Genomic DNA, 57,124 nt, shown 5'->3' on the forward strand with positions numbered 1-57,124 from the left:
AGAAAGCTGAAAAAATTTGGAGAATGTAGTGTTTGTTCCTGACGTCAAGGCTGAGCTGACCTTGAGTAATAGAGCTGGTGGACTAATAATCGTTGAGACTGCGGTACTTCATATTTTAAATCGATATCGGCAGTTACATCACAGTCAACCTGAGCAAGGAGGTGTATTTATTGGAGAAATTCGGCCACCTCATATAATAATAACTCACGTTACAGAACCTAGTCCCTACGACCAAGCATCGCGTTTTGGTTTTGTACGTAAAAAACAACACCATCAAGTTATGGTTGATCAACTTTGGCACACATCAGGAGGCTATCTTACTTACATAGGTGAGTGGCATACCCATCCTGAATCGAATCCTTTGCCCTCTGCCACTGACGTATCTAGTTGGCGTAAAGGCTTACCTAAAAACAGCACATCCATAGTAGCGATCATTGGTCAAAAGACTGACTGGTGGGGCTACTGTGAGAATGGTCGCTGTGAAGCATTGAAAAATATACTAATTTGAAAGATACAGTGGTATCTGAAATTTTAATTTCCTAACTATTAAGATGCACTAGGGTAAGGTAATTTTAACCATTTCCCATATTTACCTTGCCATGCACAGCTCAAAAAATGTTGGAAGCAGCTATAGGGTAAATTCATATGGTAGTCATCGAGCAAGCTACAAGACACTCATAGTCTAAGATGCTATTTTTAAAGAAAAAAAACAACGTTTTCTAGAGAGAATTGACACGCCTAGAGTTCGTTCCCGCAAGTATGCCTACTGGAAAGGAACTGCGAGGTTAAAATAACAGACCGGAGCTAATGAAAAACTGGATTTATTGCTGCTGGGTGGCGCTACAGCAAGCATTAGAAAATACTAGGTTGGGTATCAAAAAATATGTAGAGAAATTGGTGGTTTAGTTGAATCTCATTTCCATTTTGGTGGATTCTTTCAGTCTTGCAGCTTGCGCTGCATGGGGCCACCACAAAATTTCATTTTTTTGCTCATTCATATGCATGACGCTACACATCATGCCGTGAATATACAGCATTATTTATCTTAGCAGAATAATTTAGTGATTTTACATATCAACCATTAGCAATGGCAAAAATCCTTATCACTAACCGGCATATTAATTACTGGATTTTAGGAACCCAAGTTTCAAATTTTTCAATAGCAGTACGCATTTCCTCAGTCATAGGCTTCTCCTTTAAAACCTTTACCCTTTGATTGAGATATAGTTCATCAGAAATTATAAAATCAGTGCCATTCACCAAGTCTAACATTCTAATTAACTTTCCATCTTTATCGATACACTCGAAGTTATTGACAAATTTATTGTAAGCCAGGAATGCTTCCTCGTTCTCCTGCTGATGGTGCATATCAAAACCGAAGTCGGAGATATACTTATTGTCAATAACAATACCATCGGTACTCATTCCACCAAACAACTCAACCTGAATATAGAAACAGCCAGTAACAGAATGCACCTTTATTGATTTTACTGTCTTATATATTATATCCCTTACCTCGTTCCTTATATCAGCCTGATTGTAGTCAATGTAGTTTGGTGGTATCAGCATATATATATCTGGGTTAATAGAAGCCTCCGCATGACTAATCTCAATGGTCAATTCTTCATTTAACTGTTTACGTTCCCTAGATAATTTATCTAGTCGTTCAGTCAACAGAATATGTATATCTCCCTCTGTGGTTGCTCCCACAGATTGAATCATGATTTCTATTTTTGAACTTATCGATTCTATTTTATTTTTAATCGAAGCAACTTTATTCTCATTTGTATTTTTTTTAGGCTGAAGTATCACGCTGCCAATCAGCAACATTAGTGCATACTCAAAATATCTATTATCAAATGTTGCAGCTGTGCAGCTTTTCACCGAAGTGTCTGACCTTCCGCTGCATTTATAACGGAGCTTTTCATCTTTTTTTCCGGCTTTACTACGGTAGACCTGTAGTGAACTGCCACAGTCCCCACAAGTGGCTATACGCATTCCAGTAACAATGCCCGCAGCGTTTTTCATCTTACTAGTAAACTGTTTTTTTTCACTACGCACTCGCTTAGCTTGTGCAAATTCAGCCTCAGTGCAAACAGCGGGATAATAATTTACCAACAGATGCTCGCGACCATCAATATGAATTATTTTTTCGCCTAAAACTGCACGATCACTTATAATCTTTTTAATAAGATTTATTCCCCACCCCTCTTTATTAGAATTTTGAGCTATTGTAGGGGGGGTATAACTTTCATCTAAATGCTTTTTAATTGCTATATGCCCCCTCCCTTCTCGAATCATCATAATCATTTCTTTAACTATAGAGAAATAATATGGATGAGGGCGTACAAACCCAGTTGTCGTATCAACCCAAAATTTATTTTTACCGAAGCCATTAATTGCAGCTGGATAACCATCTGCATCGCACTCACCATTTTGATGACGCTTTAATGCAACACGAGCTGCACCAGTAACCCGAGCAGAAAGTTTATTTGTATAATCATTGCTGCTTTCAAGTTTAACTAGTGACAAAATCGCGGATGCAAGATTATCTTTTTGATATACTGCCCCATCAATCCATGTATAAACAACAATATTGGCTGCGAGAATACAGGTTAAGAACTCACTGGCTCTTGTTAACGCTAAGCGAGAGAAACGATCGATGTTTTCCATGGCCAATACAGAGCCGGGTGCAATATGACCTGAACGACTTAGTTCAATAAACCTCCCCAGACATCCATGTTCAATGTTTTCCCCCTTACTGGCTGACATTCCGTTATCTGACATATAGATAACAGGCATGTTACTATATTTTAACTTTGTTGCATCAACCAAAGCCCCCTCAGTCTGACGTTGTACGCCAGTTTTATTACCGGCGGCCTGCTTATCCGTACTTACACGACTATACAGATATAGTGTTGGTGCAGACGACCTTAAATCCATAACATCTCCAAAAATTGATTCTATGACGAGGCTATATATGCTAGATACACAACTATACTTGTACGCTACCGGTACAGTTGAATTAAATTAAAGCAGACATGCCTAGACCAGATGCCCAGCTACGACACAATCACTTAGCGCCGTTCATTTTCTGAACACAAACACTATTGCCGACACACGGTATATAACCACTAGCAAACATTTAAATGGAAGGTTATATCCAAAAACACTAGATATCAACCCCCATCAAAAAATAATCACCTCATCAGAAATAAACTATCCATACTCTCTATTATTAATTTCCACTTATATATTTCAGGCTAGGAAGTAGCAAGGAGAAACGAGGGTTCGCAGTCATACTGCCGTAATAATACCACCACCATGGCGATGTCTTGTTCTTTCTCAAGATACGCTTGCTCAAGCGCGAAATGAAGGTTGCGCATATTCGGTGTAGATGACGATAGACTCCAATGATAAAAAGATACTTGACCAAAGTCCGTGATGGTGTGGCACCGAGAACATGATGGTCAGCCGATGAGTTTGGTCAAAATAAGCAGGAAGAACGTGACCACGTAAACATATTAATTATATTGAATGTCACTTCTTTGACCAACTGGCAAGTAAGGAAGATCGGCACATTTCTGCTTTCTGCTTTCTGCTTTCTGCTTTCTGCTTTCTGCTTTCTGCTTTCTGCTTTCTGCTTTCTGCTTTCTGCTTTCTGCTTTCTGCTTTCTGCTTATCAGTGATAAGCGTACTTATTGCATGCCCCATGCATAATAAAATTTAATATACAAGAGAGACTTTCATATTTTCTCTTCAATAAAAAGCCTGCGAGGGGTAGTAAAACTGGTTTCTCTTCGCTGCGTAGCAGCGGAATGTTGAAACGCTAAAATTTTATTACCTCTCTTATTATTAGTAAATGGACAATTTTTAGAATTTTTCAAGTGGGGGGATGTGAAAAGAAGTTAAAAATCACCTCCCTTGACTAAATTACAACCAACAATGCTGGTTTTTACCTATCCCCCCCGTCGACTTATTACTTATTGACAAACCCCATGCTCAATACAGACTATCAGATCGACAATTACCTGTGCCCGTATCGGTGTAGTCAAGAGTTACTCTGCTTACGAGCAACTCCTGGTACTGGCAGCGAAGTTCGCGGCAACCAGCAGGATGATCAGCACCAGACTGCGATCCATGACGCAGGTTGCAAGCAAATCGGCACTGCCTAACTGTTTAGTGTAGATCTCCCCCTCATGCTGTAGGCTGTAGACACTGGCATGAGGAATTCGAGTCAGAACTCGTGACCGAGGACACTGTTGTTGATGATCGCATCGTCATCACCTCTCAAGAAAAGACACAAAATATCGCGCATTGAAATCTAATATCACAGGTTAAAAAATGCACACATCACTTCTTCCTCTTTCCCGCTCATCAGGTATAATCCGCAATCTTTTTTTGCATTAGTGACCAGCGATCCTCTATGACCGTCAACCGTTTTGACCCTAGCTCAGACAGCCTGACACCTGCAACTACGCGGGTTCAGCCATCGGACGACCAACCTGTCCAACAAGCGACTTCCAGCATTATTAGGTCTCACCATCCAAGGATTGGTTTTGTGAGCTTGGGTTGCCCCAAAAACCTGGTCGATTCAGAACGCATCCTGACCCAGCTGCGTACCGAAGGGTACGATGTGGTGCCCAGCTATGACGATGCCGAGCTGGTCGTCGTCAACACCTGCGGCTTTATCGACAGCGCGGTGCAAGAGTCGCTGGAAGCGATCGGCGAAGCGCTGGCCGAGAACGGCAAGGTGATCGTCACCGGCTGCCTTGGCGCCAAAGAGAATCAGATCCGCGAGATCCACCCCAAGGTGCTCGAGATCACCGGCCCCCACGCCTATGAAGAGGTGCTGGGACACGTCCACAAATATGTGGAGAAGCCGCAGCACAACCCCTTCACCAGTCTGGTTCCGGCCCACGGCGTCAAGCTGACCCCGCGCCACTACGCCTATCTGAAGATTTCCGAAGGGTGCAACCACCGCTGCACCTTCTGCATCATCCCCTCCATGCGCGGGGATCTGGTGAGCCGCCCCATCGGCGACGTGCTGGCCGAAGCCAAGCGCCTGAAAGAGGCTGGCGTGAAAGAGCTGCTGGTGATCTCCCAGGACACCTCCGCCTACGGCGTCGATGTGAAGCACCGCACCGGTTTCTACGACGGTATGCCGGTCAAGACCAGCATGGTCGCCCTGTGCGAAGAGCTGGCCAAGCTCGCTATCTGGGTGCGACTGCACTACGTCTACCCCTACCCGCACGTGGATGACGTCATCCCGCTGATGCGCGATGGCAAGATCCTGCCCTACCTCGACATCCCGCTGCAGCACGCCAGCCCGCGCATCCTCAAACTGATGAAGCGCCCGGGTTCGGTCGAACGTACCCTGGAGCGGATCCAGAAGTGGCGCGAGATCTGCCCGCAGATCACCCTGCGTTCCACCTTTATCGTCGGCTTCCCGGGCGAGACCGAGGAAGACTTCCAGATGCTGCTGGACTTTATCGACAAGGCGGAGCTGGATCGCGTCGGCTGCTTCAAATACAGCCCGGTCGAAGGGGCGCTGGCCAACGAGCTGCCGGATCCGGTACCGGAAGCCGTACAGGAAGAGCGCTTCCAGCGCTTTATGGAGCTGCAACAGCAGGTCTCCATCCGCAAGCTGGCCCGCAAAGTGGGTCAGGAGCTGACCGTCATCATCGACGAGGTGGACGAAGAGGGCGCCACTGGCCGCTCTTTTGCCGATGCACCGGAGATCGACGGTCTGGTCTACCTCAACGGCGAAACCGGCCTCAAGCCGGGGGACATGGTCAAGGTACGGATCGACGAATCCGACGAATATGACCTGTGGGCCAGCCTGATCAGCTAATTGAGGCTCTAACAGCCAAATGAAAAAAGCGCCTGCGGGCGCTTTTTTATTGGCTCAATATCGCAGGCAAAACCGCTGACCTAGCTCAAATCATGGAGCGCCTTGCCAAGGGGCGGCGTGAGGCGCAGGTCAGAGAAGCGCACCGCCAGCCCCTGCCGCTCCGGCGTGCAGCACATCACCCCGATAAAGCAGCGTTCGCTTGGCGGGAACGGGGCGAGGCGCAGCAGCGGCCACACCTTGCCATCGATGGAGTATTGCAAACGCAGGCAATCGGCCAGCCGGGTCAGCCGCAGCCAGAAGCGGCGCGGATTGCCGGGGAAAATACCGGTGGCCCAGTCAGAGCGCGGATTGGTCAGCACGCTGCCGATCATCGGCTGGGCATCGTTGTACTCGATCCCCGCTTTCAGCCAGTGCGCCTCGTCTTGCAGCAGCATCAGCCCCGCCTGATCGTAGAGGGTAGTGAACTCCCCCTCGACGCAGACCTGAAAGGTAAACTCCCCCGCCACCTCGCAGCCATAGAGATGTCCGCTATGGCGCTCGAAGCCATACCAGGTGCTGCGCCAAAAATCGGTCTGCTGGTCTGTGACAACCTGCAAGCCGTCGTCTGTCTGGTGCCACTCGGCGGGCTCATTGAGCCAGCTCCATTGTTGTCCTTCCATCATCCTGCTTTGATCCCTTATCCCGCGTAATCCCGCAAAAATGGGGCTCACCAACGCCTCGTCCGGTCACGACAGGTCATGGCTGCGCCTCTGCGGAACCCAAAAAGGAGTCAATAGTGTCGCTATTACCGCCCCGATACAAGGCTTGTGCGTTGCGCCATCAGTGCGCCCCAAAAAGCGCGGGGGGCCTGATGGCCCCCCGCAAACACACCGGATGAGAAAATGCCTTACTTGGCAGCGCTATCCTTCACGCACTTCTGGACAAAGCTGTTCTTGGCCGCGCCAGCCAGCTTCTTGTCAGCTGCCGCCTTCTCGCACTTGGCCGCCGGATCCACCGCCGCGCCCGTCTTCACGCACTTCTGGATAAAGCTGTTCTTGGCCGCACCGGCCAGCTTCTTGTCGGAGGCCGCCTTCTCGCACTCGCCGGTCGCGGCGCCAGCGGCATCTTTCACGCACTTTCCGACAAAGCTGGTCTTGGCGGCGCCGTTAAGCTTTTTGGCCGCGGCCTGCGCCTCGCACTGCAACTGGGCTGTGTCGTTGGCAAAGACCGGATTGGCCAGCAGCACGCTGCCGCAGAGCAGGCCGAACAGGATGGTACGCTTCATGGGTAATATCCTCTCTATCTGGTGATGTGTTTGCATGGTCATATTTGCATGACGATGTGTTGCAAATGGCTGTGATGGCAACAGCTGATTGTTGCTGCAGATCCCCCGCCTCGCCAGCTTGGGAGACGGAGCAGAGGGCAACCATCGCCCGCACTATAGCGCCGATTGGCAGGGCGGGATTGTCCCCGTAAAGCCTTCTCCAACAGCAAGCCTGCCCCCTACCTTCCCGCCAACCCCAATAGAATCAAGGGTCATGGGAATCCTGCCTCCGCCCACACCCTTTTATTGAGCCAGCGCAAAAAATCAGTCATTACTGACACTTACGTCATTTTTTGACTGGTGTGGCCAGATTCGATTGGCTTAACATAGCCATCCGGTGCCTATTCATCAGTGATGGGTTGCTACCCTCGCTGGTTAATGGAGCATATTGGAAGCTGTAATCCACGGGCGGTAGCGTGGTTTTTTAAAAACGATTGATACAATTCGTAACTAGGAGTGCTGATGTATAAAAATGTTTGGAAAACCCATGCCGGTGGGTCATTAATGATTGTCAGAATAAACCGAATAGATAATCCGAATGGCACATTTGAAGTGATTGGTTCTGGTTTTCTTTGCCACAATAAAGGCTATGTTTTGACATGTGCCCATTTAATCAATCTAACAGATGAACTTGCAGTTATACCTACTACCAATGTCAATTCATTTAACAAAATGACAATTGAAAAAGCTAACTGCGTGACAGTTTCAATTGCTCAGTTTGATTCAACGAATGATATTGCGCTATTGAAACTGCCTAATGATATCTCTGTTCATTTACCTTTTGATATTTTCCATAGAGGGGTAACTCCTGATGTTGGTAGTTCTGTAGCATGTTTAGGTTATCCTTTTGGTAATTTTGGCAACCATGTATTGAAAATTACAAGTGGCATCATCAGTTCAAAAGTCCAGAACGAAAACGGTACAAATCAATATCAAATTGATGCAATGATACATGAAAGCAACAGTGGTGGACCTTTAGTTGATTTAGCTTCCAACAAAGTGATTGGGATAGTAAGTGGACGTTTTAGTCCTGCTGGCGGACAAGGTGGCTTAATGTTAGGGAATTATCAGATTGGAAGTGAGAGTTCAATAGGATTAGCGGTTACAGCTCAATATGCACTTGAACTATTAAAAGCTGAGGGACTATAGTGAACTATTCTGAAATAGACATTAAAGAGTTTATAAATGAGACAGTGCCTGCATATAATAAAGCATCGGTTGTTGAAGCATTAAAAAAAAGTCCCGATGAATTAGAGCAGCTAGGAATGCAGTTAACCGGAGAGACTGGGAACCGTAGCTTTATCGTCAAAACAGGGGCAAACACAACCAGTAACAACAGTCTGTGGCAATGTATCAAAAGCGAAGTATATGACTACTTCTGTACAAAATCGGCTAAGTACAGGGCCGAAAGAAACAAAGCTGAAATCAACATTAAAAACATATTAACTATCATTGCGACAGCTATAGCATCTCAGTTTAACTTGGCTATTGGAGTGGTCGCTGGAGCTGTAACTGTCGCAATCATAAGTGTTTTTAAAATCGGGAAGAATGCTTGGTGTGAATTAAGTAAAGCAAGTAACACGTAAAAGGTTGTGCGGTAGCACAATATCCAATCATGAATCCAAATACATTGCTTTATTAATTTCATCCAAAGGTATATTTCCCTAATTGAGAATCCCCCGTTACCGGGGGATTTTTATTTCTATCGGTTATCTCAGCTAAGCGGCTTAGCCCACCAAAAACGCCCTTAACCGGGCAAACTCCGCAGGCAAATTCACGGAGAGCAGCGGCAGCTCGGCGTGTTTGGCCAGCGGGCCGGGCAGCGGCACATCGAGATTGAGGATCTCGTCCACCGACTCCTTGAACTTGGCGGGATGAGCGGTGCAGAGGAACACACCCACTTCGTCCTCAGCCAGCTGTTCCCCCAGCAGATCCCAGGCAATGGCGCCGTGGGGTTCGCACAGATAATCCAGCTGATGCAGCCGTTTAAGGGCAGCGCGGGTCTGGGCGTCGTCACGCATGCCAGAACCCAGGGTCTCCAGCGCCCAGCCTTTGCGGCGGCACAGCTCTTCCACTCGTGGCCAGTTGTTGGGGCGGCTCACATCCATGGCATTCGACAGGGTTGCCACTGTCTGGTGCGGCTCCCACTGGCCGCTTTTCAGGTAGCGCGGCACGGTATCGTTGGCGTTGGTGGCAGCGATAAAGCGCTTCACCGGCAGCCCCAGCGCCTTGGCGATAAGGCCTGCGGTCAGGTTGCCAAAGTTGCCAGACGGCACGCTGATCACCGCCTTGGCGCGATCGGCCTTGGGCAGCTGGGCCACAGCTTCGAAGTAGTAGCAAACCTGCGCCAGCAGACGGCTGATATTGATGGAGTTGGCAGAGTTGAGGCCAATGGCCTTTTTCAGCGCCTCGTCGTCAAAGGCCTGTTTTACCAGCGCCTGACAGGCATCGAAGTCGCCATCAATGGCGATGGTGCGGATATTGCCGCCGAGGGTGCAGAAGAGCTTCTCCTGCAAGGGGCTGATCTTGCCCTTGGGATAGAGGATCACCACCTCGATCCCCTCCAGCCCGTAGAAGGCGTGGGCCACGGCGGCGCCGGTGTCGCCGGAGGTGGCGGTGAGGATGGTGATCTTGTCGTTGGTTCTAAAGGCCGCGAGGCACTGGGCCATAAAGCGGCCGCCGAAGTCCTTGAATGCCAGGGTCGGGCCGTGGAACAGCTCAAGGGCATAGGTGCCGTCTTTCAATTTGACCAGCGGCGCCGGGAAGGTGAAGGCGGCATTGATCAGCTCGCTCACCTTAGGCTTGGGCACTTCGTCCCCCAGCAGGTGGCTCAGGATGCGGGCAGAGCGTTCGGCCAGCGGCAGATCGAGCAAGGCATCCACATCGGCGAGCGGTTCGAGTTGTTCGGGGAAGAAGAGCCCCTGTTCGCGACCCAAGCCCTGACGCACCGCCTGCGCGAAGCTCACCTGTTCGCTGTTGTCCTTGATGTTGTAGAGATTCATAGCTCGCTTCCTGTTACCCGTGCCCCGGCCATGTCCAGTTTGCAGACCCGGGCAAATCCATCTTCGTTCTGCACGAAATGTGCTTCCATCCAATCTTTCATCCGCTCGGCCTGCGCCAGATCCTTCATCACCACAAATACGGTGGGACCGGAGCCGGAGATGCCGGTGGCCAGCGCTCCGTTCTGGGCCGCCTGCGCCCGCACCTCGGCAAAGCCTTCGATCAGCGCCGCGCGGTAGGGCTCGGCAATCACGTCTTTCAATACGCTCGCCGCCAGCCCCTCCTGCCCGGTGTAGCTGGCGTGGACAAAGGCAGCCAGGCGGCGGCCATAGGTGAGGCAATCCTGACGGCGATATTGGGCCGGCAGAATGGCGCGGGCCGCGGCTGTGGAGACCACTGTGCCCGGGTAGCAGACCACCCAGTACCACTCGTCAAACACCGGAATGCCCTGGCTGATAACGCCATGCTCTTCCAGCACCAGCTGCATGCCGCCCAGATAACAGGGGGCGACGTTGTCGTAGTGAACGGAGCCGGAGATCTTGCCTTCCATCTCCCCCATCAGCAGCAGCATGTCGTGCTCATTGAGCGGCTTGCCGTGGAAGGCGTTGAGCCCCTCAAGGGCCGCCACCACGCTGCAGGCGCTGGAACCCAGACCCGAGCCCACCGGCAGGTTCTTCTCCAGCACCATTTCGAGCGGCTTGAGTTTAAGGCCCCGCTTCTCCAGCGCCTCGCCATAGGCGACCCAGCAGTCATGGAGGATATTCTTTTTCGGATCGTCCGGCAGCTTGTGGGCGTAACGGCCCACAGAGGAGAGCGCAAACGGCACATCAGCCGCTTTTACCTGCACCCGATCGCCCAAGAGGGAGCCATCCACGGGGGCGAGCGCCGCCCCCAGTACATCGAATCCCACGCTCAGGTTAGCGCTGGAGGCGGGCGCATAGGCGACCACACTACTGCTCTGGTACATGTCTGAACTCATGCTTATAGCTCCTGCTTCCAGTTCTGGGTGCGCAGCACGTCGGCAAAGACGCCAGCGGCAGTCACTTCGGTACCGGCGCCATAGCCACGCAGCACCAGCGGGATCGGCTGGTAGTAGGTGGAGAAGAAGGCGAGTGCGTTCTCCCCGTCTTTGACCTTGAACAGCGGCTCGTCGGCGCCGACCGCCTTGATGGCGACCTTGCACTTGCCACCTTCGATGGAGCCCACATAGCGCAGCACCTTGCCCTGAGCTTGCGCGGCTGCGAACTGGTCGCGGAACCAGCCGTCAGCCTCCGGCAGGCGAGCCATAAAGGCTTCTACATCGCCGCTGGCGTCAAAGCCCGGCGGCAGCGCCTGCTCGACTTCGACATCGGAGAGCTCCAGCGCCATGCCCGCCTCGCGGGCCAGAATGAGCAGCTTGCGCGCCACATCCATGCCGTTGAGATCGTCGCGGGGATCCGGCTCGGTAAAGCCGTTGCTGCGGGCGATTTGGGTCGCCTCGGAGAAAGCCATCCCCTCATCCAGCTTGCCAAAGATAAAGGAGAGCGAACCGGAGAGGATGCCGTCGAAGGCGCGCAGCTTGTCACCGGCCTTGATAAGGTTCTGCAGGTTCTCGATAACCGGCAGGCCCGCGCCCACGTTGGTTTCATACAGGAACTTGCGGCGAGTCTGGCGGGCGGTGCGGCGCAGCGCCTTGTAGTAATCGAGCGAGCCGGTGTTGGCCTTCTTGTTCGGAGTCACCACATGGAAACCGGCGGCCAGGAAGTCGGCATACTGGACGGCCACCGCCTCGGAGGAGGTGCAGTCGACGATCACCGGGTTGATGATGTGGCTATCCTCCACCAGCTTTTTCACCCCTTCCAGCGAGAAGCTGTCACGGGCTTCCACCAGCTGTTCACGCCAGTTGGTGAGGTTCAGGCCATCCTTGTTGACCGCCATCTGGCGGCTGTTGGCGATGCCGACCACCCGCAGGCCAGTGCCCTGTTCGGCCAGAACCGGTTGCTGGCGGGCGATCTGATCCACCAGCGCGGCACCGACGCCACCGACCCCAACAACAAACAGATCGATAAACTGCTGGCTGCCAAAGAAGTTCTGGTGGCACGCCTTGATGGCTTCCGCCACCTTGCGATCCCGCACCACCGCCGAGATGGAGCGCTCGCTCGACCCCTGCGCAATGGCGACGATATTGATGGAGGCTTGCGCCAGCGAGGTGAAGAAGCGGGCCGCCATCCCCTTGCTGGTGCGCATGCCGTCACCGATCAGGGAGATGATCGCCAGATCGCTGATGATATCCAGCGGCTCCAGCAGCTGGTTTTTGAATTCGAGCTCGAACTCGCGCTCCAGCACCTTGCGGGTCTTCTCGCTGTCGTAGCTGTGGATACAGAAGCTGACGCTGTACTCGGAAGATGACTGGGTGATCAGCACGATACTGACCCCGGCGCGGGAGACGGCGGAGAAGATGCGACCGGCCATGCCGACCATCCCCTTCATGCCGGGACCGGAGACGTTGAACATGCACATGCCGGAGAGATCCGAGATGGCCTTCACTTTCAGGTCATCGTCGCCGCTCTCGGGGCCGATCAGGGTGCCCGGCCCCTGCGGGTTGAAGCTGTTCTTGATGAGGCAGGGAATATGGAACTGGGCCACCGGCGCGATGGTTTTCGGGTGCAGCACCTTGGCACCGAAGTAGGAGAGCTCCATCGCCTCCTTGTAGGAGAGGGTTTTCAGCAGATAGGCATCCGGTACCAGACGGGGGTCGCAGCTGTAGCAGCCCTCGACGTCAGTCCAGATCTCGCAGCACTCGGCATCGACGCAGGCGGCCAGGACGGCTGCGGAGTAATCCGACCCGTTACGACCCAGCAGCACTGTCTCGCCCTTGTCGCTGCCACCGGTAAAGCCCGGCATCAGGTAAAGACAGTCGCTACGCAGCCCCTTGGCGGCAAAGCGCAGGCGGGAGGCTTCGATATCGACATGGGCTTCCAGATAGCCGCCGTCGGTCACCAGCAGCTCTTCCGGCACGATCAGCTCCAGATCCAGACCGCGCACCCGCAGCAGCTCGTGCATAAAGGCGATGGAGAGGTTCTCGCCACGGCTCAGAATGCGCGCCTGCACGTTGTCCGGGCAGAGGCCCAGCAGACGGATGCCCTGCATCAGCCGCTCCACCTGATCCAGCTCGGCGGTGAGACGGGCCAGCAGCGCCTTGTCATCGAGCGCCGGATAGGCTGCCTTCAACCCGGCCAGCAGGCGGGAGAAGATACCGTTGACTTCAAACAGGGTGGAACTGGCATCCATGCCGCGACTGGTCTGTTCCACCAGCGCCACCAGATGATTGGTCACCTTGGCAGGTGCAGAGAGCACCAGGGCTACCTGAGATTGGCCGTGGGTGTTGACCGCGATATCGGCCACCCGTAAAAAACGCTCTGCATCGGCCAGTGAAGACCCGCCAAATTTCAACACTCTCATCGCTTTCTCTCCCTGTAAATCTATGAAATTCAATCTAAAAACCAGTCCAACAAAAAGGCCCGTACTGGGTGGGTACGGGCCTTTTCTGATTTCTGTGCTTGTTCGTCAGCGCATCAACCGGCCCCAGTGCCACCTGTGGTGGTACCGGTAATAATGGTGGTGGTGATGACGTTGGTGAATAACTGCATGACGAACACTCGTTGACGAAGCTGGCTTTTAGCAATACCGCGGCGGGCGATGGGCTGTCAACTTAAACCTCTTTGCCAAGTTTGCGCGCAAGGTCTTTGCAGAGCAGGTGGAGCATGTTCAAATCCCGCTGCGGCAGCATGGGCACCCGGTCCATCACCCATTGATGCAGTTTTTCATCCCGCGAAACTCCGAGTTCACCCAGCAATTCTGCTGTTTTGCTTTTCAGCACACGAACCTGCCCGGTGTTATCAAAATTTTCTGCTACCGCAGTGGCGCCGTCGGCGTTCAGCTCATCCATCAGCTGACTCATCTCGTAGGCGTAGAGCATGATCGCCTGCCCCAGATTAAGGGAGGGGTAGCTCACCTTGAGGGGCAGATAGCTGATGAGGTCGACCTCGGCCAGCTGCTCGTTGGAAAGTCCCGACTCCTCGCAGCCAAAGACGATGGCCACCTTGTTGAGGGAAGGCTTGGCGCGGATCTGCTCGCGGATCTCCCCCGGCGTGAGGTAGTGCTGGTAGCGACCGCGCTCACGGGCAGTGGTGGCGATCACCAGATCCATGTCGGCCAGCGCCTCGGGCAGGGTATCGAACGCCTCAGCCTGAGTCAGGATCTCCTGCGCGCCGTGAGCTACCCAGCTCGCCTCCTCCTCTTCGTGTACCCGGCTCGCCACCAGTCGCATGGCATCGAATCCCATGGTTTTCATGGCGCGGGCAGCCGCCCCCACGTTCGCAGGTCGGGCAGGTGCCACCAGGACAAAATAGAGCTTCATCGGGTTTCCTCACAGGCCGGACGGCCTCTCAAACAGACAGCAAACAGTCGCTAAACCATCACCAAAACAGGGGCGCAATCTACCGTTTATCCCCGAAAATTGCCACTTGAACAGACGTTTGAATGTTGCGATAGTGGCCTGACGTGTGAACAAATTACACCCAATCCTTCGCGCTATCGGCCCGACAGATCACAAGGAAGAGAGAGATGCAGCAGCCATTGGAACAGGCCGTCGCCGAGACTATCTTGCAACGCTTCGAGTCGTTTTACAGCCGGTTTCTCGAGATAACCCAGGGCAGCAAGAGCCGCTTCGAGAACAGTGACTGGCTGGGGGTGCAGCTCGCCGGACGCGAGCGAATTCGCCTCTATGACCACCATGTGGGGGCCACCGCCAGCTCCATCCGCCAGATGATGGGGGAGCACCACGCCACTCAGGAGCTGCTCAAGCGGGTCAAGAGCGCCTTCAGCGACCTGCTACCCCGTTGTGACAACTTCGAGGTGGCGGAGTCCTTCTTCAACTCCGTCTATCGCCGGATCTTTCGCCATCGCAATATCCGCGACGAAAACCTCTATATCCACCCCTTTGTCAGCCGTGGCGAAAAACCGGACCTGAGCGCCCTGCTGCGGATCTATCGCACCGATCTCGCCCACTTGCCCCAGACCTTGAGCCAGCTTTTGGGGGATTACAGCTTCACCCTACCCTACGAGGACAAGCAGCGGGATATTGTCGACATCCACCGCCATCTTGCGGAGAACGGCCCGCAAATCATCCATGATGAGCCCTTTGCCATCGAGCTGCTCAAAGAGGTGTTCTACCGCAACAAGGGGGCCTATCTGGTGGGGCTGATCCGGGCCCGGGATCAGGTCTTCCCCTTTATCCTGCCCCTGCTCAGCACCGGCCACAGCATCTATGTGGACACCGTCATCTTCGAGCCGGATCTCGCCTCCATCGTGTTTGGCTTCGCCCGCGCCTACTTTATGGTCTATGCCCGCGAACCGGCGCTGTTTGTCGCCTTCCTGCGCCAGATCATGCCCCACAAGCCCGATTACGAGATCTACAACGCCATCGGCTGCCAGAAGCATGGCAAGACCGAGCTCTATCGCCACTACCGCCACCATCTGGCCCAGAGTCGGGATCAGTTCATCATCGCCCCCGGCATCAAGGGGATGGTGATGAGCGTGTTCACCCTCCCCTCCTACGATGTGGTGTTCAAGGTGATAAAAGACGAGTTCACTCCCCCCAAGGATGTGAGCCACGAGCAGGTGAAGGCAAAATACCGGCTGGTAAAACAGCACGACCGGGTTGGCCGGATGGCCGATACCCAGGAGTTCACCAACTTCGAGTTTCCGCTGGATCGCATCTCGCCGGAACTGCTTGCCGAACTCAAGACGGTGGCGCCCTCGGCACTCACCCTCAGCGACGACAAGCTGGTGATCAAGCACCTCTACACCGAACGCAAGATGATCCCGCTCAACCTCTATCTGGACAAGGCGGACGAGCAGCAGACCCGGCTCGCGCTGGAGGAGTACGGCAACGCCATCAAGCAGCTGGCGGCGGCCAACATCTTCCCGGGGGACATGCTGTTCAAGAATTTTGGCGTCACCCGTCACGGCCGGGTGGTCTTTTACGACTACGACGAGATCTGCTACATGACGGAGTGCAACTTCCGCCAGATCCCGCCGCCGCGCTACCCCGAGGATGAGTGGAGCGCCGAGCCCTGGTATTCGGTGGCCCCCAACGACATCTTCCCCGAGGAGTTCGCCACCTTCCTGCTGCAAAAGCCGCAGGTGCGGGAGATCATGTTGCAGCTGCACAAGGAGATGTTCGACGCCAACTACTGGAAGATGCTGCAAAGCAACATCAAGGTGGGGGTGTTCGAGGATGTCTATCCCTACCGGCGCAAGAAGCGCTTCAAGTACCAGCGCGGCGGCTGATCCCGCAGCGCCCGCGCACATCGCAGCAACGAAAACGGGGTGGCCAGTGCCACCCCGTTTTGCTATCCGCTTTGCGCCTTAACTGCCGCGACGACGGATCACCCCCTCCTGCATGGTGCTCGCCACCAGCATCCCATCGCGGGTAAAGAACTGGCCGCGCACCAGACCGCGACCGCTGCTGGCGCTCGGGCTGTCTACCACGTAGAGCAGCCAGTCGTCGAAGCGGAAATCCCGGTGGAACCACATGGAGTGATCGATGGTGGCCACCTGCATATCCGGCTCCCAGTACGACACCCCGTGGGGCTGCAGCGAGGTGAGCAGGAAGTTGAAGTCGGAGGCGTAGGCCAGCAGGTATTTGTGCACCCGCAGATCGTCCGGCATCTGACCGTTGACCTTGAACCAGACGTGACGCACCGGATCCTGCACTGTCGGGCGAATAGGATCTACCAGGGTCACCGGGCGCATCTCGATGGGCTGCTCGCAGAGGATCTTGTCCCGCAGGGAGGCCGGGATAAGGTTCTCGTAGGGGCGCACCAGCTCCAGCTCGCTCTTGAGCTCCTCCGGCGGAGTGATGCCGGTGGGCATCTGCGCCTGATGCTCGAAACCATCGGCGGGCACCTGAAACGAGGCGTTGAGATAGAAGATGGGCTTGCCACCCTGAATCGCCTTGACCCGACGGGTGGAGACGGTCTGGCCGTCACGGATATTCTCCACGTCATAGACGATGGGACGGGTCACATCCCCCGGACGCAGGAAGTAGGAGTGAAAACTGTGAACCTGACGGCCGGTCTCGACCGTCTGCTTGGCGGCTGACAAGGCCTGCCCCATTACCTGTCCGCCAAACACGGCCCGCAGACCGAGATCCTGGCTCTGGCCCCGAAACAGGCCCTCCTCGATTTTTTCCAGCGCCAGCAACGCCAGCAGCTCATCAAGTACCTTGCTCATCGTTCACTCCTCTGTCAGAGCCGCACAGGCTAACAAGCTCACCGGAGCAGAGCAACCGCCACAGCCCCTTCCGCCCGCCAAAGGGAACTTCAAGGGCCATATACCGCGACCAGCAGCATTTATCGAGTCTGTTTTTTCCCTGCCGAAACCGCTACGCTGTCATCAATCGATAGAGGTGAGGTCACCCGCCATGCACATCCGTTATCCGGTCACGCCCTCTGCCACTTATCGCCCCCGCTCGTCCCTTCGCTTTCTTGCCACCCTGTTTGCTCTCTCGCTGCTCCCGGCCGCCACGGTGCAGAGCGCGGTAATTATCACCGGCGAATTGCCCCCCTACTCTTCAGCGACGCTGGCCAATGGCGGCGAGCTGGCAAGCAAGGTGCTCACCACTCTCAAAGCGGCAGGCCACCCGGATCTGAGGATCTCCTACCAGCCCTGGCCGAGAGGACTTAAAAACATCGAGCTGGGCAACGCTATCGCCGCCTTCCCCTTTACCTGGACCAACGAGCGCAGCAACACCCTGCTGTTCAGTACCCCCATCGCCTTTGATATCCAGTCCTGGTACACCACGCCCGACAAGAAGGGACTGGAATCCCCGCCCTGGCAGCAGAAAACCGCCTGCGTGCCCAAGGGGTGGTTCTCCGATGCCATCGAGCGGGTAACCATCGAGCAGAAGCTGATCGTCAGAACCACCAACCGCCTCAACCAGTGTGTCGAACTGCTGAAAAAGGGCAAAGTCGATCTGGTGCCCATCAACGACACCTCGAAAAAGAACCTCTCGGAGGAGGACAACGCCGCCCTCTACCGCCTCTCGCTGTTTCGCCAGAACGTCACCTTCTATCTGGTCACCGCCCGCAACGAAGAGGGAGAGATGTTTATACGTGACTTCAACAAAGAGTGGATGACACCGGCCAACTGAGGAGTGTGAGAGCAATCATTGCCACATGACCAGAGCCAGCCTGCAGCTGGAGGTCACCCGCTAGAGATGAAAAAGGCCCGCACCAGTTGGTGCGGGCCTTTGCTTGGCCGACTGCGCACTCTTTGACGGCGCGCAGTTCGCAACGGGTTGTCGGCTTACTTGCTACCGGTACCGGAGTTGCGGGTAGAGGCTTGCGGCTTGCGACGGGCGGTGGTGGCGCGAGCGCGCGGCTCTTTGCCCTGCATCTCTTTGTGACGCTGCACGGCACGACGGATCTGGGCGGCCTGCTTGTGACGGCTGGTTTTGCCATCCTGCTGCAGATCGACCTTGGATTCGGTCTCCGGCGGCAGGTTGACCAGACCGCGCAGGTAGTTTACTTCCGGCAGTTTCAGCTCTTGCCAGCCACCGCGCGGGATGCCGCGGTCCAGCTTGACGTCACCGTAGCGGATACGCATCAGGCGGCTCACCTGCACTTCCTGGGATTCCCACAGGCGGCGCACTTCACGGTTGCGACCTTCGGTCAGGGTGACGTTGAACCACTGGTTCAGACCCTCACCGCCAGCCGGCTTGATCTTGTTGAACTTGGCGGTGCCATCTTCCAGCTGCACGCCCTTGCGCAGACGCTGCAGCATGGCTTCGGTGATTTCGCCAAAGACACGTACCGCGTATTCCCGCTCCACTTCGTGGCTCGGGTGCATCAGACGGTTGGCCAGCTCACCATCGGTGGTGAACAGCAGCAGACCGGAGGTGTTGACGTCGAGGCGGCCGACCGCAATCCAGCGGGCACCTTCCATCTTGGGCAGACGATCAAACACGGTGGGACGACCTTCCGGATCGTGACGGGTACACATCTCCCCTTCCGGCTTGTGGTAAGCCAGTACGCGGCAGATCACTTCCTCTGCGGCACGGGTCTTGACCTGGTGACCATCCACCCGGATCACGGCGTTCACTTCGACGCGATCCCCCAGTGTGGCGACCTTGCCATCCACACTGACCCGACCTGCGGTGATCAGGGCCTCCATCTCACGACGGGAGCCGTGACCCGCGCGGGCCAACACTTTTTGCAGTTTTTCACTCATCGGGGTTACCTGATTGTTGATCGCTGCCCACAGGTAATAGGGGCAACGGGGTTAACTGTAACAAACGCCGGTTAGAGCACTCGCCACAGTTGAAAAATGTATATCTCGGTGACATCGGCACGCTTGGGCGCCATTCACCGGGCATCGTTCTCCCCGTCCACCGCAGAGGGCAACAGGGGTTGCAGCTCCGGATCCAGCTCGGGGAGCTGCTCCAGACTCTGCAGATTAAAGTAATCCAGAAACTCTCTGGTAGTGGCGAGCAGTTCGGGGCGACCGGCCACCTCTTTGTGGCCGATGCTGCGCACCCAGCCACGCTCTTTCAGGGTATTCACTATCTGGCTCGACACCGCCACCCCGCGGATCGCTTCTATCTCGGCCCGGGTGATGGGTTGGCGATAGGCGATCAAGGTCAGCGTCTCCATCACGGCGCGGGAATAACGCGGAGCACGCTCGCTCCAGAGCCGCGAGAGCTCTTCGGCATACTCCTGACGCGCCTGAAAGCGCCAGCCGGAGGCGACCTCTTTGAGCTCGACGCCCCGCGAGCTGTAATCTTGCCTGATCTCGGCCAACAGCAGCTGAACATAGCGACTGGTCACCGGATAATCGGCCAGCACGCTGCTTTTCAGCTCGCTGACATTGAGCGGACGACCGGCCACGAACAGCGCCGCTTCGATCAGGGTCTTGAGTCGTTCAGTGGGCAGCGCCACGGTTGCCCTCCTCGCTCTGCTCGGCCAATGCGAAATGGATTGGGCCGAGTGGTTCAGCCTGCAGGATCCAGATCAGTTGCTCCTTGCACAGCTCCAGCAAGGCCAGAAACGTCACCAGAACCCCCATCCGCCCCTCTTCGGCGCGCAGCACCTGCTCAAGGCGCAGGGCCTGCCCCAGCGTGAGCATGGCAAGGATCTCCGCCATGCGCACCCTGGTCGGGATCTGTTCGCGGCGGATCTGGTGATGTTCGAAATGAGTCGCGCGTTTTACCACACTTTGCATGTAAAGGGCGAGCTCAACCAGCGAAACATCGGGCGCCAGTGGCTTGAGGGCGCCAAAATCGGGGGGCAAGGCGGCCGCGATATAAATCTCCCGCTCCACCCGTGGCAGCTCATTGACCTTCTCTGCACCTACCTTGTAGCGCTCGTACTCCTGCAGGCGGCGGATCAGGGTCACCCGCGGGTCTTCTCCCTCCTCTTCATCCTCCAGCTCCGGCGCCTTGGGCAACAGCAGGCGGGATTTGATCTCCGCCAGCCAGGCCGCCATCAGCAGATACTCCGCCGCCAGCTCAAGGTTGAGCCCCTGCATCAGCTCCACGTACTCCATGTACTGGGCGGTGATCTGCAGGATCGGCAGGTTGAGGATATCGAGCTGCTGGCGCCGGATAAGGTAGAGCAGCAGATCGAGCGGCCCCTCGAAGGTATCGAGGAACACCTCCAGCGCATCGGGCGGGATAAACAGGTCCTGGGGCAGCTCGTGATAGGGCTGCCCCAGGACTTTTGCGATGGGTAGCGCGGCGCCAGCCCCCGTCTCGGCGGAAGGAACTGTCACCGGTTCAGCGACATCACTCAAACGGGGTCGGGTCTCCGGCACCGCGACGACGCAATACCGGCTCGTCGTCAGAGAAATCGACCACAGTCGTGGGCTGCTCGCCCAGATAACCCCCGTTGACCACCAGATCGATCTGCTTGCCCAGCTTGTCGAAGATCTCTTCCGGGTCAAACTCGGCCATCTCGGAGTCCGGCAGGATCAATGTGGTGGAGAGCAGCGGCTCGCCGAGTGCTTCCAAGAGCGCCTGAGCAATCTTGTTGTCCGGTACCCGGATGCCGATGCTCTTCTTCTTCTCGTTCATCAGACGGCGCGGCACCTCTTTGGTCGCCTTGAAGATGAAGGTGTAGGCGCCCGGGGTGTTGTTTTTAATCAGGCGAAACGCGCTGTTGTCGACCTTGGCGTAGGTGGAGATCTCGGAGAGATCGCGGCACACCAGGGTGAAGTCGTGGTTAGCGTCGAGACGACGGATGCGGCAGATGCGCTCCAGCGCGCCCTTGTCACCCATCTGGCAACCCAGCGCATAACCGGAGTCGGTCGGATAGACGATGACGCCGCCGTTCTGGATGATCTGTACCGCCTGACCGATCAGACGGGCCTGGGGGTTTTCCGGATGTACGTAAAAATGCTGACTCATAGCTTGTTCTCGCAATGGGGGCAGCAATACCTGCCCGCTCGTATGGTCACGGGTCAAAGACCCATGACACTACCTTAACCTGTTTGTGGCCGCTTCGCTGATGCTGTTACCGACTCGCCAGCAGCTCGGCATGCTGTTCGGTGGTGAGCCCAAAGTGACCGGGATAGGCCAACCAGACGGGCATTCCCTCTTTGGGCAGCCAGAGGTGGCGGCCCAGCTCGGTCCAGTTGGAGGGGAAGTGAAAATCCGATCCCACCGAGATATAGAGGTCGTGATCCTTGGCCCACTGGCCCAGATTGGCCCGCTCCTGCGGGCTCTGCTGGGGCAGCGAAACCTCCATGGCATCCCCACCTGCCGCCTTGAAGGCCACCAGCAGCCGCTTGATCCACTTGGCGGTGAGATCGTAACGGCTGGGGTGGGCCAGCACCGCCAGCCCACCGGCGGCATGAATGGCCGCGATAGCTTCGCTCATCTCGGGCCACTCGGCCGGGGCATACCCTTTATTTCCACGGCTCAGGTACTTTTTGAATACCTTCTGCATATTGTCGGCCACCCCGCGTGCCACCAGCACTCGGGCAAAGTGGGCGCGGGTCACGGCGGCGTCACCGGCGAGCGCCTTGGCTTCTTCATAGGTGCCGGGGATGAGGCACTTCTCCAGACGACGCCCGATTTCCAGCGCGCGCGCCTCGCGACGGGCCAGCTGACCGGCCAGAAAGTCGGTCAGTTGCGGATTTTTTTCATCCACCCCCAGCGCCACGATATGAATTTCGTGATGCTCCCAGCCTGTGGAGATCTCGACCCCGCTCACCAGTCGCAGCGGCAGTTGCTCGGCGTCGATGGTGCGGCGCACCTCATCAAGTCCGGCAAGGGTATCGTGGTCAGTAACCGCTAACACCTCGACCTGTTTTTCGGCGGCGCGACGCACCAGTTCGGCTGGGCTCAGCACCCCGTCGGAGGCAGTGGTATGGCAGTGAAGATCGAATCTCATCAGGTTATTCCGCTCTCGTGGTCAGGTCACCATTCATGGCAAATCGGTGAAAGAAGGCTAAAAAGCGACTTGACTTGGCCGCGGCTTTATCGTTTTCTGTAGGCACTTCATTGCAAACATCTTTTTACAGGACTTTATCATGCAAACGACTTCCATCCTGACCATCTGGTGGTGGCACACTCCCTGACATGCGGGCGTGTGGTCGTTGCTGTACCTGTAATCTGACAGCAAATTAAGAACCCAAAGAAAAAGCCCGCTGACCCCAGCGGGCTTTTTTATTATCCGGCAAATGGACCTGTGATGAAACCGAGAATTCAGACAAGCAAGCTGAGCTGGCGATGGCGCCCCTGAACCAGCCACCCCGGACCAATTAAATTTCTAAGGAATTCAACGTCATGAACATCGGTAAACAGCATCACACGCAAGGGAACGCACTATGACAGCCACACATCGCCTTCCTCTGGGTGAATTCGATACCCTGAAGCTCAACGCCTCCTATGTGGCCGATCCGCTGGCGCTCTATACCCGCCTCTGTCAGGGTCGCCCCAACAACCTGCTGCTGGAATCGGTGGAGATCGACTCCAAGGCAGGTAAACAGAGCCTGCTACTGGTGGATGCCTGCCTGCGCATCGAGTGCCGTGGCCACACCGTGCGGGTGCGCAGCCTGAACGACAACGGCGCCCAGTTGCAGAGCCTGCTGGCTGAGCGGCTGCCTGCGGTGGTTGCCCGCTCGCTAGTAGATGGCGAGCTGCAGCTCGACTTCCCGGCCTCCGATCGGGAGCAGGACGAAGATTCCCGCCTCAAGGGGAGCAGCGTGCTGGACGTGTTGCGCACCCTGCAGCGGGAGCTTGATTGCCAGCTCGGCAAAGAAGCGCTCTTTATGGCGGGCAGCTTTGCCTATGACCTCATCGCCTCATTTGAAGATCTGCCCGACGTGCCGGAGGGGAGCAACAGCTGCCCCGACTACTGCTTCTATGTGGCCGAAACCCTGATCACCATCGATCATATCGAACGCACCACTCAACTGCTTGCCTGCATCTTTGGCGGCGACAGCGACGAGAGCCAGGTGGAAGACAGATACACCCGCCTGACCGAGCGACTCACCGACTTCAAACAGATTTGCCAGCAACCCCTCTGCGCCGATCTGACCACCCAGCCCCTGACCGGCGGCATGAGCGTGGACAAGAGCGACAAACAGTTCTGCGCCGAGGTGGAGAAGCTCAAGGGCTTCATCCGCCGTGGCGACATCTTCCAGGTGGTGCCGTCCCGCTGCTTCTCCCTGCCGTGCCCGAGCCCGCTGGCCGCCTATCGCCGCCTCAAACAGACCAACCCCAGCCCCTACATGTTCTACGTGCAGGATGAGGGCTTCACCCTGTTTGGTGCCTCGCCGGAGAGCGCGGTGAAATTCTGCGCCGCCAGCCGCGATGTGGAGATGTACCCCATCGCCGGTACCCGCCGCCGTGGTTTCAACCCGGATGGCAGCATCAACCGGGATCTCGACGGCCGCATCGAGCTGGAGCTGCGTCAGGACGAGAAAGAGGTGGCCGAGCACCTGATGCTGGTGGATCTGGGCCGCAACGACATCGCCCGCATCTCGGAGCCGGGTACCCGCTACGTCAAGGAGCTGCTGAAAGTGGATCGCTACAGCCACGTAATGCACCTGGTCTCCAAGGTGGTCGGCACCTTGCGCTACGATCTTGACGCCCTGCACGCCTATCAGGCCTGCATGAACATGGGCACCCTCACCGGCGCCCCCAAGATCCGCGCCAGCGAGCTTATTCGCATGGTGGAAGGCAAGCGCCGCGGCAGCTACGGAGGCGCCGTCGGCTACATCAACGGCGCTGGCGAGATGGATACCTGCATCGTCATCCGCTCCGCTTTCGTGAAAGATGGCGTGGCCCATGTGCAGGCCGGTGCCGGGGTGGTCTATGACTCCAAACCGCAAGCAGAAGCGGACGAAACCCGCGCCAAGGCGGCCGCCGTGCTGGCCGCCATCGCCGCCAGCCATGGCACCTCCCTGCAAGCCCTGAGCGCCCAGCAGGAGCAACATAAGGACGTGAGCCAATGAGTACCGGATCAACAGCCACCAATATCTTCCTGCTCGATAACTTCGACTCCTTTACCTACAACCTCGTCGACCAGTTCCGCTCCCTCGGCTATCCGGTGCGGATCTACCGCAACAGCCTGCCGGCGAGCCGCATCATGAGCGAGATCGCTGCCTGCGAAGGGGATGCGGTGCTGGTGCTCTCGCCGGGGCCGGGCGCCCCCCACGAGGCGGGTTGCCTGATTGACCTGATCAAACTGGCCCGCGGTCAGGTGCCCATCCTCGGTATCTGTCTCGGCCATCAGGCCCTGTGCGAAGCCTACGGCGGCACCGTCGGCGCGGCGGGCGAGATCGTCCACGGCAAGCGGTCCCTGATTGAGCACAACGGCCACGGCGCCTTCGCGGGGCTGCAAAGCCCCTTGCCGGTGGCCCGCTACCACTCGCTGGTCGCCACCTATGTACCGGAAGAGCTGACGGTGATTGCCCACTATCAGGGGATGCCCATGGCCATCGAGCAACAGGATGAGCGGGTGCTGGGCTTCCAGTTCCACCCGGAATCCATCATGACCTCGGAAGGGGCCCGTCTGCTGACCCAGGCGCTCGCCCATATCACCCGTCCAGAAAGCAGCGTGCGGTAAGGAGACCAACATGCATCAACATCTCAACACCCTCTATCAGGGTCAGTCTCTGAGCCGTGAAAGTACCCGCGACGCCTTCGGTCAGGTGGTACGTGGCGAAGTGGATCCCATCGTGCTCGCAAGCCTGCTGACTGCCCTCAAGATCAAGGGAGAGACCCCGGAGGAGATCGCCGGCGCCGCCGAGGCCCTCTTGGCAGAAGCGCGCGACTTCCCGCGTCCGGACTATGAGTTCTGCGACATCGTCGGCACCGGTGGCGATGGCCTCAACACCATCAACGTCTCCACCACCTCGGCGCTGGTCGCCGCTGCCTGCGGCCTGAAAGTGGCCAAGCACGGCAACCGCTCGGTCTCGAGCAAGTCGGGCTCGAGCGATCTGCTCGATAAAATGGGCATCAAGCTCGACATGAGCCCGGCGCAGGCGCGCCATTGTCTGGACGAGCTTGGCATCTGCTTCCTGTTCGCCCCCCAGTATCACGCCGGGGTGCGCCACGCAATGCCGGTACGTCAGGCCCTCAAGACCCGCACCCTGTTCAACGTACTGGGGCCGCTTATCAACCCCGCTCGCCCCACCTATCAGCTGATGGGGGTCTATGCCCCCGAGCTGGTGCGTCCCATCGCAGAAACCCTGCTGGCACTGGGGCTGAAAACCGGTATGGTGGTGCACGGTGCCGGGCTGGATGAAATTGCCATCCACGGCCCGACCCAGGTGGCCCAGATCCGTGACGGCGAGATCCGCGAATTTATGATCACCCCGGCTGACTTTGGCCTCGAGACCTATCCGGTCAGCGCCATTCAGGGCGGTGAGCCTGAAGAGAACCGCGCCATCACCGCCGCCATTCTGGAAGGGCGTGGCACCGCGGCCCACAACGCCGCCATCGCCGCCAATGTGGCACCGCTGCTGCTGATGGCGGGCAAGGCGAAGGATCTCAAGAGCGCGGCGGCCCAGGTGCTGGCGGTGCTGGCAAGCGGCAAGGCAGCGGATCTGGCTGCTCGGCTCGCCACTTTGAGCCATCAGGAAGCATGATGTCAGCCACCACGTTGCACAACAGTCATTCAGAACGCCCGCAGGGCAAGAGCCAGTTTCGCAAGGATAACGAGATGTCAGACCTTATTGCCCCCCATGCTTTTCTGAACATGGCCTCCATCAGCCAGACCATTCTCGGCAAGATCGTGGCGGCCAAACAGGAGTGGGTTGCCGCCCGCAAGCTGGCCCAGCCGCTGGAGAGCTTCCAGAGCGCGCTGACCCCAAGCGATCGGGATTTCGTCGGGGCGCTCAAGGCGGGCTCCACCCGCTTTATTCTGGAGTGCAAGAAGGCCTCCCCCTCCAAGGGCTTGATCCGCGACGACTTCAGCCCGGAGGCCATCGCCGACATCTATGGCAAATACGCTACCGCCATCTCGGTGCTGACCGACGAGAAGTTCTTTCAGGGGGATTTCGCCTTTTTGCCGCGGGTACGCAGCCGCGTCAGCCAGCCGGTGCTCTGCAAGGATTTCATGATTGACCCCTATCAGGTCTATCTGGCCCGCCACTATCAGGCAGACGCCATCCTGCTGATGCTCTCGGTGCTCACCGACGAGGGGTATCGCGCCCTGTTCGCGGTGGCCAAGGAGCTGGGTCTGGGCGTACTCACCGAGGTAAGCAACGAAGAGGAGCTGACCCGCGCCATCGCCCTGGGCGCGCCGGTGATTGGCATCAACAACCGGGATCTGCGGGATTTGAGCGTGGATCTCAACCGCACCAAACAGCTGGCCAAAGATATTCCGAGCGATCGGGTGGTGATCAGCGAGTCCGGCATCAACCACCGCGCTCAGGTGGCGGGTCTGCGCCACCACGCCAAGGGCTTTCTGGTGGGCTCATCCCTGATGGCCGAGCCGGATCTGGAAGCGGCGGTGCGCAAGCTGGTACTGGGCCAGAACAAGGTGTGCGGCCTCACCCGCGCCGAAGATGCCGCCGCCGCCCATCAGGCGGGCGCGGTGTTCGGCGGTCTTATCTTTGTGGCCAAAAGCCCGCGCTATGTAGACATCCCCGCCGCCCGCGCCGTGATGGCGGGTGCGCCGCTCGCCTATGTCGGGGTATTTCGCAATGCCCAGCCCGCCACCATCGCCAAGACGGTGGATGCGCTGGGGCTCTCTGCAGTGCAGCTGCACGGGGATGAGGATGCCGCCTATATCGATACCCTGCGCCCACTGCTGCCCGCTGGCTGCCAGATCTGGAAAGCAATCGGAGTCACAAGCGGCGAGCCGCTGCCCGCCCTCGACTACCCGGCGGATCGCCTGCTGCTGGATACAAAAGTCGGCAGCCAGAGCGGCGGTACTGGTCAGGCGTTCGACTGGGCCCTACTGGCCCATCTCGATAAAGCCAAGCTGATGCTGGCGGGGGGCCTTAATTCCGACAACGCCCTGCAGGCGGCGCAAGTAGGCTGCCTCGGCCTTGATTTCAACTCCGGGGTGGAGAGTGCCCCGGGCCAGAAGGATGCGCACAAGATTGCAGCCGCCTTCGGCGCACTGCGCAACCTGTAACGCAACCCTTTTTGATGTTTCGATTTAGCTAATACAAGGAAGAAGCCATGACCCTGCTCAACCCGTTTTTCGGTGAATTTGGCGGTATGTACGTACCCCAAATCCTTATCCCGGCCCTGCTCCAGCTGGAGAAAGCCTTCGTCGATGCCAAGGATGATCCCGCCTTTATCGCCGAGTTTCAGTCCCTACTGACCGAGTATGCCGGTCGCCCGACCCCGCTCACCCTGACTCGCAATCTGACCAAGGGCACCAAGACCCGCCTCTATCTGAAGCGTGAAGATCTGCTGCACGGCGGCGCCCACAAGACCAACCAGGTGCTGGGTCAGGCGCTGCTGGCCAAGCGGATGGGCAAGAACGAGATCATCGCCGAAACCGGTGCCGGTCAGCACGGTGTGGCCACCGCGCTGGCATGCGCCCTGCTCGGCCTCAAGTGCCGGGTCTATATGGGTGCCAAGGATTGCGAGCGTCAGAAACCCAACGTCTTTCGCATGAAGCTGATGGGCGCCACCGTTATTCCGGTGCACTCAGGCTCCAGCACCCTGAAAGATGCCTGCAACGAGGCGCTGCGCGACTGGGCTGCCAACTACGAGTCGGCCCACTACCTGCTCGGCACCGCCGCCGGCCCGCACCCCTTCCCCACTATCGTGCGGGAGTTCCAGAAGATGATCGGCGAAGAGGCCAAGGCCCAGTGCTTCGAGAAAGAAGAGCGCTTGCCCGATGCGGTGATCGCCTGCGTCGGCGGCGGGTCGAATGCCATCGGCATGTTTGCCGACTTTATCGATGAGCCTTCAGTGCGCCTTATCGGCGTCGAGCCGGGTGGTCACGGCATCGAGAGTGGCGAGCACGGCGCGCCGCTGGGTCACGGCAGCAAGGGGGTCTTCTTTGGCATGCACTCCTACCTGATGCAGGACAATCAGGGGCAAATTCAGGAGTCCTACTCCGTCTCGGCGGGGCTGGACTTCCCCTCCGTCGGCCCGCAGCACGCCCATCTGGCCGCCATCGGCCGCGCCGAGTACCCATCGGTAACCGACAAGGAGGCGCTGGACGCCTTCCAGGAGCTGGCCAAATCCGAAGGCATCATACCGGCGCTGGAGTCCTCCCACGCGCTGGCCCACGCCCTCAAGATGGCCCGCAGTGAACCTGAAAAAGAGCAGGTGCTTATCGTCAACCTCTCCGGCCGTGGCGACAAAGATATCTTCACCGTTGCTGACATCTTTGAAAAAGAAGGAACCTTGTCATGAACCGTTACGCACAACTCTTCTCCCGTCTGGACGCGGCCAATCAGGGCGCCTTTGTGCCGTTCGTGATGCTGGGTGACCCCACCCCCGAATTGTCGCTAGCCATCGTCGATGCGCTGGTAGAAGGGGGCGCCGATGCACTTGAGCTCGGCATTCCCTTCTCCGATCCAGTGGCGGACGGCCCCACCATTCAAGGCGCCGCCCTGCGCGCATTTGCCAGCCACACCACCCCGGATGACTGCTTCGAGCTGCTCAGCCGCATCCGCGCCAAGTACCCGCAACTGCCCATTGGCCTGCTGGTCTACGCGAATCTCGTCTATGTGCGCAAAATTGACGGCTTCTACGAGAAGTGCCAGCAAGCTGGCGTGGATTCGGTGCTGGTCGCCGACGTGCCGGTGCAGATGTGCGCCCCCTACAAGGCGGCTGCCGACAAGTTCGGTATCGACAGCATCTTTATCGCCCCGCCCAATGGCGATGCCGAAACCCTGAAACAGGTGGCGGAGCTCGGCAATGGTTACACCTATCTGGTGAGCCGCGCTGGCGTCACCGGTGCCGAGACCAAGGCCGGCATGCCGGTGGAGGGGCTGATCAATACCCTGCGCGAGTTCAACGCCCCCCCCGCCCTGCTCGGCTTTGGCATCAGCGAACCGGCTCAGGTGCGTGAAGCCATCGCCGCTGGCGCCGCCGGTGCCATCTCCGGCTCCGCCGTGGTGAAGATCATCGAGACCCACCACCAGAATCCGGAGCATATGCTCACTCGCCTGAAAGAGTTTGTGGAAGGGATGAAGGCGGCGACCAATCGTTAAGGCGGCATGGATCACATGCCATTGGCCGTTTCTGAGGAAAGGGAGCCTGATAGGCTCCCTTTCTATTTCCTGCTTGTTGCCGCTCCCAGCGTCTTTGTCCCCTCTCCCCTTGGGAGAGGGTCAGGGTGAGGGTGACACATACCAAAGCCCAGCCTTTTGGCTTAATGCAAGTCAGTTAAGAGAATTTGAGTCCCAACCCGCGGGGTATAAGGGCTAACGAGTGAGGGAGGCATGATGCCTCCCTCTTTTTATTGCATGCCAGTCAGGGCAAGGGTTGGAGCTAAATTGACTCTTTAATCATGGAGCTACTTTATGATATTCAACATCTCGAATATTTAGCCATAAAAGTGCTTAACTGACTGGCATTAAGCCTTTTTGCTGGTTTTTTATCCAAAACAACCCAAAAAAACGACATAACCACTGGATAATTAGATATTTTAAATAAAGTCAAATTATCTTGACAATGTAAGGCAGTTCTCAGCCATGTTGATAAGAATGATACCGCCCGCGTCTATAATCGTGGTGGTAAACACTTTAATCGTCGCGTGGAGTTGATGGACTGGGTGGTCAGAACACATTGAAATGGTAATTTTTAAAGCGTAAAAAGAGAATCCAATAATGCCACCACTAATTTCCCACAAGATTCAAATATGTATAAAAGTAGACTTAAAAAAGAAAGTGTGCATTAACCAATAAGCTAATACACACTATAGACAAGACTATGTGAAATATATTTCACCAAATATTATTGAGGTGGATAATACATTGGAGACGGCTGTGTATCTAGTGTTCCATTCAATATTTTCTCAATAATCAACATCCATTTCTCAGCATTTTCATACTGCATTATTGCTATTGCTTGAGGTAAAGTGACATCATCTAAGTCAAAATAAATACCTGTTTTTTTAGCCGCATTAATTTTAGATGCTGAGTTTTTTCTAGCAATTTCTGAGCTCTCCATTACTCCTGCACCACAACTATCCCATGTACTATGGGCAGGAGAGAATGCACGGTACGTTTTTATCTTAGATGGCTCTATAATAATAGTACTATCAAATTTTGATGACGCTGGCTCGCCATTTATTATGGCTATTTTTTTATGCTTAGCATCAACACCAATAGCACCAAATGGACTTACACTGTAATAATCTACATTCTGTAATTTTTCTTTCACAGCACTAGTCATATAGTCGATGCCATTATTGTAGCGCATAATATGTTTCTTTGTCATGATACATATAGACACTATTGGCACAGCAAAACAGCCTACACCAAAAGCCATACCACTACTAAATATAAAAGCGAATAAACCTCCAGAGATTAGCCCAATAAAAACCCATATTGATAAGTTAACGGTGAGAAGCTGCCCCGCAATAAGCCACGCTTCAGAACTTTTAATTTTAGTCATAAAATCCTGTAAAAATTAAAGTTTAGACCATGTAAAAGTGAAATATTTTTAACAGATGAACAATACTTATTGAGTTTTCAACAAGCTTACAACACCTTTTACTGTCATGCTGTCATCACCATAAGGCTTGGATTCAACCGCAATGTCTTTGAAGTCGTTTACGTTATCAACAACTACAAACTTGTAGTCATAAGCCGTCTCGGCATTTTCTGCAACTGAACCTCCACGATATTGCTTTGCCTTCTCACCAATTTTACCCTGGGCATCAACTTTCGGCTTGGTTACTGTGGTTGAGACAATGATGTAGCCAATGCCAAATTTGTTGATAACAGATTCAGCTTCCTGTTTCAGGTAAAGATTGAAATATTTGGGGTTATCACCATCAACACTGTCAAAGTAAGGCTCGTTATTAGAGCGGACAGTTGACCGTTCAGGGTGGAGAGTTCCAGCAGAAACTTGCTTTTGACTCTGGTAGATCGGCTTGCCAAAGTAAGAGAATTCAGACTTGGTTACAAACGCAATGGTCTTCGGATCTGTGTTGATGGTCAGAAGAGGGCGCTCAATTACTTGCTCAGCAGCCTTTTTCTTGTAGTCGCTATCCGTGAAGTATTCCATCTTGGTGATCTGGCCGTAAGCCTTGAGGTCAAGGTATTCTTTTCCTGCATCACGAAGAACGTAGCTGATGCGAGCATAAATAACATTATCATCACCCTTGGCCTTGGAGAATGCCTTGGCATCTTCGACCTTCATGCTGATCGGCTTGATGTCCATCGGGTTGATGAAGAACAAATCGAACGAACCATCGAAGTAGCGACCTTTAATGGAGGCATTGAAATCATCATAGGAGGTCTTGCGAATGTATCCGCTCATCGGGATTGGTAAATTCACAGGGGTGCTGAGATCAACGCCCCGAGCCTCAGTCTGCAAAATCACATTAAAGGTTGATGTCTCAAAGTTGTATTTGCCAACCTTGAAAGGCACATCGTAGGTATAGATTTTATTCGGATCGAATTCAGCGATCTGCTTTTTAGCCTTCGCAATGGAAGAAGCTTTCTTTTCCTCCATGGCGAACTCATCGTTCTTGTTTTTTTCGTAGAAAGCGGGCTCCGCAATCATGACCATGTCATTCTGGATTTCTGGACTATCCAGGTTGATGGTTTTGTTCTGGGAGAGTGAGTAAAGAGCCATATCTGACCATTTTACGTCTGTAGCTGAAACAGACACAGAAACAGAAATGGCCGCGAGTAATAGTGTAGATTTAGCTTTATTCATTATTAAATACCTCTTTAAATGAGTCCGACACAGTCTGCTTTTTTGCCCTAAAGAAATCAACCACCTGATTTACCTAAAAAAAATACATTTAAAAAAACTACTATTGACAAATTCAAAAAAAACAAAACAGATCACCTTTTAGGCCGCTAATGACATTTGTGTCTTTATTGCCAGCGATCACACATGATATTAAAATGTAACAACGCCCGTTTGGTCGTACCGATTTATCAGGCCAGAAGACGAAAAGTGTACAAAAATGGGGCTCGGCAACTACCCTACTGTACTACTACTCGATCAAGGCTGTTCTCAGCCATGTTGATAATAATCAAAACGCCCGCGCCTATAACCGTGGAGGTAAATATTTTAATCGTCGCGTGGAGCTGACGGACTGGAGGTCAAAACACATTGAAGAGGCATGATTTCAAAAATATGAAAGAGGCCAGTTTATACTGGCCTCTTGCTTATAAATTGAAATTTATAAAGCGATTAATAGCGAGCTGGTTCATGCTGTAATCTGATGTATTTATGGCGAAAAAAATCAACATGATCACTATCGCTATGGGGTATGACATAACAGCAATATAGCACCTATATCGACCAATAAATCTTTAGCATAGAAGGGTATGATATTAAATCTAGATAATTCAAAAATACCTAGACCAATGCGCGGAAAAATTATGGTTTCTAACCCCCCTACAGACAATGCATAAAAAATACCAATATGGTGCCGAAAATGAAATAAGATTGATTTCATGCGAAGTCCATTAACAAGAACTCCAATACAAAGACCATATCTATTTTGTACAGATATATTCCCCCTTGCAATCTCACTCCTACCTCCCCCACACCCGCCATCCCATCAAGATCAGCATCAGCACAACCCCCGGCAGCCAGACCCAGTAGAGCTCGGAGAGGATCACCGCTTCACCTCGGGCAGTGAGATAGGCCTCCAGCTTGAAGGGGGCGACCCGGATCACCTGCCAGGGGGCAAAGAAGCGCTCATCACGCCACGGCCAGAGCCAGCCAACCCCCTTGCCGCCGGTGGTGAGGGAATCGAGCAGGATATGGGAGAGCAGAGAGACCAGCAGAAACGACCAGACGGTGGCGGCGCTGGCCCGAAATTGGCGGTGAAACAGCATGGCCAGTGTGGGCAGGGCAAAGGCAAACAGCAGGGAGTGGGTAAAGCCGCGGTGGCCAAAGACATGGCCGTAGGCGACCCCCAGTTTAAAGGCCAGCACGTCGGCATCGGGCAGCATGGCGATGGCAACCCCAGCCAGCAGCAGGCGGGGCGGGATAATCCGGCTGCCAAGCCCGAGCCCAAGGCAGAGAGGCACGGCGGCGTGGGTGACTATGGTGGGCATAGAGTGAAGCTCCAACTGAAAACGTGAGCCTACCCTACCCCCGCTCGGTGAAGTGAAGGTGAAGTGCCCCCTCTTATGTTGCTGTATTCCCCCTCAAATCCTTAGCCATCAGCCAGAAGAGGCGTCACACAGGAAAGCTGTTGCACGCGCTCCGAAGCAGGGGCCGAAATCCTGTGGTTTGTCCCTCTGTATTGGCTCGTTCGTTGTGTGTCGAACGCAGGCCCAATCAGCGTTGGCGCATTAACTTGAAATGTTCATTTAACAGCGGCTGACATACAGAACGGGATCGTGATAAGTAGTCTCTTCGATTCACATCACAGGGACAGTGGCAGCGATGAATGTATCAAAAAGCATCAGGCTGATTGCGAGCGTTATCAGCCTTTGGTTAATGACAGGATGCATGGCAGAGGCCGCCTCTGCGCAGCCGCAGCAAGAGCCGTACGCGCTGATCTATAACGGGCCGGTTTCTGATAGGGATAGCACCAAAGCGATTGCGGATGTGGTCAGGCAGGTGGGCTTGCCGGTCAGGTATCTCTCCAATATCGGGGAGCTGCCTGCAGAGCTCGATAATGCCAGGGTGTTTATCGTTGGCGGCACAGAGGACGATGTTGAGCCGCTCCTCAACGCCTTCACCGCGGACGCTCGTTCGGCGTTAAAAACCTATTTGCAGAACGGCGGCCGCTACCTCGGGATCTGTGGGGGTGCCTTTGTGGCATCCACCGGCTGGTCTGAAGAAGAGGGCTTTGTGCCGGCGCTGGGCCTTGTTCCTGCGACATCCGATGATTATGACGGCGACTTTAGCGCCAGGATCTTCCCGATCAGCTGGCTTGGTGAAGAGCGCCAGATGTATTACCAGGCCGGCCCGCAATTTACGCCGGTGCCAAGCCCCGAGCAGGTCAAGGTCATCGCCCATTTTCAAAACCACCATATTGCCGCGTTGATCAGCTCATATGGCAAAGGCAAGGTGGCCGTTTCCGGGCCACACCCCGAAGCCCCCGAATCGTGGAAAGAGAATGCGGTAGATGGCGACAAGATGGAGTCCAATATTCATTTAGCAGTTGGATTCGTCAACGAGTTGCTCTCCGAAGAGCCCGTCACCCATTCGAAGTAGCCGCGCCCCTACGCCCCTGGATGTGACCCCATTGCTCGGCCCGGAAGTCAGGGCACCCAATCAGCTACTATCCGTAAAAAAAACCACCGACCTGCAAAAGGTCGGTGGTTTTTTTATCGGTGGTAGATAACGGGTAGCCGATACGAAGCGTTCGCTACCTCAACTTTCGCCCGGGAGCGAGCACTACTCTTCCTGCTCCTCCGGTTGTCTCTCCTCACCCCGTATCTGTAGCAGCTCTTCGACCCTGGCTTGCCACTTGTCGTGGGCCTGTTTGCGCTCCTGCTGCATAAATGCTTCTCGCATGGTGTCGATTTTCTGGTCAAGTGTTTCCATCAGAGTGTCTCCTTGTGTGACCGCGTAAAGACTGGCTGACGGCGCGTTGGCCAACCTGCTCCCCTAATCTGACACCGCTAATGCCGTTACTGACCAATCAAATAATCGATTGGAAGTGCGAAAACCAATCTAAAAATTCTTTTTCATGTGTGCGCCACCACGCCAGCGCAAGGGAAACAGGCCGTTCCGAGCGGGATAATCCGGCGCACGATCAACATGTTGTTGAGTGTGGTCGTCCCCCTTTTCAGGGGAATGGGGCGCCGTTGCCCCATCCGTCCATTGAGGAGTCCCGGCAGATTTACGGTGCGTTGCTGTGCCCATGATCACACAGTCACAACTCTCGCCCTCCGCTCACCGCGCCCCCGCTTTTTATCATCTAGAGTTAGCGGGCAGTCCAAAGCTGCTGATTTATATACATTCGCCGCCAAGAGGGATCTTTTTTCATGACCGAGCATATCGATCTGCTACCTATCAGCACGGATGATGAGCAGGACGCAGGCAACCGTTACCTCTACTACACCGAAGGGGATCTGGCCCGCATTCTTGCCAATCTGGAACAGCTGCGCCACGCGGTGTTTCCGGCCGCCATCGGAGAGAGTGAAACGGGCGCCACCGTACCCCACAACTTTCCGTCCGTCTGTCTGGTGGGGCTGGGACGCTGCGGCTCCAACATAGCGCAGGATGTCGCCTCGCTGGTCTACAACGCCCGCAGCTTTTATCTCAATGAGTTCAACAGTGAAGAGCAACGAAAGCGGGAGAAGGAGTTTGGTCCGGTAAGCTGGATCCGGCGCAACCTGCGGCTGCCAAACAACGGGGCCCGGCCGGTCTTTCTGATCGAGCCCATGGTGATGCTGGGGGATCTGGATAAGGACATCGATGGCCGCATCCGCCACTCCAATCGCAGCGGCGAAGGTGGCTCATTGCGTGATTACGCCAAGATGCGGGTGATGGACTTGTCGGAGATCCATGCGGGGGGCGCAGGTAACGCCCCCATCCTTGGCCAGTATCTGGCCAAGATCATCCTCAACAAAAGCCCCCACTACTTCGCCAACTCCGAGTGGCAGGCCATTCATACCTATCTGGTGGACTCCTGCGGCATCAAGGCCAACCAGTCCCGCCTCTATTTCTACATCTTCAGTGCCGGGGGCGGCACCGGCTCCGGCATGGCCTCCGAGTTCGGGCTGGCCCAGCAGTACTCCTACATGAGCAAGACCTTTTCGCCCCCATCAGAAGAGGAGGAGCACCTCTCCCTCGGGGAGCACTTCATGTTCGATCCCATCTTCACCAGCGGCATCTGTATCCTGCCCAACATCTGTGATCGGGGTATCGAGATCTCGGAAGCGTTGCACATCAACGCGGGGCGTTTGCTGTGCAAGTATCTGGCCGAGGAGTGGGACTTCTCCTATCACTTCGACAACGAGCAGGCGTGCGATGCCAGCATGCTCAAGCGGATCAGGCCCTGGAATGCCATGATGCTGATCTCCAACGACATCATGCGCTACGCCGAAGAGAGCGACGATGGCGAGATCCAGCATGTTGACGTCAACACCATGGAGAAGTACGCCAACCAATACATCTCACAGCAGATCTTCAACATTCTTACCGCCCAGGCCGTCACCACAGACTACGACGAGAACTACTTTCGCCGGGCGGGCATCGACATCAGCGAGACCATTCGACTCGATGCCAACGACCTCTTTATGAGTCTGGCGGGGCCGGTGGCGGTGGCGTATGCCGAGTCCATCTCACCCCCCGGCGGCCTGTTTGACAAGGAGGATGGGCTCAATGTGGACGATCTCTTCACCCGTTCCATCGAGCTGCCCCACTTCAACAAGATGACCCAGGCCATCGAGGGGATCAGTCTGCTGCCCATCGAGGCGGGCAACTATCGGGAGTATCTGGACGACTATGTGAAAAGTGGCCATGACCCGGCCCACCTCAACGAGCTGCACTTCTTCAAGAACTGCTCCTCTGTGGTGTCGATCATCTCCCTGCCCAAGGAGTACAAGCTCTCCTATATGGATCTCAACCGGCTCAAGTCTCACCTCAACGGGCTCTTCCCCAATACCACCCTCAAGCGGTATGCGCTGGTCATCGGGGCGTCGGCCAACATCTCCCTCACCACCCTGATCGTCAAGAGCCCCTGCCTGAGCGATGACTTCCTGACCCTGATCGTGGCCTTTATCAAGCGCTGCTTTGCCAAGGATCACTATCGCTTCGATGAGCATCTGGACAAGGCGGTGATCGAGATGATCTGCAATGAGGAGTGGAACGATGCGCTGCTCGACAGCATGCTCAACGAGTTCGAGAACCCGGCCAAGATCCTCGATACCAACTGGTACGCCATCAAGCCCATGTATGAGAAGAAATATCGGGAGCTTATCCGCGAGAAGGAGAAGTTCGTCTCCATCAACGATATTCGCCTCAGCCGTGAATCGGTGAAAAAGGCGCTGCTCTATCTGCGAGAGATCTATCGCCACCGGGTCAGCAAGACCCGTATCCTCTCCCTCAACCCACGGCTGGGGGAAGCGAACACTCGCTAGCACCCTGCCCATAAAGCAAAGCGCCCGCCCCACATGGGGCGGGCGCTTTTTTACTGGCGCAGCCTCGTTTTATCTCATCAGAGGGAGACAAAGATCCCGGCCAGGGTGGCGCTCATCAGGTTGGCCAGGGTCGCCGCCAACACCGCCTTGAAGCCCATATTGGCCACATCGTGACGGCGCTCCGGCGCCATGGTGCCGATGGAGCCAAGCTGCACCGCAATGGAGCCCAGATTGGCAAAACCGCACAGCGCAAAGGTGATGATGATCTGGGTATGGGCGCTCAGATCCGCCTTGATATTGGCAAAGTCCAGATAGGCGACGAACTCGTTCATGATCACCTTCTGACCAATCAGGGAGCCTGCCGCCATCATCTCGCTGGCGGGCACGCCAATCAGCCAGGCCACCGGGGCAAACAGATAGCCAAGCAGCTGCTGCAGGGAGAGATCGGCCCAGCCGAACCACTCGCCGACGGTGGTGAGACCGGCGTTGATCATGGTGATGACGCTGACAAAGGCGAGCAGGATGGTGCCGATGGCCACCGCGATCTTCATGCCGCCCATGGCGCCGCCCGCCAGTGCGTCGATGGCGTTGCTGTAGTCGCTCTTGTCGAGGGTGATCTCGGTCTGATCGCTTACCTGCTGCTGCTCCGGCACCAGCAGTTTAGCCATCAGCAGGCCACCCGGCGCCGCCATAAAGGAGGCGGCAATCAGGTATTTCAAATCCACACCAAGACCGGCGTAACCGCCCAGCACCGAGCCCGCCACCGAGGCCATGCCGCAGGTCATCACCGCGAAGAGCTCGGAGCGAGTCATCCCAGCGAGGAAGGGACGGATCAGCAGCGGCGACTCCCCTTGCGACAGGAAGATATTGCCGGTGGCCACCAGAGATTCGGCGCGGCTGGTGCCAAGCAGACGATGAATGGCACCGCCCAATACCCGGATCACCCACTGCATAATGCCGAAGTGGTAGAGCACTGCAATCAGCGCGCTGATAAAGATCACCAGCGGCAGCACCCGCACGGCGAAGATAAAGCCGTTGCTGGCGAGATCGCCAAACACGAAACGGATGCCGCTGTCGGCAAAGCCGAGCAGGGCGGAGACGCCATTGCTCATGGCACCGAGCATGATTTGTCCGGGGGGAAATATAGCACCAGCGCAGCAAAACCGGTTTGCAGGGCGAGCGCACCCAGCACGGTTCGCCAGCGGATGGCTCGGCGGTTTTCACTCGCCAACCAGGCGATAAACATCAGGGCCAGCATACCGACCAGACTCAATAACAGTGTCATCTTGCACCTATGAAGAGAGGAGTTTCATATGGCAAGTCTGCAGACAGGCGTCGCGGGCGATCCGGCGGGAGAGGTGCCGACCCACGCGACACGCAGACCACAAACCTACAGGTTAGTGGCGGGTCCCATCCTGGGGTCATTCACGTTCCGGGTGACAGCATGTATCGGGTGACGCCAGCGCCGTCGCAGGGGGAGATGCGGCCGGGTGGCAGGTCGGGCGGCGATGGTACAGTGATCATCGTCACAGAAAAAGCGGTAAAACGATTGGCCGGAATAACTTTTTCAACTTGTTCACACAACGAAACAGGACCAGCGTGAAGCTGGCCCTGTTTCAATCCGTACTTGAGCACTCAGATGATTACTTGAGGCGCTTGCCGCTCGCGTCCACCACCTGCTCGCCATCTTCCTTGGCGAAGGCCCCTTTTTGCTGATCGGGCAGAATATCGAGCACCACTTCCGACGGACGGCACAGTTTGGTACCGAGGGGGGTGACCACGATAGGCCGGTTGATGAGGATAGGGTGGGCCAGCATGGCATCGATCAGTTCATCATCGCTGAAACGATCTTCCGCCAGACCGAGCGCCTCGTAGGGGGGCACGTTCTTGCGCAGCAGATCGCGCACCGGCATGTCCATGGCGGCGATCAGCGCCACCAGCTGGTCACGGGAGGGGGGCGTCTCCAGATAGTGGATGACTGTGGGTTCCACGCCGCTGTTGCGGATCAGCTCCAGGGTGTTGCGGGAGGTACCACATTCCGGGTTGTGATAGATGGTGATTGCACTCATTTGCGTGTCTCTCATTAATCAAGTGAATAGAAAATGGATAGCATCAGTTCGCGGCCATCTGTTAGCGGCCATCAGTTAACGGCCCAGCCCAGCTTCGTACCAGGGTTTGCTGGCGTTAACCACCCGCACCACCAGCAGCATGACCGGCACCTCGATCAGCACCCCGACCACGGTGGCGAGCGCCGCGCCGGAGTGAAAGCCGAACAGACTGATGGCGGCGGCCACCGCCAACTCAAAGAAGTTGGAGGCGCCGATCAGGGCTGAAGGACAGGCGACCGAGTGCTTCTCCCCCACCTTGCGGTTAAGCCAGTAAGCCAGCCCGGAGTTGAACAGCACCTGGATCAGAATGGGCACCGCCAACAGGGCGATAACCAGCGGTTGCTCAATGATGGCGTTGCCCTGAAAGGCGAACAGCAGCACCAGAGTGAGCAGCAGGGCCGCCACCGACCAGGGCTGGATGCGGGTCATGACGCCGTCAAAATGGGCCTCACCCTTTTTCAGCAAAGCCTTGCGCAGCAGCTGGGCGATGATCACCGGGATGACGATATAGAGCACCACAGAAGTGAGCAGGGTATCCCACGGCACTATGATGCTGGAGACCCCGAGCAGCAGCGCCACCAGCGGGGCAAAAGCAAACACCATGATGAGGTCGTTCACCGCCACCTGCGACAGGGTGAAGTAGGGATCGCCGTTGGTGAGGCGACTCCAGACAAACACCATGGCGGTGCAGGGAGCCGCCGCCAGCAGGATCAGACCCGCTACGTAACTGTCGAGTTGATCCGCCGGCAGCCAGTCAGCAAACAGCACGCGGATAAAGAGCCAGCCGAGGAAGGCCATGGAGAAGGGTTTGACCAGCCAGTTGATAAAGAGGGTGACCCCAATACCCTTCATGTGGCCCTTCACCTGATGCAGGGCGCCAAAATCGATCTTGAGCAGCATGGGGATGATCATCACCCAGATTAGCAGCCCCACCGGCAGGTTGACCTTGGCCACCTCCATGGCACCGATCGCCTTGAAGAGATCCGGCAAACCCTGCCCGAGGCCAATCCCCACCAGAATGCAGAGGGCGACCCAGGCGGTCAGATAACGTTCAAAAAAGCCGATGGCAGGCACGGCCTTGGCATCACATGTTGCAGACATCACAGCTCCCGATGCGGCGCAATTTCGCATCTTCTATTGGTTCAAAACACGGGTTTATAACAAGTAACGGCATATTCAAGCCGCCCCGGCAGCAGGCCGAGGCGGCGACTCAATGGTGCTGGCAGAGACGGCGCAGGGCATCGGGCCCCACCGGCTCCTCGGCGAGCAGCGGCACCACGGCGAAGCGGCTGGCGTGTTGCTGCTCGACCGCCTCGATATGGGACAACTGGCGCTCGGCCCGCAGTTGCAGCAGCGGCGAGCTGACCGCGGCTTGCTGCAAGCTGTGGTTGATAAGCCAGCCCCAGGGCTCGATGCCGGCCCGGCGCAGATCGGCCTGCAGATTGGCCGCCTCCTGCACTGGCGTGGGCTCGGGCAGCGTCACAATCAGCACCTTGGTCTGTTTGGGATCCTGCAACTGCATCATGGGGGTGGTGAAGTGCAGCCCCTTGCTTCCCATCTGGCGAGCGATCTCCCTGTGGTAGGCGCCGGTGGCATCGAGCAGCAGCAGGGTGTGGCCGGTAGGGGCGGTATCCATCACCACGAAACGCTTGCCCGCCTCGCGAATGATGCGGGAAAAGGCCTGAAACACGGCAATCTCCTCGGTACAGGGGGAGCGCAAATCCTCCTCCAGCAGTGCTCGCCCCTGCTCGTCCAGGGCCGCCCCCTTGGTGGCCAGCACCTGAGCGCGGTAACGCTCGGTCTCGGCGTGGGGGTCGATGCGGCTCACCTCAAGATGGGGCAGACTAGCTGCCAGCGTCTCGCTCAGGTGCGCGGCGGGATCCGAGGTGGTTAGGTGCACCGGCAGGCCGCGGCTCGCCAGCTCCACCGCCACGGCGGCCGCCAGCGTGGTTTTGCCCACCCCGCCCTTGCCCATCAGCATGATGAGGCCGTGACCATCGGCGGCCAGCTCGTCCACCAGCGAACTCAACTCGGGCTGGGCTGGCAGATGGGCTGACGTTGCCAGTGATACCTGCGCACCAGCATCCTGTGGTTGCAGCAGCTGGCGCAAACTGTCGAGCCCCACCAGATTGGTGGCCAGCAGCGGGATATGATCCTGCGCCAGCCCCTTTATCCCCTGCGGCATCTGGGCGAGAGCCTGTTGCTCGCGCTGCCAGAGCGCCATTGCCAGCGGATCTCCGGCAATAGCCCCCTCGGGGAAGAGGCCATTGATCACCAGTTGCTGGTTCAACAAGCCGATGGCGGCCAGCTCCTCGTGGGTGCGAGCCACTTCCCGCAGAGTGGATTGCTGGGCCCGCGCCACCAGCACCAGACGGGTGCGGGCAGCATCTGCCAGCGCGGCGACCGCGTCGGCATACTGGCTGCGCTGCTTCTCCAGCCCCGCCAGCGGACCAAGGCAGGAGGCATCCCCCTTGCCCTGCTCCAGAAATTCGCTCCAGGCGCCCGGCAGTTGCAGCAGCCGGATGGTGTGACCGGTTGGGGCCGTATCAAAGACGATGTGGTCATACTCGGCCAGCAGTGTTTGGTCGGTCAGCAGGGCGGTGAACTCGTCGAAGGCGGCGATCTCGGTGGTGCAGGCGCCGGAGAGCTGCTCCTCGATGCTGCGCACCACGCTCTCGGGCAACTTGCCGCGCACCGGCCCGACAATCCGCTCCCGATAAGCTTTGGCCGCCGCGGGGGGATCTATCTCCAGCGCCGACAAACCGGACACAGCGGCGATGGTGGTGACGCGATTGCCGATCTCGGTGGCAAACACCTGCCCCACGTTGGAGGCAGGGTCGGTGCTCACCAGCAGCACCCGCTTGCCAATATCACAGAGAGCCACCGCACTGGCGCAGGCTAGCGAGGTCTTGCCCACCCCGCCCTTGCCGGTGAAAAAGAGAAACGGCGGTGGATTGGTCAGAAAATGGTACATAGCCTCTCCCGAATGGTGCGGCGCGACTCAGCAGCAACCGCTGCCGGAGCAGCAGCCGCCCTTGACGCTCCCCTTGATTGCCGCTTGTGGCGCAGGCAGCCCGGCATAACGGGCCAGCTCGCTGCGGCTCGGATAACGGCCGGTCAACACCACCTGCCCTTCCACCAGCACCAGTGGCAACCCCTCCTCCCCGGCGTGGGTCAGAAAAGCGCTGACGGCAGGTGTCTCGGCAAATTGCATCGGCTGCTGGGCCAGATTGAAACGCTCGATGGCCACTCCCTGCTCCTTGGCCCAGGCAAGGTCGGCTGCGAAGGTGACCAGTGCCTGATCAACCTCGGTACCGCAGACACCGCTGGAGCAGCAGAGGGCGGGATCAAAAATCTGAATGGAGGACATGGCATTACTCCTTGTTGCAGCAGGGCTGCGCAGGCAGAACATGGGGGGAGCAGGCTGACTCGGCACGCATCACGCCGCACGCCTCGGGATGACCGGCGCAGCACTCCTCGGTAAGGTAGGCGATCACATCCAGCATCAGGGGAATATTGGCGCGGTAGCGCAGAAAGCGCCCCTCCTGCTCCACCGACAGCAGACCGGTGTTGAGCATCGCCTTGAGGTGAAACGAGAGGGTATTGGGGGCAATATCGAGCTCGCTGGCCAGTTCACCGGCGACCCGCCCCTCCAGCCCGGCCTTCACCAGCAGCCGCCATACATCGAGCCGGATGCCGGATGCCAGCGATTCAAAGACCTTGGTGGCCATCTCTTTGTTCATCTTCATTCCCCTTGGTGCGACCTTTTCATTTCAACTATACAAGAATTATCGAAATGATCAAGATGCGTACCGAAGCGAAGATACGAGGTGCTGACATCAAACCAGGCAGAAAGGGGGCGACGAGTGAACAACAGTAGCGGACGACCACACAGGGTTCATTGCAGATAAACAGACGCCCTCCAGAGGGAGGGCGTATCAGAGCGTTTGACCCGCCAGCACAGTCAGCGCTGTCGGGGCAATCAGACGAACGCGTGCCTTATTTGGCAGCTGGCACAGCGTTGAAGGTGAGCAGGGCCGCCTTGTTGGCATCGCTCAGAGTCAGCTGGTTGCCGTTGATGGAGTAGGTTGCCACCTTCTCCAGCTTTTGCAGGAACTCGGTCTCTTTGTTCATGGCGTCGCCGATGCACATCATGCGAGTGGAGCCCATGGCGCCCAGCGTCAAGACACCGTCACCCTGCTTGGTGATACCGCCAAAATAGCGGTTGCAGCCGCCCTTGCCCGCCACCTTGCCGTCGACCACTTGCAGGGTGAAGGTATCGCCGGTGGCGCCTTGCAGCTGCCAGCTGGATGCTTGCAGTTGAGCCATGCTGGAACCTGTTGCCATTGCGCAGCCTCCCAGTGCCAGCGCGGCCAGCAGAGTCAGTTTCTTGTTCATGGATTCACCTCTTAATGATTAGAGCCATCAATACGGCAGCCTGTTTAACATGGCTGACGCCCATGCCAAAGGATTTTATTGTGATCTCGCTTCACTTTACTACCAGCTGGCATGTGCCATGCTTAGGCTCAGTTCCGGACCCAGGGAGGGGAAACGAATGGTCAAATCACTCATCATCACACTGCTTGCAACCTGCGCCAGCATGGCCGCACAGGCCGCCGACTGGGCAGTGGTTCAGCCGCAATCCAACCCGTCTCTCTATGTCAAAAGTTACTCGGGTGTGCTGCTCAATGGCCATAGCCATCACAGCGACAGTTTTGATCTCTGGCTGGTCAATAGCGGCTATCAATATCCGGTGGTGGATGATGTGACCCTCTTTATGGAAGCGGGCCCGGCGGTGGCGGATCAAAATCGCACATCCGGTTTCAATATGAGTTCGGGGATACGCTACCAGCTCTCTCCGGCATTCAATATCGGCAGCCAGATCAAGCATCTTGATCTCAACAAGGCCAGCACCCTGCTGGAGCTCAACTCCAACCTGCTGCTGACACCGAGACTCTCCCTCACCGCCAACTACGGGGTCAGCGCCATCACAGCCGATCAGGCGCTGAGCCTGGGGGTCGGTTTCAACTTCTGAATCAGATCAGCGGCGTGGCACTCACCACCACGCCGTTGCGATCCGCATAGACGTAATCCCCTTCGTGGATGGTCACCCCGGCAAAGCTGACCACGGCCCCCAGCTCACCCAATCCCCGCTTCTCGGTCTTGACCGGACAGGCCGCCAGCGCCTTGACCCCGAGCGCCAATGTCGCCAGGGTGCCCACATCCCGCGCCGCGCCGTGGATCAGGATCCCCTCCCACCCCTGCTCCACCGCCTTGACCGCCAGTTGATCGCCAAGCAGCGCACGGCGCAGCGAGCCGCCGCCGTCGATCACCATCACCTTGCCGTGACCGGGGCGGGTCACCAGATCCCGCACCAGACTGTTGTCTTCATAACAGGAGAGCGTTACGGCGCGACCATAGAAGATGGCCTTGCCGCCAAAATCCTGAAACACCGGGTCGGCCACTTGCAGCAAGTCGCCATGTTGATCGCAGAGGTCGGGCAGGAGATCCAGCATGATTTGATTCCTTTCAGATACATGAAGGTGTTCATTCTTTCATCAGGCAAGGTTTCTGGCAATCCAGAAGGATTCAATATTGCCCAGATAAACTGCTGATTTATCCATCAATACTGGTGTCAGCCAGAGCTGGCCATCCTCCACCCAGTAGAGAGCATTCTGGCCAAAACGGGCAGCCAGCTGACGGGCTTGTGGCAGAGATAGCGCCACCGCCAGCGATGACTCCTGCCAGCGTTCGTCCGGGTCAGATCCCCAAAATGGCCCCACCACGGGCACCTGCAAATCCACGGTCAGATGGCGCCACATAGCCCGTTCCCGCCGCATATTGCGTCGTTCTGTGACCCACTGGCTGGCCGGATTCCAGGCTGTGATGATGGCAAAGGCAGACCAGTCTGGTGGCTCAAATGGCGCGATAAAGCAGATTTTCTTGTAGTTTTCCCACAAATTCATGTCAATCACATGTTACATTCCATTACATTTTGTAGGGGCGAAAACCCGGTTCAGGCCAAGTATGATGCTGCTGTACCAGGGTTTGACCTATATCAAATCAGAGTTAAAAAGTTGCTATCTGACGGCAAAGAGTGTTGTTATGCTCCTGTTAACTGATAAAATGCGGCCACTTTCGTAATGGACGACCTTTCCAGGCTCTGCTCGACCAGACTTGTCGGGAACCTATAAGTGGCACAGGGATACTTGCCGGTACTGATGCCTAATTCGCGATATTCCGACCTGACTCTCATACCCAGGATGACGTAATAAATTTTCAGGATCAGTCAGGAAATCGGTTTGAAACGCCAAAGAGTGTTAAATTTAAGATAATTAACTGATAAGAATCTGGGAATACTCATGCAAACACCACACATTCTGATCGTCGAAGACGAGCTGGTCACACGCAATACCCTGAAAAGCATTTTTGAAGCCGAAGGCTACATCGTGCTCGAAGCCAACAACGGCGACGAAATGCACCAGGCCCTCACTTCCCACACCATCAATCTGGTGATCATGGACATCAACCTGCCGGGCAAGAACGGCCTGCTGCTGGCCCGTGAGCTGCGTGAGAACGACAACATCGCCCTGATGTTCCTGACCGGTCGTGACAACGAAGTGGACAAGATCCTGGGTCTGGAGATCGGCGCCGATGATTACATCACCAAGCCGTTCAACCCGCGCGAGCTGACCATCCGTGCCCGCAACCTGCTGAGCCGCACCATGAACGTGGCTGCCGGTGGCGAAGAGAAGAAGCTGGTTGAGCGCTACCTGTTCAACGGCTGGGCGCTGGATATCAACAGCCGCGCACTGGTCAGCCCGACTGGCGACATGTTCAAGCTGCCGCGCTCCGAATTCCGCGCCATGCTGCACTTCTGCGAAAACCCGGGCCAGATCCAGACCCGTGCCGAGCTGCTGAAGAAGATGACCGGCCGTGAGCTCAAGCCCCACGACCGTACCGTCGATGTGACCATCCGTCGCATTCGCAAGCATTTCGAAAGCGTCAACGATACTCCGGAGATCATCGCCACCATCCACGGCGAAGGCTACCGTTTCTGTGGTGAGCTGGAGCAGGAATAAGCTCCCGCTACGCTGTTGATCTGAAAAGGCGCCTCGAGCGCCTTTTCTGTCTCTGCGATTTGCCTTAAAAGCCGAGAAACCGTGAGCGTGACGTCGAACGGCGCACAAGACAGATGAAAAACAAAAAGCCCACTCGCAGGAGTGGGCTTTTTGTTTTGAAGCTGGAGCGGGCAGCGGGAATCGAACCCGCATCATCAGCTTGGAAGGCTGAGGTAATAGCCATTATACGATGCCCGCCTGGCATCTGAAATTTGGAGCGGGTGATGGGAATCGAACCCACGTATGCAGCTTGGGAAGCTACCGTTCTACCATTGAACTACACCCGCGTCAGGGCTCCTACTATATGCATTTGCCGCCGAGCGCAATGGCGCCTTTGCCACTTTTTTCAATAAATCAATCTGTTCGGACAAGGATTGAACAGACGGTTGCTTTTTCAATCAAACATTTTCAACACAGATAATTTACAAGGTTGCCAAGGCCAAACGGCAAGGATAGTCTTGCGCCACTCGACGCGAGGATGGTGGTAATGGATAAAAAAACGCAAAAACGTCTCTATGGCTGGTTGCGCAAGCAATCGAGTCACGGTCGCCGCTGGATCACGATATCCATCGCTTTTGGCCTTGGCCAAGGCATTCTGATGGTGGCGCAAGCCTGGCTGCTGGCGACCCTGTTGCACGGCTTTATCATCGAAGGCTCAACGCCTGAACAATCCATCACGCTCTTTATTACCCTGCTGCTGGTGACGCTTTGCAAGGCAGCGCTGGCCTATGGCCGGGAAGTGGCCAGTTTCAAGGCGGGCAGCGCGGTGCGCCAGACCATCCGCCAGCTGGTGCTCACTCGCCTTAGCCGTCTCGGCCCTGCTTATATCCAGCGCCGTCCGGCCGGTAGCTGGGCCAGCCTGTTGCTGGAACAGATTGAAAACATGCAAGATTTCTTCTCCCGCTATCTGCCGCAGATGGCCATCGCCGTCTTTATTCCGGTGGTCATTCTGGTGGCCGTGTTCCCGGTCAACTGGGCGGCGGGCCTGATCCTGCTGGGCACTGCCCCCCTCATCCCTATCTTTATGATCCTGGTGGGTGTGGGCGCCGCCGATGCCAACCGCCGCAATTTTCAGGCGCTGGCTCGTCTCTCCGGCCACTTCCTCGATCGGCTGAAAGGGCTGCGTACCCTGCAACTCTTTATGCGTACCCAGGCGGAAGGTGACGCCATTCGCGACGCCTCGGAAGATTTTCGCGAGCGCACCATGGAGGTGCTGCGCCTGGCGTTTCTGAGCACCGCAGTGCTGGAGTTCTTCGCCGCCATTTCAGTGGCGCTGGTCGCCGTCTACTTCGGCTTCTCTTATATCGACCATCTGAACTTTGGTAGCTATGGGGTCAAGGTCACCCTCTTTACCGGCCTGTTCGTGCTGTTTCTCGCCCCCGAGTTCTACGCCCCGCTGCGGGAACTGGGTGCCCACTACCACGCCAAGGCGCAGGCCATCGGCGCAGCCGAACAGCTGCTTGAATTCCTCGAAGCCGAAGTGAGCGAACCGGCCGCAGGCACAGCGCCATTCCATGCCGACAGCCCGGTCAAGGTAGAAGCCAAAGGCCTTGAAGTGCTCAGCGCCGAGGGCAAGGTGCTGGTCGGCCCTATCGATTTCACCCTGGAAGCCGGTTCACGCACCGCCCTCATCGGCGTCAGCGGCGCCGGCAAGAGCTCGCTGGTCAACGCCCTGCTCGGCTTTGCCCCCTATCGCGGTGAGCTCAAGGTCAACGGGCAGGAGCTTGCCACCCTCGACATGAGCCAGTGGCGCCTGCAGTTAGGCTGGCTCTCGCAAAACCCGCAGCTGTTCCACGCCTCCTTGCGTGACAACCTGCTGCTGGCCAAGCCAACGGCCAGCGATGCCGAGCTGGAAGATGCCCTGAAACGGGCACAGGCGTGGGAATTTGCCATGGAGAAGGGGCTCGACTATCCGGTCGGCGATCAGGCGGGCGGCCTCTCGGTCGGTCAGGCCCAGCGCCTCGCACTGGCGCGAACCCTGCTCAAATCGACCCAGCTGATGGTGCTCGATGAGCCGACCGCCAGTCTGGATCGCCACTCCGAGCGCGCCATCATGACCACCCTCGAGCAGGCGATGGCTGGCCAGACCCTGCTGATGATCACCCACCGCCTCGATCAGCTCACCAAGATGGACAAGATAATGGTGCTGGCCCGCGGCCAGCTGGTGGAGCAAGGCAGCTTCCAGCAACTTAATTCTGGGCAGGGGCCTTTTGCCCGCCTGCTCTCCCAACGTTCCGGAGGTTCTCTCGATGAGTGATCTGTTGCCGTTTCTGCGCCTCTATCGCCAACACTGGCTCAGCCTCACCATTGGTTTGCTGCTGGCGCTGGTGACCCTGGCCGCTGGCATGGGACTGCTCTCCCTCTCCGGCTGGTTCCTCTCCGCCGCAGCCGTGGCGGGAATGACCGTTGCGACGACCCATGCCTTTAACTACATGACCCCTGCAGGCGGCGTGCGCTTCTTCTCCATCGTCCGTACCGCCGGTCGCTGGGGTGAGCGGGTAGTGAGCCACGACGCAACCTTCCGAGTGCTGACCCGGTTGCGGGTCTGGTTCTGGCAAAAACTCTCGCCGCTCTCCACCGGTACCCTGGCCGGTTTCCGTCAGGCGGATCTGCTCAACCGACTGGTGGCAGACATCGATGCGATGGACCACGTCTATCTGCGGCTGATCACCCCCATAGGCGCGGCCCTGCTCAGCACAGCCGGACTGGTCTTCTTCCTGTCGTTTTTCGACAGCCGCCTCGCCCTCACACTGGGTGCCATTCTGCTGTTTGGCATGATCGCCCTGCCGCTGGTGTTCTACTTCCTCGGCCGTCGCCCCGGTCAGGCGCTGATTGCGGAAAAATCAACCCTGCGTACCCGGATGGTGGACTATCTGGATGGTCAGGCCGAGCTGCAGATGTTTGCCGCCGCCCCCAAGGCGCTGGTTGAGCTGCAACAAGCCGAACAGGCTCTGCTTGCCGCGCAGGCCCGCATGGCCAAGGTGAGCGGGCTGGCCAACTTCTCGGTGCAACTGCTGAGCGGCTGGACCCTGACCCTGATGCTCTGGCTGGCCGGTCATGGGGTAGCGGGCGCTGCGCCCGACCCCATTACCGCACTGATGGTCTTTGCCACCCTGGCAAGCTTCGAGGCACTGATGCCGCTGGCGGGGGCTTTCCAGCACCTCTCCACCAGCCTCACCTCGGCACGCCGCCTGAACGAGATCCTGCAAGAGGCAAAAGCCCCCGTGTGGGGCGACGAACAGACCCACGCCACTGCTGGCGCGCTGCAGATCAATGACCTCTATTTTGGCTACCCCGGCAACCCCCAGCCGGTGCTGCGTGGCTGCACCCTGCAACTGCACGCCGGTGAGAAGCTGGCGCTGCTGGGCCAGACCGGCTGCGGCAAATCGACCCTGATGGGGCTGCTGACCCGGGAGTGGAGCCCGCAAGCGGGCAAGATCCTGCTGGGTGGCAAACCGCTCACCGACTACAGCGAAGGGGCGCTGCGCGCCTCCATCTCGGTGGTAAGCCAGCGGGTGCATCTGTTTGCCGATACCTTGCGGGGCAACCTCAAACTGGCCGCCCCGACCGCCACTGACGAGCAGCTGATTGCGGTACTGACCCAGGTCGGACTGGCCAATCTGCTGGAAGATGAGGCGGGTCTGGATGCCTGGCTCGGTGACGGCGGCCGCCCCCTCTCCGGTGGCGAGCGTCGCCGTATCGGCATCGCCCGCGCCCTGCTGCACGATGCGCCGCTCTGGCTGCTGGACGAACCGACCGAAGGGCTCGATAGCCAGACCGAGCGGGAGATCATGGATCTGCTGTTCAAGCTTGGGGCAGATCGCACCTTGCTGCTTATCTCCCACCGCCTGCTGGGGATGGAGCAGATGGACCGGATTGCCCTGATGGAAGAGGGGCAGATCCGCCTCTGCGCCCCTCACAACGAGCTGCTGGCGGATGATTACTACCGCAGCCTCTATCAGCGGCTGGCTCCGGTTTGATATCAGGCTGATGGGGGTCACACCCTGACAACCGGGCGCAAAACGGGGCTGGTCGCCGCAGGCGGCTGGCCCCTATAATGTCCCCCTCATTATTCAACAAGATGCCGACATGGAGCGCCTGCGCATTTCTACTGTCCTCATCACCGACACAAGATACGAGACGATGAAACGCCTGATCCTGATGATGCCCCTGATTGCCTCCGGCTGTGCCAACTACGCCTTCAACAGCAATCTGGATAAAGAGAACTTCGACGAATACTTCAAACCCGGTAGCGTGCGCATCTATGAACAGGATGAGCTGGCTGACCTCAACTACCTCTACCTTGGCACCATTGAGGGTGAATCCTGCCAGGCCGATGCCAACCAGCCGGTGCCCAACGCCGGTGAAGCGCGCACCCTGGCCCGCCGCCGCGCAGCCGACATGGGTGGCAACGGCGTCACCATCGACAAATGCGCCGAGTTCAGCGACACCCCGGGCTGCCTGAAACAGGTGATCTGCTACGGGCAGGCGCTGAAAGTGGCCGAAGAGAAGTAACCCGCTGTCATGGCCCTCGCTATCGTTCGCCTTGGCAGCCCGCGCCAGCCCGATGAGGGGCTGCGGATCGGCACGGTGCGCCGCCCGCCCCGCGGCGTACCCAAGAGCGAATTTGCCAGCCAGCATTGGTACGATGTCTGGTTTCCCAACCTGGCCCCCAGCAGCGAGACCATGAAGCTGGGGCAGGCAGCCGAGACACCCGCCCAGTGGGCGGCGTTTGGCAAACAGTACAAGGCCGAGATGGCGCAACCTGCCGCCAGGCATGATCTGGCGCTGCTGGCCGCCCTCTCCCACACCACCAACCTATCGGTGGGCTGTTACTGCGAACAGGAGTCCCGCTGCCATCGCACCATTTTGAAAGAGCTGCTGGTAGCCGCGGGGGCCGCCATTCGCTAACTCGGTGAGCGACAGCGATGTGATGGAGAATCGCGTCAGCCTGTATTCGGCAACCATCAGGCATGGATAGACAGAGAGGGCATCCCGCGGGATGCCCTCTCTCGTTGTATTCACACCTGCCGCGCCACGCTCGGTAGCAGCGGCTCGATGCCCCCTCTCTTATTGCAGACTGGGCTCCAGCAACTGCTGCCGCAGCGAAGTCTCCTCGGCCTGAGTCATGGCATGTTCCGCCACCCCGGCGACAGGCTCGATGGCCAGCCAGTGGGCAAGGTCGGCGGCGGTCTCCTCCAGCGGCCGGAAGTTCAATCCCTTCACGATGGCCGCCTCGGCGCTTATAGAGCCGTAACCGGTAAACTCCACCTGCGCGCAGGGCAGCAGGGTGGGATAGCTCTTCCAGGGCTCGATTCCGGCCGCCATCAGGGTCGACCAAGGCAACCACTCGGGCTGGATGGGGCGAGCGGGCTGCAACCGGGCGCTCAGCCGCTCCAGCCAGTCGCAGAGGGTAATGCCGGGCTTGAGCAAGTTGAATGTGCCCCCCAACTGCTGCTCGGCCGCGCGCAACACAAACTCGGCGCAATCGCGCACATCGAGATACTGCAAGCGATCCTCGCCACTGCCCGGCAGCAACCAGGGCCCGCCCTGCTGCACCCGCTTAATCCACCAGGCCATGCGACCGGTGGGATCATGGGGGCCGCACAGCACGCCCGGGCGCAGGATGCAAAGCCGCTCGCCCCAGCGGGCGCGATACTCCTGCTCGCACAACACTTTGAGCGGGCCATAGTCAGTGGGCATTTCCCCTTCGGGGATAGCATGCAGCGGCGCCGACTCATCCATTCCGGGGATTGAGAAATCGCGATAGACGCTGATGGTGGAGATAAAGATCAGCCGCGCGCAGCGCCCGAGCAAGGCCGTCGAGAGGCTCGCCGCCTGCTCGGGGCGATAGCAGCAGGTATCGATGACGAGATCCCACTGCAACCCGGCCCCTTGCAGGGCGCTCAGGCTCTTGTCCCTGTCGCCGGTGAGCTGCACCAGATCGCGCCAGTCCGGATGCTGGTGCAGGCCACGGTTGAACAGCGTCACTTCATGGCCCCAATTCAGCGCCAGCGCGGTGAGGTGGCGCCCCAAAAAACCGGTGCCACCGATAATCAGCAGTTTCATCCCTCTCCCTCCCCCTTGGACGCGAGTGCGCATATTTCATCCTGACACGCCAATGCCTCCACCCTACGCAACTCGGCGCGCGGGCACAGCCCCCGACTGGCCGGGATGGGACAGGGATCACGGCAGCGCCGCAGAAAAGGGCGTAGCGAGGCCAAGCCTGCGTTTTGGGGCCGCCTGTGCTAAATTGCCGGGGTTTTCAGTCAGGATCCGCCATGAAGTTCGAAATCGACACCCTCGGGATCATCCGCTCTCCCTACAAGGAGAAGTTCGCCATCCCCCGCCAGCCCGGACTGGTCAAATCGGCACGCGCCCGCCTCGAGCTGCTCCCCCCTTACGAGCAGCCGGATGTGCTGCGCGGCATCGAGCAGTTCTCCCATCTGTGGCTCAGCTTCGTGTTTCACCAGACCATGGCGCAGGGCTGGCACCCGACGGTGCGCCCGCCGCGCCTTGGCGGCAACGAGCGGGTTGGCGTCTTTGCCACTCGCTCCACCTTCCGCCCCAATCCGCTAGGGCTCTCGGTGGTCGAGCTGCACGGGGTAGGTCGCGAACGGGGCAAGTTGTGGCTGGAGCTGGGAGCGGTGGATCTGCTCGATGGCACCCCCATCGTCGATATCAAACCCTATATTCCCTATGCCGACAGCCTGCCGGATGCCCGTGGTGGTTTTGCCCCCGATGCGCCCACCCCGCCGCTGGCGGTGAGCTTCAGTGCCGAGGCAGAGCAGCAGTTGCAACCCTGGCTCAAGGCCCACCCCGAGCTGCGCCAGCTGGTGAGCGAAGTGCTGGCACAAGATCCGCGCCCCGCCTACAAGAAGGGCAAGCCCGATGAGAAGGAGTACGGGGTGCGGCTGTTTGACTGCAACGTCCGTTTTCGCATCAACGAACCCGCGTGTCTGGTAGTGGCCATCGAGCCCGCCTGAACCTGGGCGGGCCGACATCACTGATGCTATTTCACGCCTTCTTCACGTCACAAGGGGCTTAATGAGCCTGTAAATTGTGTGGCATTGATCAGACTATCCACCCGGTTGCCAGTGATACCATGCAGACAGCAGAGGGCATCTCCTCTCTGACTGATGCCAGCGGCAGACTGCCGGTTGATGGCAAGCATGGCAGCTCTGCTGTTGCCGCCAAAGGATCAGGCCTCGCCCCGACACGCTTGAGTACGGGGATGCCACACGGATGTGACAACACTTCGAAGGAACAAACCTATGCTGATGAACAGTGAACAACGTTATGGCACCCTGAATATCGGGCTGCACTGGCTGACCCTGTGGGCCATGATCGCCGTCTACGCCCTGATCGAATTTCGTGATATTTTCCCCAAAGGGGACCCTGGCCGGGATCTGATGAAGGAGTGGCACTTTATGCTGGGGCTGCTTATTTTCGCTCTGGTGTTTGTCAGACTGGCCCTGCGCTGGATGAGCCCGACGCCGCGTATCGTGCCCGAGCTCTCCCCAGTCATGCATAAGCTGGCAAAACTGGCCCACCTCGCCCTCTACGGTTTTCTCATGCTCACCCCGCTGTTTGGCTGGCTGCTGCTAAGCGCCGCGGGCAAGCCCATCCCCTTCTTCGGGCTTGAGCTGCCATCCCTGCTCTCCCCCAGTCCGGATCTCAAGGGGCTGATCAAGGAGGTGCACGAGACCCTGGGTAATATCGGTTACGCCCTGATCGGCCTGCACACGGTGGCGGCCCTCTATCACCACCATATTCTCAAAGACAATACCCTCACCAATATGCTGCCGCCGCGCCGCAGCTAACGGCTAACGGGGAAATGCAGAGGGGGCCATTGTGGCCCCCTCTGCATTTCCTGAACAGCACGCTGGCAAACGACATCACGCCTGCTTGGCCAGCTCCTCGGTCGGCTTGCCTTTCGGCTCGTGCGGCAGCTTTTTCACATTGCTCTTGCTCTCCGGCTGCTTGCTCCCGGACGAACTGTTTTCAGACAAGGCTTGCAACACGGGATCGGCCTTGCCGGCCACGGTGGGCTGGGACTGGCCAACAAAGTTGCCGCCCTTGCAGATGGAGAGACTGCCCCCCTTGAAGATCCCCTGCATCTTGCCGCTCTCCAGGATCTCCACCTCGGCGGAGGTACAGGTGCCTTCCAGCAGACCATTGATGATCACGTGGGGCGCACTCACCTCTCCCTCAACGCTACCACCCTGCATGATGCGCAGCACACCACCGATGAGCTGGATGGTGCCATTGATCTGACCGCGCACCTCCAGATCCCCCTCCACCTGCAACTCGCCCTTGAAGCGGGCCCCAGCTGCAATCACAGTGGCCCCGGCCGACGCAGTAGCCGCACCACCTTTGTTTCTTCCAAACATCCGTACTCTCTCCACCAACCACACAAGCAGAACCAGCGGCATCGGCGCCACTGGCCACAGAAAACAGGGCGACCCCAGCACGTAGAGCAGCAAGGCAGCCCCCCAGCAGAGCCAGACAATATAGAGGAGGTCGCTGCGCTCACGCTGTTGCAGTCGCGCCAGCAGCCTCCCGGCTATCTCTCTCATCACATCAAACCTTTCGCAGCATGGCTGCCGACCAGCAGGCCATCGACAACCCGGACAATGGTTAAACGACCAGTTGGCACGAACTCTGAAGTCCCGCTGATTCAGTCCCGATACAGCCGGGATGCATTAGGATTCGAATTGACTCGAAGCGACATACACTTTCTAATTGACAGCCTGGATCCCTATGACCGCTCACATCATGAAAATTCTGTTGGTCGAAGACGACAAGCTGCTCAATCACCACCTCTCCTCTCTGCTGACCGAAGCCGACAATCAGGTCTACAGCACCGACCAGGCCGGGATTGCACTGCACTACGCCGCCGACTATCCCATTGATGTGGCCATCATCGACCTCGGTCTGCCCGATATGGACGGCCTGCAACTGATCCGGCAACTGCGTGAACGGCAGATCCCCTTCCCCATCATTGTGCTGACCGCCCGTGGCAACTGGCAGGACAAGGTCGAAGGACTGGAAGCAGGTGCTGATGACTATCTGGTCAAACCGTTCCAGAAAGATGAGCTGCTGGCCCGACTCAATGCACTGGTGCGCCGCAGCGCCGGTTTTATCTCGCCCAAGGTGAAGGCCGGTGATTACGAGCTGGATCTCTCCCGCAAGGAGCTGACCATCGCCGGTGAAGTGGCGGTGCTCACCAGCTTTGAATACCTCATTCTGGAGTACCTGATGCGCAACGCCCGTCAGGTGGTCTCCAAGCAGCAACTGCTCGACCAGCTCTACGGCGACGGCGAAGGGGATCCCAACACCATCGAGGTAATGGTGAGCCGCCTGCGCAAGAAGCTGGATCCGGAGGGGACGATTCAACCCATCTCCACCATCCGGCGTCAGGGTTACATCTTCAACCTCTCCTGTAACTGATGCAGTTTCATCTGCCGCGCCCCATCAAGATGATCCGCAGCTCACTGCACATCAAACTGCTGCTCAGCTCGCTGCTGGTCATCGCGCTGATCATGGGGTTTGCCGTCTACGCCCTCTACCTCGGCCATGTCGAGGAGCAGACCCAGAAGGCCAGCGCCCGGATGCAGGAGAACCTGGCCAAGCTGTTTTCCTCCACCGAGCCGGATGACAAGGGATCGAACGTCGAGCTGGGGCGGATATCCCGTGGTGCGGGGGATCGCAACCTCGATACCCTGATCTGCCGCGCCGATGGCGATCTGGTCTGGTCGAGCCTCCATATGCCGGAGGTGATCAAGGCCAAACAGACCATCTGCGGCGATCTGATGAAGTATCTGGGGGGGATGGATCTCGACTACTTCTTCAAGAAGCACACCATCAAGAACGGCGAGAGCTACTTCGTCTACAGCCTGCGGTTTATCCGCAATCCCGGCAGCGGCACCACCGCCTACTACGTGGTGATGATCGACTCGGCCAAACGCTACCACGAAGAGTCCCGCACCTACCTCTACCAGACCGCCAAACAGGCACTGCTCGC

52 protein-coding genes, 2 tRNA genes and 1 pseudogene (2 of these 55 cut by a window edge) are annotated in these 57,124 nt (G+C 57.2%); 25 read left to right on the forward strand and 30 right to left on the reverse strand.

Translation table 11 applies throughout. The annotated features are described in order from the left end of the window. Positions 1-42 carry the end of a ThiF family adenylyltransferase gene (locus tag ACTG19_RS06140; RefSeq protein ID WP_439989595.1) on the forward strand. The gene continues 1,578 nt to the left of window position 1, outside the view, so the window shows 42 of its 1,620 coding nt (coding positions 1,579-1,620); the start codon falls outside the window, past its left edge; the stop codon is at positions 40-42. Further along, positions 29-508, forward strand: a complete 480-nt coding sequence (locus ACTG19_RS06145) for a Mov34/MPN/PAD-1 family protein (protein WP_162517109.1) — start codon at positions 29-31, stop codon at positions 506-508. The genes ACTG19_RS06140 and ACTG19_RS06145 overlap by 14 nt, the downstream gene beginning before the upstream one ends. Positions 509-1,122: 614 nt before the next feature. Here ACTG19_RS06145 and ACTG19_RS06150 read toward each other — a convergent pair. Continuing rightward, positions 1,123-2,943, reverse strand: a complete 1,821-nt coding sequence (locus ACTG19_RS06150) for a recombinase family protein (RefSeq protein WP_080768683.1) — start codon at positions 2,941-2,943, stop codon at positions 1,123-1,125. Positions 2,944-4,426: 1,483 nt separating this feature from the next. Here ACTG19_RS06150 and rimO point away from each other — a divergent pair. Further along, positions 4,427-5,854: a 30S ribosomal protein S12 methylthiotransferase RimO gene (rimO, locus tag ACTG19_RS06155; protein WP_439988883.1), complete on the forward strand. Its 1,428-nt coding sequence runs from the start codon at positions 4,427-4,429 to the stop codon at positions 5,852-5,854. Positions 5,855-5,934: 80 nt separating this feature from the next. Here rimO and ACTG19_RS06160 read toward each other — a convergent pair whose 3' ends face one another. After that, complete coding sequence (locus ACTG19_RS06160) at positions 5,935-6,516, reverse strand: DUF1349 domain-containing protein (protein ID WP_439988884.1); 582 nt, start codon at positions 6,514-6,516, stop codon at positions 5,935-5,937. Between the two features lie 224 nt (positions 6,517-6,740). Continuing rightward, the gene (locus ACTG19_RS06165; RefSeq protein ID WP_439988885.1) at positions 6,741-7,118 is read right to left on the reverse strand and encodes a hypothetical protein; all 378 of its coding nucleotides are present in this window, start codon (positions 7,116-7,118) and stop codon (positions 6,741-6,743) included. 501 nt (positions 7,119-7,619) lie between these two features. Between ACTG19_RS06165 and ACTG19_RS06170 the strand changes: the two genes are divergently transcribed. Together ACTG19_RS06170 and ACTG19_RS06175 are read left to right on the forward strand one after the other, a co-directional pair. Beyond that, complete coding sequence (locus ACTG19_RS06170) at positions 7,620-8,306, forward strand: serine protease (RefSeq protein WP_335847949.1); 687 nt, start codon at positions 7,620-7,622, stop codon at positions 8,304-8,306. Next, positions 8,306-8,743, forward strand: a complete 438-nt coding sequence (locus ACTG19_RS06175) for a hypothetical protein (RefSeq protein WP_439988886.1) — start codon at positions 8,306-8,308, stop codon at positions 8,741-8,743. The genes ACTG19_RS06170 and ACTG19_RS06175 overlap by 1 nt, the downstream gene beginning before the upstream one ends. 141 nt (positions 8,744-8,884) lie before the next feature. Here the strand turns inward: ACTG19_RS06175 and thrC are convergent, their stop codons facing one another. The 4 genes from thrC to ACTG19_RS06195 form a co-directional block, all read right to left on the reverse strand. Next, a complete protein-coding gene (thrC, locus tag ACTG19_RS06180; protein WP_439988887.1) occupies positions 8,885-10,159 on the reverse strand; it encodes a threonine synthase in 1,275 nt (424 codons plus the stop codon). Continuing rightward, entirely contained in the window at positions 10,156-11,136 is a 981-nt protein-coding gene (thrB, locus tag ACTG19_RS06185) for a homoserine kinase (protein ID WP_439988888.1), read from the reverse strand. The genes thrC and thrB overlap by 4 nt, the downstream gene beginning before the upstream one ends. Positions 11,137-11,138: 2 nt before the next feature. Further along, positions 11,139-13,598, reverse strand: coding sequence for a bifunctional aspartate kinase/homoserine dehydrogenase I (gene thrA / locus ACTG19_RS06190; RefSeq protein WP_439988889.1), 2,460 nt, complete (start codon positions 13,596-13,598; stop codon positions 11,139-11,141). Between the two features lie 250 nt (positions 13,599-13,848). Next, positions 13,849-14,556, reverse strand: coding sequence for a tRNA/rRNA methyltransferase (locus ACTG19_RS06195; RefSeq protein ID WP_201990846.1), 708 nt, complete (start codon positions 14,554-14,556; stop codon positions 13,849-13,851). Positions 14,557-14,762: 206 nt separating this feature from the next. Here ACTG19_RS06195 and aceK point away from each other — a divergent pair, with 206 nt between their 5' ends. Beyond that, the gene (aceK, locus tag ACTG19_RS06200) at positions 14,763-16,490 is read left to right on the forward strand and encodes a bifunctional isocitrate dehydrogenase kinase/phosphatase (RefSeq protein WP_201990845.1); all 1,728 of its coding nucleotides are present in this window, start codon (positions 14,763-14,765) and stop codon (positions 16,488-16,490) included. Between the two features lie 78 nt (positions 16,491-16,568). On the opposite strand, the gene tesB is transcribed toward aceK, so the two are convergent. Beyond that, entirely contained in the window at positions 16,569-17,435 is an 867-nt protein-coding gene (gene tesB / locus ACTG19_RS06205) for an acyl-CoA thioesterase II (RefSeq protein WP_201990844.1), read from the reverse strand. 190 nt (positions 17,436-17,625) lie between these two features. On the opposite strand from tesB, the gene ACTG19_RS06210 reads away from it, so the two are divergent. Next, positions 17,626-18,354 carry a transporter substrate-binding domain-containing protein gene (locus ACTG19_RS06210; protein ID WP_113738844.1) on the forward strand — a complete coding sequence of 243 codons (729 nt, stop codon included), beginning with the start codon at positions 17,626-17,628 and terminating at the stop codon, positions 18,352-18,354. A 155-nt stretch (positions 18,355-18,509) separates the two neighbouring features. On the opposite strand, the gene rluB is transcribed toward ACTG19_RS06210, so the two are convergent. The 5 genes from rluB to rnm all read right to left on the reverse strand — a co-directional run bounded on the left by rluB (position 18,510) and on the right by rnm (position 22,594). Next, complete coding sequence (gene rluB / locus ACTG19_RS06215; protein WP_005347347.1) at positions 18,510-19,433, reverse strand: 23S rRNA pseudouridine(2605) synthase RluB; 924 nt, start codon at positions 19,431-19,433, stop codon at positions 18,510-18,512. A 134-nt stretch (positions 19,434-19,567) separates the two neighbouring features. Then, entirely contained in the window at positions 19,568-20,140 is a 573-nt protein-coding gene (scpB, locus tag ACTG19_RS06220) for an SMC-Scp complex subunit ScpB (RefSeq protein WP_005338125.1), read from the reverse strand. After that, a complete protein-coding gene (locus tag ACTG19_RS06225; RefSeq protein WP_162628339.1) occupies positions 20,124-20,993 on the reverse strand; it encodes a segregation and condensation protein A in 870 nt (289 codons plus the stop codon). The genes scpB and ACTG19_RS06225 overlap by 17 nt, the downstream gene beginning before the upstream one ends. Further along, positions 20,986-21,606, reverse strand: a complete 621-nt coding sequence (locus ACTG19_RS06230) for an L-threonylcarbamoyladenylate synthase (RefSeq protein ID WP_005338129.1) — start codon at positions 21,604-21,606, stop codon at positions 20,986-20,988. The genes ACTG19_RS06225 and ACTG19_RS06230 overlap by 8 nt, the downstream gene beginning before the upstream one ends. A 106-nt stretch (positions 21,607-21,712) precedes the next feature. Continuing rightward, positions 21,713-22,594, reverse strand: a complete 882-nt coding sequence (gene rnm / locus ACTG19_RS06235) for an RNase RNM (RefSeq protein WP_064336955.1) — start codon at positions 22,592-22,594, stop codon at positions 21,713-21,715. Between the two features lie 436 nt (positions 22,595-23,030). On the opposite strand from rnm, the gene ACTG19_RS06240 reads away from it, so the two are divergent. Genes ACTG19_RS06240 through trpA form a run of 6 tightly spaced genes read left to right on the forward strand, consistent with a single transcriptional unit; the run spans position 23,031 to position 29,840 of the window. Beyond that, a complete protein-coding gene (locus ACTG19_RS06240; protein ID WP_113738846.1) occupies positions 23,031-24,662 on the forward strand; it encodes an anthranilate synthase component 1 in 1,632 nt (543 codons plus the stop codon). Beyond that, entirely contained in the window at positions 24,659-25,276 is a 618-nt protein-coding gene (locus ACTG19_RS06245; protein ID WP_005350219.1) for an aminodeoxychorismate/anthranilate synthase component II, read from the forward strand. The genes ACTG19_RS06240 and ACTG19_RS06245 overlap by 4 nt, the downstream gene beginning before the upstream one ends. Before the next feature lie 10 nt (positions 25,277-25,286). Further along, positions 25,287-26,300 carry an anthranilate phosphoribosyltransferase gene (gene trpD, locus ACTG19_RS06250; protein WP_439988890.1) on the forward strand — a complete coding sequence of 338 codons (1,014 nt, stop codon included), beginning with the start codon at positions 25,287-25,289 and terminating at the stop codon, positions 26,298-26,300. Continuing rightward, the gene (trpCF, locus tag ACTG19_RS06255; protein WP_439988891.1) at positions 26,300-27,796 is read left to right on the forward strand and encodes a bifunctional indole-3-glycerol-phosphate synthase TrpC/phosphoribosylanthranilate isomerase TrpF; all 1,497 of its coding nucleotides are present in this window, start codon (positions 26,300-26,302) and stop codon (positions 27,794-27,796) included. The genes trpD and trpCF overlap by 1 nt, the downstream gene beginning before the upstream one ends. A gap of 47 nt (positions 27,797-27,843) precedes the next feature. After that, on the forward strand, positions 27,844-29,037 hold the full coding sequence (trpB, locus tag ACTG19_RS06260) for a tryptophan synthase subunit beta (RefSeq protein WP_005338139.1): 1,194 nt from the start codon (positions 27,844-27,846) through the stop codon (positions 29,035-29,037). Then, on the forward strand, positions 29,034-29,840 hold the full coding sequence (trpA, locus tag ACTG19_RS06265; protein ID WP_439988892.1) for a tryptophan synthase subunit alpha: 807 nt from the start codon (positions 29,034-29,036) through the stop codon (positions 29,838-29,840). The genes trpB and trpA overlap by 4 nt, the downstream gene beginning before the upstream one ends. Positions 29,841-30,585: 745 nt before the next feature. On the opposite strand, the gene ACTG19_RS06270 is transcribed toward trpA, so the two are convergent. The 3 genes from ACTG19_RS06270 to ACTG19_RS06280 all read right to left on the reverse strand — a co-directional run bounded on the left by ACTG19_RS06270 (position 30,586) and on the right by ACTG19_RS06280 (position 33,881). Further along, entirely contained in the window at positions 30,586-31,248 is a 663-nt protein-coding gene (locus tag ACTG19_RS06270) for a hypothetical protein (protein WP_201990834.1), read from the reverse strand. A gap of 66 nt (positions 31,249-31,314) precedes the next feature. Then, complete coding sequence (locus ACTG19_RS06275) at positions 31,315-32,520, reverse strand: DUF4852 domain-containing protein (protein WP_429157411.1); 1,206 nt, start codon at positions 32,518-32,520, stop codon at positions 31,315-31,317. A gap of 833 nt (positions 32,521-33,353) precedes the next feature. After that, positions 33,354-33,881 (reverse strand): metal-dependent hydrolase, encoded by a 528-nt coding sequence (locus tag ACTG19_RS06280; protein WP_201990832.1) that lies wholly within the window; start codon positions 33,879-33,881, stop codon positions 33,354-33,356. 334 nt (positions 33,882-34,215) lie between these two features. Between ACTG19_RS06280 and ACTG19_RS06285 the strand changes: the two genes are divergently transcribed. Then, a complete protein-coding gene (locus ACTG19_RS06285) occupies positions 34,216-34,992 on the forward strand; it encodes a BPL-N domain-containing protein (RefSeq protein WP_201990831.1) in 777 nt (258 codons plus the stop codon). 183 nt (positions 34,993-35,175) lie between these two features. Here ACTG19_RS06285 and ACTG19_RS06290 read toward each other — a convergent pair whose 3' ends face one another. Further along, positions 35,176-35,325 (reverse strand): hypothetical protein, encoded by a 150-nt coding sequence (locus tag ACTG19_RS06290; RefSeq protein WP_005338159.1) that lies wholly within the window; start codon positions 35,323-35,325, stop codon positions 35,176-35,178. Positions 35,326-35,768: 443 nt separating this feature from the next. Between ACTG19_RS06290 and ACTG19_RS06295 the strand changes: the two genes are divergently transcribed. Further along, positions 35,769-37,868 carry a hypothetical protein gene (locus tag ACTG19_RS06295; protein ID WP_047440559.1) on the forward strand — a complete coding sequence of 700 codons (2,100 nt, stop codon included), beginning with the start codon at positions 35,769-35,771 and terminating at the stop codon, positions 37,866-37,868. Positions 37,869-37,945: 77 nt separating this feature from the next. Here the strand turns inward: ACTG19_RS06295 and ACTG19_RS06300 are convergent. The 7 genes and pseudogenes from ACTG19_RS06300 to ACTG19_RS06330 all read right to left on the reverse strand — a co-directional run bounded on the left by ACTG19_RS06300 (position 37,946) and on the right by ACTG19_RS06330 (position 44,374). Continuing rightward, positions 37,946-39,153: pseudogene (locus ACTG19_RS06300) on the reverse strand (NupC/NupG family nucleoside CNT transporter). A gap of 358 nt (positions 39,154-39,511) precedes the next feature. Next, positions 39,512-39,937, reverse strand: coding sequence for a glutaredoxin-dependent arsenate reductase (gene arsC, locus ACTG19_RS06305; protein ID WP_080741219.1), 426 nt, complete (start codon positions 39,935-39,937; stop codon positions 39,512-39,514). A 75-nt stretch (positions 39,938-40,012) separates the two neighbouring features. Further along, positions 40,013-41,077: an ACR3 family arsenite efflux transporter gene (arsB, locus tag ACTG19_RS06310; RefSeq protein ID WP_019445633.1), complete on the reverse strand. Its 1,065-nt coding sequence runs from the start codon at positions 41,075-41,077 to the stop codon at positions 40,013-40,015. 109 nt (positions 41,078-41,186) lie between these two features. After that, positions 41,187-42,950, reverse strand: coding sequence for an arsenical pump-driving ATPase (gene arsA / locus ACTG19_RS06315; protein WP_201990828.1), 1,764 nt, complete (start codon positions 42,948-42,950; stop codon positions 41,187-41,189). 27 nt (positions 42,951-42,977) lie between these two features. Beyond that, positions 42,978-43,346 (reverse strand): arsenite efflux transporter metallochaperone ArsD, encoded by a 369-nt coding sequence (gene arsD / locus ACTG19_RS06320; protein WP_113738853.1) that lies wholly within the window; start codon positions 43,344-43,346, stop codon positions 42,978-42,980. A 4-nt stretch (positions 43,347-43,350) separates the two neighbouring features. After that, complete coding sequence (locus ACTG19_RS06325) at positions 43,351-43,719, reverse strand: ArsR/SmtB family transcription factor (RefSeq protein WP_005338181.1); 369 nt, start codon at positions 43,717-43,719, stop codon at positions 43,351-43,353. Positions 43,720-43,975: 256 nt separating this feature from the next. Beyond that, positions 43,976-44,374 carry an META domain-containing protein gene (locus ACTG19_RS06330; RefSeq protein ID WP_005359119.1) on the reverse strand — a complete coding sequence of 133 codons (399 nt, stop codon included), beginning with the start codon at positions 44,372-44,374 and terminating at the stop codon, positions 43,976-43,978. Between the two features lie 157 nt (positions 44,375-44,531). On the opposite strand from ACTG19_RS06330, the gene ACTG19_RS06335 reads away from it, so the two are divergent. Then, positions 44,532-45,011, forward strand: a complete 480-nt coding sequence (locus ACTG19_RS06335) for a hypothetical protein (RefSeq protein WP_005359117.1) — start codon at positions 44,532-44,534, stop codon at positions 45,009-45,011. A gap of 1 nt (position 45,012) precedes the next feature. On the opposite strand, the gene ACTG19_RS06340 is transcribed toward ACTG19_RS06335, so the two are convergent. Together ACTG19_RS06340 and ACTG19_RS06345 are read right to left on the reverse strand one after the other, a co-directional pair. Further along, on the reverse strand, positions 45,013-45,492 hold the full coding sequence (locus ACTG19_RS06340) for a putative 4-hydroxy-4-methyl-2-oxoglutarate aldolase (RefSeq protein WP_043818759.1): 480 nt from the start codon (positions 45,490-45,492) through the stop codon (positions 45,013-45,015). Positions 45,493-45,534: 42 nt separating this feature from the next. After that, entirely contained in the window at positions 45,535-45,942 is a 408-nt protein-coding gene (locus tag ACTG19_RS06345; RefSeq protein WP_113738854.1) for a DUF3293 domain-containing protein, read from the reverse strand. A 396-nt stretch (positions 45,943-46,338) separates the two neighbouring features. On the opposite strand from ACTG19_RS06345, the gene arcA reads away from it, so the two are divergent. After that, positions 46,339-47,058 carry a two-component system response regulator ArcA gene (gene arcA / locus ACTG19_RS06350; RefSeq protein ID WP_005338193.1) on the forward strand — a complete coding sequence of 240 codons (720 nt, stop codon included), beginning with the start codon at positions 46,339-46,341 and terminating at the stop codon, positions 47,056-47,058. Between the two features lie 162 nt (positions 47,059-47,220). Here arcA and ACTG19_RS06355 read toward each other — a convergent pair. Both ACTG19_RS06355 and ACTG19_RS06360 read right to left on the reverse strand, forming a co-directional pair. After that, positions 47,221-47,295: transfer RNA gene (locus ACTG19_RS06355), tRNA-Gly, on the reverse strand. Positions 47,296-47,310: 15 nt separating this feature from the next. Then, positions 47,311-47,384: transfer RNA gene (locus tag ACTG19_RS06360), tRNA-Gly, on the reverse strand. Between the two features lie 200 nt (positions 47,385-47,584). On the opposite strand from ACTG19_RS06360, the gene cydD reads away from it, so the two are divergent. From cydD to ACTG19_RS06380, 4 genes are all read left to right on the forward strand, one after another. Then, positions 47,585-49,354, forward strand: a complete 1,770-nt coding sequence (gene cydD, locus ACTG19_RS06365; RefSeq protein WP_439988893.1) for a heme ABC transporter permease/ATP-binding protein CydD — start codon at positions 47,585-47,587, stop codon at positions 49,352-49,354. Then, entirely contained in the window at positions 49,347-51,077 is a 1,731-nt protein-coding gene (cydC, locus tag ACTG19_RS06370; RefSeq protein WP_335847969.1) for a heme ABC transporter ATP-binding protein/permease CydC, read from the forward strand. The genes cydD and cydC overlap by 8 nt, the downstream gene beginning before the upstream one ends. Positions 51,078-51,240: 163 nt before the next feature. Continuing rightward, on the forward strand, positions 51,241-51,612 hold the full coding sequence (gene rcsF, locus ACTG19_RS06375; RefSeq protein ID WP_013723982.1) for an Rcs stress response system protein RcsF: 372 nt from the start codon (positions 51,241-51,243) through the stop codon (positions 51,610-51,612). 9 nt (positions 51,613-51,621) lie between these two features. Continuing rightward, positions 51,622-52,008: a DUF488 domain-containing protein gene (locus ACTG19_RS06380; protein WP_216948227.1), complete on the forward strand. Its 387-nt coding sequence runs from the start codon at positions 51,622-51,624 to the stop codon at positions 52,006-52,008. 159 nt (positions 52,009-52,167) lie between these two features. On the opposite strand, the gene ACTG19_RS06385 is transcribed toward ACTG19_RS06380, so the two are convergent. Then, a complete protein-coding gene (locus ACTG19_RS06385; RefSeq protein WP_266134216.1) occupies positions 52,168-53,166 on the reverse strand; it encodes an NAD-dependent epimerase/dehydratase family protein in 999 nt (332 codons plus the stop codon). Between the two features lie 212 nt (positions 53,167-53,378). Here ACTG19_RS06385 and tsaA point away from each other — a divergent pair, with 212 nt between their 5' ends. Together tsaA and ACTG19_RS06395 are read left to right on the forward strand one after the other, a co-directional pair. After that, the gene (tsaA, locus tag ACTG19_RS06390; protein ID WP_439988894.1) at positions 53,379-54,083 is read left to right on the forward strand and encodes a tRNA (N6-threonylcarbamoyladenosine(37)-N6)-methyltransferase TrmO; all 705 of its coding nucleotides are present in this window, start codon (positions 53,379-53,381) and stop codon (positions 54,081-54,083) included. A gap of 288 nt (positions 54,084-54,371) precedes the next feature. After that, the gene (locus tag ACTG19_RS06395; protein ID WP_204483918.1) at positions 54,372-54,920 is read left to right on the forward strand and encodes a cytochrome b; all 549 of its coding nucleotides are present in this window, start codon (positions 54,372-54,374) and stop codon (positions 54,918-54,920) included. Between the two features lie 75 nt (positions 54,921-54,995). Here the strand turns inward: ACTG19_RS06395 and ACTG19_RS06400 are convergent, their stop codons facing one another. Then, on the reverse strand, positions 54,996-55,676 hold the full coding sequence (locus ACTG19_RS06400; protein ID WP_204483919.1) for a polymer-forming cytoskeletal protein: 681 nt from the start codon (positions 55,674-55,676) through the stop codon (positions 54,996-54,998). Positions 55,677-55,875: 199 nt separating this feature from the next. Here ACTG19_RS06400 and ACTG19_RS06405 point away from each other — a divergent pair, with 199 nt between their 5' ends. Together ACTG19_RS06405 and ACTG19_RS06410 are read left to right on the forward strand one after the other, a co-directional pair. Next, positions 55,876-56,550, forward strand: a complete 675-nt coding sequence (locus ACTG19_RS06405; RefSeq protein ID WP_040066247.1) for a response regulator transcription factor — start codon at positions 55,876-55,878, stop codon at positions 56,548-56,550. Then, a protein-coding gene (locus ACTG19_RS06410) for an ATP-binding protein (protein WP_005338217.1) crosses the window boundary here: on the forward strand, positions 56,550-57,124 show its start. It continues 811 nt past the right edge of the window; only the first 575 of its 1,386 coding nucleotides appear in the window; it begins with the start codon at positions 56,550-56,552; its stop codon lies off the right edge, out of view. The genes ACTG19_RS06405 and ACTG19_RS06410 overlap by 1 nt, the downstream gene beginning before the upstream one ends.

It is taken from the genome of Aeromonas sp. 3P (assembly GCF_051919745.1).
GTDB classification, from domain to species: Bacteria; Pseudomonadota; Gammaproteobacteria; order Enterobacterales; family Aeromonadaceae; genus Aeromonas; species Aeromonas veronii.

Coding starts and splice junctions, on each gene's coding strand:
- tsaA (WP_439988894.1), top strand. CDS start 53,379: ATGAAGTTCGAAATCGACACCCTCGGGATCATCCGCTCTCCCTACAAG.
- ACTG19_RS06345 (WP_113738854.1), bottom strand. CDS start 45,942: ATGAATTTGTGGGAAAACTACAAGAAAATCTGCTTTATCGCGCCATTT.
- arsA (WP_201990828.1), bottom strand. CDS start 42,950: ATGTACCATTTTCTGACCAATCCACCGCCGTTTCTCTTTTTCACCGGC.
- trpCF (WP_439988891.1), top strand. CDS start 26,300: ATGTCAGCCACCACGTTGCACAACAGTCATTCAGAACGCCCGCAGGGC.
- aceK (WP_201990845.1), top strand. CDS start 14,763: ATGCAGCAGCCATTGGAACAGGCCGTCGCCGAGACTATCTTGCAACGC.
- ACTG19_RS06270 (WP_201990834.1), bottom strand. CDS start 31,248: ATGACTAAAATTAAAAGTTCTGAAGCGTGGCTTATTGCGGGGCAGCTT.
- ACTG19_RS06385 (WP_266134216.1), bottom strand. CDS start 53,166: ATGAAACTGCTGATTATCGGTGGCACCGGTTTTTTGGGGCGCCACCTC.
- thrA (WP_439988889.1), bottom strand. CDS start 13,598: ATGAGAGTGTTGAAATTTGGCGGGTCTTCACTGGCCGATGCAGAGCGT.
- rcsF (WP_013723982.1), top strand. CDS start 51,241: ATGAAACGCCTGATCCTGATGATGCCCCTGATTGCCTCCGGCTGTGCC.
- ACTG19_RS06380 (WP_216948227.1), top strand. CDS start 51,622: ATGGCCCTCGCTATCGTTCGCCTTGGCAGCCCGCGCCAGCCCGATGAG.
- ACTG19_RS06405 (WP_040066247.1), top strand. CDS start 55,876: ATGAAAATTCTGTTGGTCGAAGACGACAAGCTGCTCAATCACCACCTC.
- arsB (WP_019445633.1), bottom strand. CDS start 41,077: ATGTCTGCAACATGTGATGCCAAGGCCGTGCCTGCCATCGGCTTTTTT.
- ACTG19_RS06245 (WP_005350219.1), top strand. CDS start 24,659: ATGAGTACCGGATCAACAGCCACCAATATCTTCCTGCTCGATAACTTC.
- rluB (WP_005347347.1), bottom strand. CDS start 19,433: ATGAGTGAAAAACTGCAAAAAGTGTTGGCCCGCGCGGGTCACGGCTCC.
- ACTG19_RS06230 (WP_005338129.1), bottom strand. CDS start 21,606: ATGAGTCAGCATTTTTACGTACATCCGGAAAACCCCCAGGCCCGTCTG.
- arsC (WP_080741219.1), bottom strand. CDS start 39,937: ATGAGTGCAATCACCATCTATCACAACCCGGAATGTGGTACCTCCCGC.
- thrC (WP_439988887.1), bottom strand. CDS start 10,159: ATGAATCTCTACAACATCAAGGACAACAGCGAACAGGTGAGCTTCGCG.
- ACTG19_RS06160 (WP_439988884.1), bottom strand. CDS start 6,516: ATGATGGAAGGACAACAATGGAGCTGGCTCAATGAGCCCGCCGAGTGG.
- ACTG19_RS06240 (WP_113738846.1), top strand. CDS start 23,031: ATGACAGCCACACATCGCCTTCCTCTGGGTGAATTCGATACCCTGAAG.
- trpB (WP_005338139.1), top strand. CDS start 27,844: ATGACCCTGCTCAACCCGTTTTTCGGTGAATTTGGCGGTATGTACGTA.
- ACTG19_RS06170 (WP_335847949.1), top strand. CDS start 7,620: ATGTATAAAAATGTTTGGAAAACCCATGCCGGTGGGTCATTAATGATT.
- ACTG19_RS06290 (WP_005338159.1), bottom strand. CDS start 35,325: ATGGAAACACTTGACCAGAAAATCGACACCATGCGAGAAGCATTTATG.
- ACTG19_RS06400 (WP_204483919.1), bottom strand. CDS start 55,676: ATGAGAGAGATAGCCGGGAGGCTGCTGGCGCGACTGCAACAGCGTGAG.
- ACTG19_RS06150 (WP_080768683.1), bottom strand. CDS start 2,943: ATGGATTTAAGGTCGTCTGCACCAACACTATATCTGTATAGTCGTGTA.
- arcA (WP_005338193.1), top strand. CDS start 46,339: ATGCAAACACCACACATTCTGATCGTCGAAGACGAGCTGGTCACACGC.
- ACTG19_RS06210 (WP_113738844.1), top strand. CDS start 17,626: ATGCACATCCGTTATCCGGTCACGCCCTCTGCCACTTATCGCCCCCGC.
- ACTG19_RS06325 (WP_005338181.1), bottom strand. CDS start 43,719: ATGAACAAAGAGATGGCCACCAAGGTCTTTGAATCGCTGGCATCCGGC.
- ACTG19_RS06285 (WP_201990831.1), top strand. CDS start 34,216: ATGAATGTATCAAAAAGCATCAGGCTGATTGCGAGCGTTATCAGCCTT.
- thrB (WP_439988888.1), bottom strand. CDS start 11,136: ATGAGTTCAGACATGTACCAGAGCAGTAGTGTGGTCGCCTATGCGCCC.
- tesB (WP_201990844.1), bottom strand. CDS start 17,435: ATGAGCAAGGTACTTGATGAGCTGCTGGCGTTGCTGGCGCTGGAAAAA.
- cydD (WP_439988893.1), top strand. CDS start 47,585: ATGGATAAAAAAACGCAAAAACGTCTCTATGGCTGGTTGCGCAAGCAA.
- ACTG19_RS06340 (WP_043818759.1), bottom strand. CDS start 45,492: ATGCTGGATCTCCTGCCCGACCTCTGCGATCAACATGGCGACTTGCTG.
- rimO (WP_439988883.1), top strand. CDS start 4,427: ATGACCGTCAACCGTTTTGACCCTAGCTCAGACAGCCTGACACCTGCA.
- rnm (WP_064336955.1), bottom strand. CDS start 22,594: ATGAGATTCGATCTTCACTGCCATACCACTGCCTCCGACGGGGTGCTG.
- ACTG19_RS06330 (WP_005359119.1), bottom strand. CDS start 44,374: ATGAACAAGAAACTGACTCTGCTGGCCGCGCTGGCACTGGGAGGCTGC.
- ACTG19_RS06295 (WP_047440559.1), top strand. CDS start 35,769: ATGACCGAGCATATCGATCTGCTACCTATCAGCACGGATGATGAGCAG.
- ACTG19_RS06195 (WP_201990846.1), bottom strand. CDS start 14,556: ATGAAGCTCTATTTTGTCCTGGTGGCACCTGCCCGACCTGCGAACGTG.
- ACTG19_RS06165 (WP_439988885.1), bottom strand. CDS start 7,118: ATGAAGCGTACCATCCTGTTCGGCCTGCTCTGCGGCAGCGTGCTGCTG.
- trpD (WP_439988890.1), top strand. CDS start 25,287: ATGCATCAACATCTCAACACCCTCTATCAGGGTCAGTCTCTGAGCCGT.
- ACTG19_RS06275 (WP_429157411.1), bottom strand. CDS start 32,520: ATGAATAAAGCTAAATCTACACTATTACTCGCGGCCATTTCTGTTTCT.
- arsD (WP_113738853.1), bottom strand. CDS start 43,346: ATGTCCTCCATTCAGATTTTTGATCCCGCCCTCTGCTGCTCCAGCGGT.
- cydC (WP_335847969.1), top strand. CDS start 49,347: ATGAGTGATCTGTTGCCGTTTCTGCGCCTCTATCGCCAACACTGGCTC.
- ACTG19_RS06280 (WP_201990832.1), bottom strand. CDS start 33,881: ATGCCCACCATAGTCACCCACGCCGCCGTGCCTCTCTGCCTTGGGCTC.
- trpA (WP_439988892.1), top strand. CDS start 29,034: ATGAACCGTTACGCACAACTCTTCTCCCGTCTGGACGCGGCCAATCAG.
- ACTG19_RS06395 (WP_204483918.1), top strand. CDS start 54,372: ATGCTGATGAACAGTGAACAACGTTATGGCACCCTGAATATCGGGCTG.
- ACTG19_RS06335 (WP_005359117.1), top strand. CDS start 44,532: ATGGTCAAATCACTCATCATCACACTGCTTGCAACCTGCGCCAGCATG.